The sequence below is a fragment of the Algoriella xinjiangensis genome (genome assembly GCF_900115015.1).
GTDB classification, from domain to species: Bacteria; Bacteroidota; Bacteroidia; order Flavobacteriales; family Weeksellaceae; genus Empedobacter; species Empedobacter xinjiangensis.
Genome location: NZ_FOUZ01000001.1, coordinates 57,672 through 115,342, shown reverse-complemented (window position 1 = coordinate 115,342; position 57,671 = coordinate 57,672). Strand labels below are relative to the sequence as shown.

At 31.7% G+C, this 57,671-nt stretch carries 60 protein-coding genes (1 of these 60 only partly in view); 45 read left to right on the top strand and 15 right to left on the bottom strand.

Annotated elements, in window-relative coordinates; translation table 11 throughout:
• The 20 genes from BM072_RS00540 to BM072_RS00445 form a co-directional block, all read left to right on the top strand.
• Positions 1 to 427: the 3' end of a homogentisate 1,2-dioxygenase gene (locus BM072_RS00540; RefSeq protein WP_092905489.1), read on the top strand. The gene continues 731 nt to the left of window position 1, outside the view; only the last 427 of its 1,158 coding nucleotides appear in the window; its start codon lies beyond the left edge, outside the window; the stop codon is at positions 425 to 427.
• Positions 428 to 623: 196 nt separating this feature from the next.
• The gene (gene hppD, locus BM072_RS00535) at positions 624 to 1,754 is read left to right on the top strand and encodes a 4-hydroxyphenylpyruvate dioxygenase (RefSeq protein ID WP_092905487.1); all 1,131 of its coding nucleotides are present in this window, start codon (positions 624 to 626) and stop codon (positions 1,752 to 1,754) included.
• 136 nt (positions 1,755 to 1,890) lie between these two features.
• Complete coding sequence (locus BM072_RS00530) at positions 1,891 to 2,715, top strand: phosphatase PAP2 family protein (RefSeq protein WP_092905485.1); 825 nt, start codon at positions 1,891 to 1,893, stop codon at positions 2,713 to 2,715.
• Positions 2,716 to 2,920: 205 nt separating this feature from the next.
• Positions 2,921 to 4,177, top strand: a complete 1,257-nt coding sequence (locus BM072_RS00525; protein WP_092905484.1) for a dihydrolipoamide acetyltransferase family protein — start codon at positions 2,921 to 2,923, stop codon at positions 4,175 to 4,177.
• Positions 4,178 to 4,181: 4 nt separating this feature from the next.
• Positions 4,182 to 6,221, top strand: coding sequence for an alpha-ketoacid dehydrogenase subunit alpha/beta (locus BM072_RS00520; protein WP_092905866.1), 2,040 nt, complete (start codon positions 4,182 to 4,184; stop codon positions 6,219 to 6,221).
• A 117-nt stretch (positions 6,222 to 6,338) separates the two neighbouring features.
• Entirely contained in the window at positions 6,339 to 7,676 is a 1,338-nt protein-coding gene (locus tag BM072_RS00515; RefSeq protein ID WP_092905482.1) for a phenylacetate--CoA ligase family protein, read from the top strand.
• 3 nt (positions 7,677 to 7,679) lie between these two features.
• Positions 7,680 to 8,252, top strand: coding sequence for a TetR/AcrR family transcriptional regulator (locus BM072_RS00510; protein ID WP_092905480.1), 573 nt, complete (start codon positions 7,680 to 7,682; stop codon positions 8,250 to 8,252).
• Position 8,253: 1 nt separating this feature from the next.
• A complete protein-coding gene (gene paaE / locus BM072_RS00505; RefSeq protein WP_092905478.1) occupies positions 8,254 to 9,336 on the top strand; it encodes a 1,2-phenylacetyl-CoA epoxidase subunit PaaE in 1,083 nt (360 codons plus the stop codon).
• Positions 9,337 to 9,358: 22 nt separating this feature from the next.
• Positions 9,359 to 10,324, top strand: a complete 966-nt coding sequence (paaA, locus tag BM072_RS00500) for a 1,2-phenylacetyl-CoA epoxidase subunit PaaA (protein WP_092905477.1) — start codon at positions 9,359 to 9,361, stop codon at positions 10,322 to 10,324.
• 4 nt (positions 10,325 to 10,328) lie between these two features.
• Positions 10,329 to 10,616 (top strand): 1,2-phenylacetyl-CoA epoxidase subunit PaaB, encoded by a 288-nt coding sequence (paaB, locus tag BM072_RS00495; protein ID WP_092905475.1) that lies wholly within the window; start codon positions 10,329 to 10,331, stop codon positions 10,614 to 10,616.
• A 3-nt stretch (positions 10,617 to 10,619) separates the two neighbouring features.
• Positions 10,620 to 11,396: a 1,2-phenylacetyl-CoA epoxidase subunit PaaC gene (gene paaC / locus BM072_RS00490; protein ID WP_092905473.1), complete on the top strand. Its 777-nt coding sequence runs from the start codon at positions 10,620 to 10,622 to the stop codon at positions 11,394 to 11,396.
• On the top strand, positions 11,390 to 11,878 hold the full coding sequence (gene paaD, locus BM072_RS00485) for a 1,2-phenylacetyl-CoA epoxidase subunit PaaD (protein ID WP_092905471.1): 489 nt from the start codon (positions 11,390 to 11,392) through the stop codon (positions 11,876 to 11,878). The genes paaC and paaD overlap by 7 nt, the downstream gene beginning before the upstream one ends.
• Positions 11,879 to 11,884: 6 nt before the next feature.
• Positions 11,885 to 12,670: an enoyl-CoA hydratase-related protein gene (locus BM072_RS00480; RefSeq protein ID WP_092905469.1), complete on the top strand. Its 786-nt coding sequence runs from the start codon at positions 11,885 to 11,887 to the stop codon at positions 12,668 to 12,670.
• 3 nt (positions 12,671 to 12,673) lie between these two features.
• Positions 12,674 to 13,831: a 3-hydroxyacyl-CoA dehydrogenase NAD-binding domain-containing protein gene (locus tag BM072_RS00475; protein WP_092905467.1), complete on the top strand. Its 1,158-nt coding sequence runs from the start codon at positions 12,674 to 12,676 to the stop codon at positions 13,829 to 13,831.
• 13 nt (positions 13,832 to 13,844) lie between these two features.
• Positions 13,845 to 14,258, top strand: coding sequence for a hydroxyphenylacetyl-CoA thioesterase PaaI (paaI, locus tag BM072_RS00470; protein WP_092905465.1), 414 nt, complete (start codon positions 13,845 to 13,847; stop codon positions 14,256 to 14,258).
• Positions 14,259 to 14,327: 69 nt separating this feature from the next.
• On the top strand, positions 14,328 to 15,533 hold the full coding sequence (gene pcaF / locus BM072_RS00465; RefSeq protein WP_092905463.1) for a 3-oxoadipyl-CoA thiolase: 1,206 nt from the start codon (positions 14,328 to 14,330) through the stop codon (positions 15,531 to 15,533).
• Positions 15,534 to 15,617: 84 nt separating this feature from the next.
• Positions 15,618 to 16,211 carry an acyltransferase gene (locus BM072_RS00460; RefSeq protein ID WP_092905461.1) on the top strand — a complete coding sequence of 198 codons (594 nt, stop codon included), beginning with the start codon at positions 15,618 to 15,620 and terminating at the stop codon, positions 16,209 to 16,211.
• Between the two features lie 33 nt (positions 16,212 to 16,244).
• Complete coding sequence (paaZ, locus tag BM072_RS00455) at positions 16,245 to 18,353, top strand: phenylacetic acid degradation bifunctional protein PaaZ (protein ID WP_245752010.1); 2,109 nt, start codon at positions 16,245 to 16,247, stop codon at positions 18,351 to 18,353.
• A complete protein-coding gene (locus tag BM072_RS00450) occupies positions 18,353 to 19,108 on the top strand; it encodes an enoyl-CoA hydratase/isomerase family protein (RefSeq protein WP_092905459.1) in 756 nt (251 codons plus the stop codon). The genes paaZ and BM072_RS00450 overlap by 1 nt, the downstream gene beginning before the upstream one ends.
• Positions 19,109 to 19,207: 99 nt before the next feature.
• On the top strand, positions 19,208 to 19,642 hold the full coding sequence (locus BM072_RS00445; RefSeq protein WP_092905457.1) for an FKBP-type peptidyl-prolyl cis-trans isomerase: 435 nt from the start codon (positions 19,208 to 19,210) through the stop codon (positions 19,640 to 19,642).
• A 47-nt stretch (positions 19,643 to 19,689) separates the two neighbouring features.
• Here the strand turns inward: BM072_RS00445 and BM072_RS00440 are convergent, their stop codons facing one another.
• The 3 genes from BM072_RS00440 to BM072_RS00430 form a co-directional block, all read right to left on the bottom strand.
• Positions 19,690 to 20,649, bottom strand: a complete 960-nt coding sequence (locus BM072_RS00440; RefSeq protein ID WP_092905456.1) for a YeiH family protein — start codon at positions 20,647 to 20,649, stop codon at positions 19,690 to 19,692.
• A gap of 71 nt (positions 20,650 to 20,720) precedes the next feature.
• The gene (locus BM072_RS00435; RefSeq protein WP_092905454.1) at positions 20,721 to 21,614 is read right to left on the bottom strand and encodes a LysR family transcriptional regulator; all 894 of its coding nucleotides are present in this window, start codon (positions 21,612 to 21,614) and stop codon (positions 20,721 to 20,723) included.
• Positions 21,615 to 21,662: 48 nt separating this feature from the next.
• Complete coding sequence (locus BM072_RS00430; RefSeq protein ID WP_092905452.1) at positions 21,663 to 22,550, bottom strand: aminoglycoside 6-adenylyltransferase; 888 nt, start codon at positions 22,548 to 22,550, stop codon at positions 21,663 to 21,665.
• Between the two features lie 111 nt (positions 22,551 to 22,661).
• Here BM072_RS00430 and BM072_RS00425 point away from each other — a divergent pair, with 111 nt between their 5' ends.
• Complete coding sequence (locus tag BM072_RS00425; RefSeq protein WP_092905450.1) at positions 22,662 to 23,678, top strand: WD40/YVTN/BNR-like repeat-containing protein; 1,017 nt, start codon at positions 22,662 to 22,664, stop codon at positions 23,676 to 23,678.
• Positions 23,679 to 23,710: 32 nt separating this feature from the next.
• On the opposite strand, the gene BM072_RS00420 is transcribed toward BM072_RS00425, so the two are convergent.
• Positions 23,711 to 25,561: a CocE/NonD family hydrolase gene (locus BM072_RS00420; protein ID WP_177190224.1), complete on the bottom strand. Its 1,851-nt coding sequence runs from the start codon at positions 25,559 to 25,561 to the stop codon at positions 23,711 to 23,713.
• A 169-nt stretch (positions 25,562 to 25,730) separates the two neighbouring features.
• On the opposite strand from BM072_RS00420, the gene BM072_RS00415 reads away from it, so the two are divergent.
• The 7 genes from BM072_RS00415 to BM072_RS00385 are packed head-to-tail and all read left to right on the top strand — an operon-like array spanning position 25,731 to position 29,643.
• Positions 25,731 to 26,183: an SRPBCC domain-containing protein gene (locus tag BM072_RS00415; RefSeq protein WP_092905448.1), complete on the top strand. Its 453-nt coding sequence runs from the start codon at positions 25,731 to 25,733 to the stop codon at positions 26,181 to 26,183.
• 6 nt (positions 26,184 to 26,189) lie between these two features.
• Positions 26,190 to 26,600, top strand: a complete 411-nt coding sequence (locus BM072_RS00410; RefSeq protein WP_092905446.1) for an SRPBCC family protein — start codon at positions 26,190 to 26,192, stop codon at positions 26,598 to 26,600.
• Between the two features lie 46 nt (positions 26,601 to 26,646).
• A complete protein-coding gene (locus tag BM072_RS00405) occupies positions 26,647 to 27,093 on the top strand; it encodes an SRPBCC domain-containing protein (RefSeq protein ID WP_125113044.1) in 447 nt (148 codons plus the stop codon).
• Positions 27,094 to 27,102: 9 nt separating this feature from the next.
• Entirely contained in the window at positions 27,103 to 28,032 is a 930-nt protein-coding gene (locus BM072_RS00400; protein ID WP_221405158.1) for a DUF1801 domain-containing protein, read from the top strand.
• A complete protein-coding gene (locus BM072_RS00395; protein WP_092905442.1) occupies positions 28,032 to 28,496 on the top strand; it encodes a DUF1801 domain-containing protein in 465 nt (154 codons plus the stop codon). The genes BM072_RS00400 and BM072_RS00395 overlap by 1 nt, the downstream gene beginning before the upstream one ends.
• Positions 28,497 to 28,502: 6 nt before the next feature.
• Complete coding sequence (locus BM072_RS00390; RefSeq protein ID WP_092905440.1) at positions 28,503 to 29,159, top strand: DUF2461 domain-containing protein; 657 nt, start codon at positions 28,503 to 28,505, stop codon at positions 29,157 to 29,159.
• 40 nt (positions 29,160 to 29,199) lie between these two features.
• Positions 29,200 to 29,643, top strand: a complete 444-nt coding sequence (locus BM072_RS00385) for a VOC family protein (RefSeq protein WP_092905438.1) — start codon at positions 29,200 to 29,202, stop codon at positions 29,641 to 29,643.
• A 55-nt stretch (positions 29,644 to 29,698) separates the two neighbouring features.
• Here the strand turns inward: BM072_RS00385 and BM072_RS00380 are convergent, their stop codons facing one another.
• Positions 29,699 to 30,280, bottom strand: coding sequence for a DUF6642 family protein (locus tag BM072_RS00380; RefSeq protein WP_092905436.1), 582 nt, complete (start codon positions 30,278 to 30,280; stop codon positions 29,699 to 29,701).
• A gap of 76 nt (positions 30,281 to 30,356) precedes the next feature.
• The gene (locus BM072_RS15600; protein ID WP_092905434.1) at positions 30,357 to 31,583 is read right to left on the bottom strand and encodes a LuxR C-terminal-related transcriptional regulator; all 1,227 of its coding nucleotides are present in this window, start codon (positions 31,581 to 31,583) and stop codon (positions 30,357 to 30,359) included.
• 250 nt (positions 31,584 to 31,833) lie between these two features.
• Between BM072_RS15600 and BM072_RS00370 the strand changes: the two genes are divergently transcribed.
• From BM072_RS00370 to BM072_RS00340, 7 genes are all read left to right on the top strand, one after another.
• Positions 31,834 to 32,286 (top strand): hypothetical protein, encoded by a 453-nt coding sequence (locus BM072_RS00370; protein ID WP_143080466.1) that lies wholly within the window; start codon positions 31,834 to 31,836, stop codon positions 32,284 to 32,286.
• Positions 32,287 to 32,322: 36 nt separating this feature from the next.
• Positions 32,323 to 32,820, top strand: a complete 498-nt coding sequence (locus BM072_RS00365) for a hypothetical protein (RefSeq protein ID WP_092905430.1) — start codon at positions 32,323 to 32,325, stop codon at positions 32,818 to 32,820.
• A gap of 199 nt (positions 32,821 to 33,019) precedes the next feature.
• Positions 33,020 to 34,786, top strand: coding sequence for an AMP-dependent synthetase/ligase (locus BM072_RS00360; protein ID WP_092905428.1), 1,767 nt, complete (start codon positions 33,020 to 33,022; stop codon positions 34,784 to 34,786).
• 141 nt (positions 34,787 to 34,927) lie between these two features.
• Entirely contained in the window at positions 34,928 to 36,691 is a 1,764-nt protein-coding gene (locus tag BM072_RS00355) for an AMP-dependent synthetase/ligase (protein ID WP_092905426.1), read from the top strand.
• A 97-nt stretch (positions 36,692 to 36,788) separates the two neighbouring features.
• Positions 36,789 to 37,313 (top strand): STM3941 family protein, encoded by a 525-nt coding sequence (locus tag BM072_RS00350; protein ID WP_092905423.1) that lies wholly within the window; start codon positions 36,789 to 36,791, stop codon positions 37,311 to 37,313.
• Between the two features lie 36 nt (positions 37,314 to 37,349).
• Positions 37,350 to 38,657 (top strand): DEAD/DEAH box helicase, encoded by a 1,308-nt coding sequence (locus tag BM072_RS00345; RefSeq protein WP_092905419.1) that lies wholly within the window; start codon positions 37,350 to 37,352, stop codon positions 38,655 to 38,657.
• Positions 38,658 to 38,669: 12 nt separating this feature from the next.
• Complete coding sequence (locus tag BM072_RS00340) at positions 38,670 to 38,966, top strand: Dabb family protein (protein WP_092905416.1); 297 nt, start codon at positions 38,670 to 38,672, stop codon at positions 38,964 to 38,966.
• A 47-nt stretch (positions 38,967 to 39,013) separates the two neighbouring features.
• Here BM072_RS00340 and BM072_RS00335 read toward each other — a convergent pair whose 3' ends face one another.
• Positions 39,014 to 39,670, bottom strand: coding sequence for a DUF2971 domain-containing protein (locus BM072_RS00335; protein WP_092905413.1), 657 nt, complete (start codon positions 39,668 to 39,670; stop codon positions 39,014 to 39,016).
• A 106-nt stretch (positions 39,671 to 39,776) separates the two neighbouring features.
• On the opposite strand from BM072_RS00335, the gene map reads away from it, so the two are divergent.
• The 5 genes from map to BM072_RS00310 all read left to right on the top strand — a co-directional run bounded on the left by map (position 39,777) and on the right by BM072_RS00310 (position 43,024).
• Positions 39,777 to 40,538, top strand: coding sequence for a type I methionyl aminopeptidase (map, locus tag BM072_RS00330; RefSeq protein ID WP_092905406.1), 762 nt, complete (start codon positions 39,777 to 39,779; stop codon positions 40,536 to 40,538).
• Between the two features lie 6 nt (positions 40,539 to 40,544).
• Positions 40,545 to 40,847, top strand: coding sequence for a hypothetical protein (locus BM072_RS00325; RefSeq protein WP_092905404.1), 303 nt, complete (start codon positions 40,545 to 40,547; stop codon positions 40,845 to 40,847).
• 208 nt (positions 40,848 to 41,055) lie between these two features.
• Positions 41,056 to 41,628 (top strand): YceI family protein, encoded by a 573-nt coding sequence (locus tag BM072_RS00320; RefSeq protein ID WP_092905402.1) that lies wholly within the window; start codon positions 41,056 to 41,058, stop codon positions 41,626 to 41,628.
• A 27-nt stretch (positions 41,629 to 41,655) separates the two neighbouring features.
• Entirely contained in the window at positions 41,656 to 42,474 is an 819-nt protein-coding gene (gene ygiD, locus BM072_RS00315) for a 4,5-DOPA-extradiol-dioxygenase (RefSeq protein WP_092905400.1), read from the top strand.
• Between the two features lie 34 nt (positions 42,475 to 42,508).
• Complete coding sequence (locus tag BM072_RS00310; RefSeq protein ID WP_092905398.1) at positions 42,509 to 43,024, top strand: YceI family protein; 516 nt, start codon at positions 42,509 to 42,511, stop codon at positions 43,022 to 43,024.
• A gap of 47 nt (positions 43,025 to 43,071) precedes the next feature.
• On the opposite strand, the gene BM072_RS00305 is transcribed toward BM072_RS00310, so the two are convergent.
• A complete protein-coding gene (locus BM072_RS00305) occupies positions 43,072 to 44,541 on the bottom strand; it encodes an alanine/glycine:cation symporter family protein (protein WP_092905396.1) in 1,470 nt (489 codons plus the stop codon).
• 233 nt (positions 44,542 to 44,774) lie between these two features.
• Positions 44,775 to 47,117 (bottom strand): ATP-dependent helicase, encoded by a 2,343-nt coding sequence (locus tag BM072_RS00300; RefSeq protein WP_092905394.1) that lies wholly within the window; start codon positions 47,115 to 47,117, stop codon positions 44,775 to 44,777.
• Positions 47,118 to 47,297: 180 nt separating this feature from the next.
• Here BM072_RS00300 and BM072_RS00295 point away from each other — a divergent pair, with 180 nt between their 5' ends.
• The 4 genes from BM072_RS00295 to BM072_RS00280 are packed head-to-tail and all read left to right on the top strand — an operon-like array spanning position 47,298 to position 51,198.
• Positions 47,298 to 47,753 (top strand): Fur family transcriptional regulator, encoded by a 456-nt coding sequence (locus BM072_RS00295; RefSeq protein ID WP_092905392.1) that lies wholly within the window; start codon positions 47,298 to 47,300, stop codon positions 47,751 to 47,753.
• Positions 47,754 to 47,771: 18 nt separating this feature from the next.
• Positions 47,772 to 49,415, top strand: a complete 1,644-nt coding sequence (locus BM072_RS00290) for an OstA-like protein (RefSeq protein ID WP_092905390.1) — start codon at positions 47,772 to 47,774, stop codon at positions 49,413 to 49,415.
• A 38-nt stretch (positions 49,416 to 49,453) separates the two neighbouring features.
• Positions 49,454 to 50,008, top strand: a complete 555-nt coding sequence (locus BM072_RS00285) for a hypothetical protein (RefSeq protein ID WP_092905388.1) — start codon at positions 49,454 to 49,456, stop codon at positions 50,006 to 50,008.
• 2 nt (positions 50,009 to 50,010) lie between these two features.
• Positions 50,011 to 51,198, top strand: coding sequence for an aspartate aminotransferase family protein (locus BM072_RS00280; RefSeq protein WP_092905386.1), 1,188 nt, complete (start codon positions 50,011 to 50,013; stop codon positions 51,196 to 51,198).
• 69 nt (positions 51,199 to 51,267) lie between these two features.
• On the opposite strand, the gene BM072_RS00275 is transcribed toward BM072_RS00280, so the two are convergent.
• The gene (locus BM072_RS00275; RefSeq protein ID WP_092905384.1) at positions 51,268 to 52,035 is read right to left on the bottom strand and encodes a methyltransferase domain-containing protein; all 768 of its coding nucleotides are present in this window, start codon (positions 52,033 to 52,035) and stop codon (positions 51,268 to 51,270) included.
• A gap of 102 nt (positions 52,036 to 52,137) precedes the next feature.
• On the opposite strand from BM072_RS00275, the gene BM072_RS00270 reads away from it, so the two are divergent.
• Positions 52,138 to 53,721, top strand: a complete 1,584-nt coding sequence (locus BM072_RS00270; RefSeq protein WP_092905382.1) for a Na+/H+ antiporter — start codon at positions 52,138 to 52,140, stop codon at positions 53,719 to 53,721.
• Between the two features lie 13 nt (positions 53,722 to 53,734).
• On the opposite strand, the gene BM072_RS00265 is transcribed toward BM072_RS00270, so the two are convergent.
• The 5 genes from BM072_RS00265 to BM072_RS00245 form a co-directional block, all read right to left on the bottom strand.
• The gene (locus BM072_RS00265; RefSeq protein ID WP_092905380.1) at positions 53,735 to 54,415 is read right to left on the bottom strand and encodes a tetratricopeptide repeat protein; all 681 of its coding nucleotides are present in this window, start codon (positions 54,413 to 54,415) and stop codon (positions 53,735 to 53,737) included.
• A 218-nt stretch (positions 54,416 to 54,633) separates the two neighbouring features.
• Positions 54,634 to 55,272 (bottom strand): hypothetical protein, encoded by a 639-nt coding sequence (locus BM072_RS00260; protein WP_092905378.1) that lies wholly within the window; start codon positions 55,270 to 55,272, stop codon positions 54,634 to 54,636.
• Positions 55,273 to 55,398: 126 nt separating this feature from the next.
• Positions 55,399 to 56,520 carry a PMP-22/EMP/MP20 family protein gene (locus BM072_RS00255; protein WP_092905377.1) on the bottom strand — a complete coding sequence of 374 codons (1,122 nt, stop codon included), beginning with the start codon at positions 56,518 to 56,520 and terminating at the stop codon, positions 55,399 to 55,401.
• A 77-nt stretch (positions 56,521 to 56,597) separates the two neighbouring features.
• Positions 56,598 to 56,909, bottom strand: a complete 312-nt coding sequence (locus tag BM072_RS00250; protein WP_092905375.1) for a hypothetical protein — start codon at positions 56,907 to 56,909, stop codon at positions 56,598 to 56,600.
• Positions 56,910 to 56,911: 2 nt separating this feature from the next.
• Positions 56,912 to 57,541 (bottom strand): SatD family protein, encoded by a 630-nt coding sequence (locus BM072_RS00245; RefSeq protein WP_092905373.1) that lies wholly within the window; start codon positions 57,539 to 57,541, stop codon positions 56,912 to 56,914.
• Between the last annotated feature and the right edge of the window lie 130 nt (positions 57,542 to 57,671).

Here is a 57,671-nt window from a genome sequence, read left to right as displayed (position 1 = left end):
TCATTATCCGTGGGCATTTTCTATTCATAATTTCGAGCCAATTACAGGTCGTATTCATCAGCCACCACCGGTACATCAAACTTTTGAAGGAGCAGGTTTTGTAATCTGTAGTTTTGTTCCTCGTTTGTTTGATTATCATCCAAATGCAATTCCGGCGCCTTATAATCACAGTAATGTAGATTCGGATGAGATTTTGTATTATGTAGATGGAGATTTTATGTCGAGAAAATCTGTCGAGAGAGGACAAATTACCTTACATCCAGCAGGAATTCCACATGGTCCACATCCTGGTACTGTAGAAAAATCTATTGGTCAAAAAGAAACACACGAATTAGCTGTGATGATTGATCCTTTTAGACCATTAATGTTAACCGAACAAGCATTGGAAATAGAAGATCCTGATTATTTTAAATCATGGCTTTATTAATTTTGTTCTAAGTTTTGTCAAGCTGAACTTGTTTCAGCTTCTCACTAAGATTTGTTTAGGACAAAAATTTTAAATTTCAATAAAAGTTAATGTGATTCTGAATTTATTTCAGAATCACATTGCAATAATAAAATGTTGAATCAAATTTGACATTACAATAGAATCACACATAAGAAAAATAAAAAAACACAATAAAATGAGTACACAAACATTTGCTGAAAAAATAGCGCAAGCCCAAGATTTTTTACCAATTAATGGAACAGATTATATCGAGTTTTATGTTGGTAATGCAAAGCAAGCAGCACATTATTACAAAACAGCTTTCGGATATCAAGAAGTTGCTTATGCAGGTCCAGAAACCGGCGTTAGAGATAGAGCTTCTTATGTTTTACAACAAGGTAAAATTCGTTTAGTTTTAACTTCTGGTTTAAAATCAGATTCTCCTATCGCTTTACATGCTCTAAAACATGGAGATGGCGTAAAGATTTTAGCACTTTGGGTAGATGATGCGTACGATGCGTACGAACAAACAACAAAAAGAGGTGCCAAATCATACTTAGAGCCAACTACAATTACAGATGAATTTGGTGAAGTTAAAATGGCTGGAATTTATACGTATGGAGAAACAATACACATGTTTATTGAGCGTAAAAATTATGATGGTCCATTTATGCCTGGTTATGTAAAGTCAGAATCTGCTTATCAACCGACTGATTGTGGTTTGTTGTATGTAGATCATTGCGTTGGTAATGTGGGTTGGAATCGTATGAATGATACCGTGCAATGGTACCAAGATGTGATGGGATTTGTTAATATTTTGTCTTTTGATGACAAACAAATTAATACAGAATATTCTGCTTTGATGTCTAAAGTAATGAGTAACGGAAATGGTTTTTCTAAATTTCCAATTAACGAACCTGCTGAAGGAAAAAAGAAATCGCAAGTTGAAGAATATTTAGATTTTTACGAAGGCGAAGGTGTTCAACACATTGCAGTTGCAACAAAAGATATTGTAAAAACTGTAACTGAATTAAAATCTCGTGGAGTTGAATTTTTATCTGCACCGCCAGAAGCATATTACGATATGATTCCAGAACGTGTTGGAGAAATTGATGAAGACATCAAAAAACTTCAAAGCCTAGGAATTTTGGTTGATTGTGATGAAGAAGGATATTTATTACAAATCTTTACAAAACCTGTAGAAGATCGTCCAACATTGTTTTATGAAATAATTGAGCGTCATGGCGCACAATCTTTTGGAGCAGGAAATTTTAAAGCATTATTTGAAGCTTTAGAAAGAGAGCAAGATCGTAGAGGAAATTTATAATTTAATTAATTATTTTTTTGATAATTCAACCGTTAGTTTGTATAAGCTAGCGGTTTTTTAGTTACAATTCTTAACCAAATCTTAAGTTTTATATGTTAGGTTATCAAATACATTTGTGAGACAAAATCATCATCAAATGAAATTGATTCAACTTAAACCTTTGGTTATTTTATACGCTAGTACAATCTTTTTTCCTCAAGTTGTAAAAGCACAAGATACCATTCAAACTGCACCAAAAATTAACGATTCTATTATTTTAGATTCCGTTCCAAAACATACATTTAATCCAAATGATAAAGATTATCATTTTAAAGCAAAAAAGTTAATAATTCCAGCTGCTTTAATTACCTACGGAAGTTTAAGTTTGGTTATTCCTCAACTTGATAATTTAAATAAATCAACTAAAAATGAAATTTTAGAAGATAAAACAAAAGGAAATAATTTTGATAATTATACACAATATATGCCTGCTGTTGCGGTATATGGACTTAATTTGGCAGGAGTAGAAGGAAAACATAATTTCCGCGATCGTACAATTATTTTAGCAACTTCTCAAATTATTACAAGCGGTTTAGTTTTGCCTTTAAAACACATTGTAAAAGAAGAACGTCCAGATGCATCAAATCACTTATCTTTTCCTTCTGGGCATACGGCGAATGCCTTTTCAACGGCTCAATTTATGTATCGCGAGTACCACGATTCAAATTTTTGGTTAAGTATGGCAGGTTATCCATTGGCCGCTTTTACGGGAATTTATCGCGTAATAAATAACAAACATTGGGTTGGCGATGTTGTTGCTGGTGCAGGAATTGGAATTTTATCGACAGAATTAGCATATTGGTTATTTCCGACAATCAATAAATGGTTTACTCCAAAAAGTAAAGAATCTAAAATTGCGACAATGGTTTTTCCAACATTTCAAGAAAAACAAGCTGGTTTAGGAGTTGTGATGAGGTTTTAATTGATTAAACTATTTTATAAAGTAATTGTATTTAATATATTGATAATAAGTATTTTAAATTGCTTGTTTACTTAATTTGAATAATTTTATTTAATTGATTCAGAACTATTTTGAGATGCAAAAGATTATAAATTATTTTACTAACAATCATTAGTTTTTGACAAAAATTTAATATCTTCAACGCACAAAACTGCAAACAAATAAAATGAAAAAAATAGAACTAACGATTCCTAGGCTGGGAGAGAGTGTTGAGTCTGTGCAACTTGTTCGTTTTACCAAAAATATTGGCGACTTTATTCAAGAAAATGAAGTAATTGCTGAGGTTTCAACAGATAAAGTAGATTCTGATGTTCCGTCTACAAATTCTGGTAAAATTATCGAGTTTAGATTTAATGAAGGAGATGAGATTAAGATCGGAGAAATTTTCGCAATTATAGAAATTTCAGATGACAATAGTTCGACTAAAAATGAACCAGAATTAGTTGAGGTTCATCAATCTAATTCTACACCAAAAGTTAACCAAGAATCTATTCAAACTGATCAATTTTTATCGCCTTTGGTAAAAAGTATTGTTCAGAAAGAGAATATAGAAACAAATGATTTAAAACAAATAAAAGGAACTGGTCGTGATGGACGAATTTCTAAGAATGATGTTTTAAATTATATTCAAAATAAATCCGTTACAGATATTATTTCAAGTAATAGTTTAACTAATAATTCAGTTATTTCTACAGCTTCATTTGGTGCAAATGACGAAATTATCGAGATGGATAAAATGCGTCAAATGATTTCGAAACACATGAAGAAAAGTAAACAAACTTCTCCTCATGTTACGGCTTATGTAGAACCAGATGTGACGAATTTTGTAAAATGGCGCGAAGAAAATAAAGCAAGTTTTGAAGCAAAATACAAGCAAAAATTAACGTACACACCAATGATTGTGGAGTGCGTGGTTCGTGCAATAAAAGACTTTCCGATGATAAATGTTTCGGTTGATGAAACTGAAACAAAGATTATCAAACACAGCGAAATCAATATAGGAATTGCGACTGCTTTACCAAATAATAATTTGATTGTTCCTGTTATCAGAAACGCGAATCAATTAAATTTAGAAGGTTTAGCAAATGGCGTAAATACCATTGTAAATAAGGCTAGAAATAATAAATTATCGCCAGATGACGTTCGTGGCGGTACATTTACAATTAGTAATGTGGGGACTTTTGGTAATTTGATGGGAACACCGATTATCAATCAACCCGAAGTTGCAATTTTAGCGACGGGTGTTATCAAGAAAAAACCCGCAGTTTTAGAGACAGAATTTGGAGATATTATTGTTGCAAGACAATTTATGTATTTATCTCTTTCGTTTGATCATCGTGTGGTAGACGGTTCTTTGGGAGGCGTTTTCTTAAAACGTATTTCAGATTATATCGAAAATTGGGATGTTAACACACAAATTTAAAGCCATGAAATCTACATTATTAAAACAAGCTTACGAGCTTTTAGTCACTGCAAAAGCATTAACAGAATTATACGAAGAAAATAAACAAGTAACGGGTAAATATGTACATGCAACTTCGCGTGGACACGAAGCAATTCAAATTGCGACTGGTTTACAATTATTACCACAAGATTACTTAAGCGCATATTATCGCGACGACGCTATGTTGTTGGCAATCGGTATTACACCTTACGAATTGATGTTGCAATTGTTAGCAAAACGTGATGATGTTTTTTCAGGAGGTAGAACCTATTATTCTCATCCAAGTTTAAGGAGAGATGATATGCCGAAAATTCCACATCAAAGTAGTGCGACGGGAATGCAAGCTATCCCAACAACTGGAATTGCGATGGGAATGCAATACAAAGAATTAGAAGGTTTAGCGACAGATGAAATTAAGCCAATTTCAGTTTGTTCTTTGGGTGATGCAAGTTGTACAGAAGGAGAAGTGGCAGAAGCTTTTCAGATGGCGGCTCTAAAACAATTGCCAATTTTATATTTAGTACAAGACAACGAATGGGATATTTCTGCTTCGGCGGACGAAATTCGCGCACAAGATATTTCGCATTATGCGAAAGGTTTTAAAGGACTTGAAGTTCTTCAAGTGGATGGAACAGATTTTTTAGCTTCGTATGAAACGATTCAAAAGGCAATCGAAATTATTAGAACAGAGCGTCGTCCAATTTTGGTTCATGCAAAAGTTCCTTTACTTAATCATCATACATCAGGCGTTCGTAAAGAATGGTACCGCGATGATCTGGAGGAAGCGCAAGCGCGTGATCCTTATGATAAATTAAAAACTGCTTTATTGAATGATGGTTTTGAATTAGATGAATTAATTCAGATCGAGAAAGATGCAGCAGACAAAGTTCAGTTAGAATATCAAGAAGCGTTAAAAGCCGAAGATCCTCGTCCAGAAGATTTGTATACGCATGTTTTTGCGCCAACACCAATTACAGAAGAAAAAGGAAACCGTTCGCCAGAAGGAAAAGAAAAAACAGTAATGGTAGATTCTGCTTTATTTGCAATTCGCGAATTAATGGCAGAACATCCAGAAGCTTTATTATATGGACAAGATGTTGGGTTGCGTTTGGGTGGAGTTTTTCGCGAAGCTGCAACTTTAGCCAAACAATATGGTAAGAATCGTGTATTTAATACACCAATTCAAGAAGCGTTTATTATCGGTTCTACAGTTGGAATGAGCGCAGTTGGTTTAAAACCGATTGTAGAAGTTCAGTTTGCAGATTATATCTGGCCTGGTCTAAATCAATTATTTACAGAAGTTGCGCGTAGTAACTATTTATCAAACGGTAAATGGCCAGTTTCTATGGTGCTTCGTGTGCCAATTGGTGCGTACGGAAGTGGTGGACCTTATCATTCGAGTTCAGTAGAAAGTGTTTTGACGAATATCAAAGGAATCAAAATAGCTTATCCATCTACAGGAGCAGATTTGAAAGGATTGATGAAAGCTGCTTATTATGATCCAAATCCAGTTGTAATGTTAGAACACAAAGGATTATATTGGAGTAAAATAAAAGGAACAGAAGATGCTGCAACTGTAGAACCAGATGAAGATTATGTTTTACCATTCGGAAAAGCACGCGAAGTCATAGCATCAGAAGTTTCTACAGATTATAATTCAGTATCAATAATAACGTATGGTATGGGCGTTTATTGGGCGAAACAAGCTGCAAAAGATTTTCCAAACCAAGTCGAAATTATTGATTTAAGAACATTAGTTCCGCTTGATGAAGAAACAATTTTTACTAGTGTAAAAAAACACAGTCGTTGTATTGTTTTAACTGAAGAAGCTAAGCAAAACTCTTTTGCACAGAGCGTTGCAGGATTAATTAGTGAAGAATGTTTTGAGTATTTAGATGCACCAGTTCGTGTTTTAGGTGCGCAAGATTTACCAGCAATACCATTAAATTCTACTTTAGAGCAAGAAATGTTACCAAATGCTGAAAAGTTAAAAGTATTGATTAATAACGTTTTAAATTACTAATTTGACTACATTTAATTAATAGATGTATTTTTTACACTAAAAAAACTAACGTTTGTTAGTTTTTTTATTTTTTTTTGTTACATTTGTTAAAGACAAAAATCAAAATCTGCAAAAATTATGATATTTAATCCTGAAATTGAACAAATGCCAATTGAAGAATTGCGCAAGATTCAAAATGAGAGACTTCAAAATATGTTACAAAAAGTGTACAGTAAAGTGCCTTTTTACAAAAATGCTTTTGATGAAGCTGGAGTAAAACCAGAAGACATTAATGGTGTTGAAGATTTACATAAATTACCATTTACAAAGAAAAATCATTTAAGGGATAATTATCCTTTCGGCTTATTTGCAGAACCAAAAAGCGAAGTAATTCGTTTACATTGTTCAAGTGGTACAACGGGAAAACCTACAGTTGTTGGTTACACAAGAAATGATATTGAATTGTTTTCTGAAGTTGTTGCAAGATCATTGGCTGCATCGGGTTGCGAACCAGGAATGACTTTGCAAAATGCGTACGGATACGGATTATTTACAGGTGGTTTAGGATTACATTACGGTGCAGAAAAATTAGGAATGACGGTTGTTCCAATTTCTGGAGGTAATACAGATAAACAAATCATGTTACTGAAAGATTTTCAGGCAGATGCTATTTGTGCAACACCATCTTATGCGTTAACAGTAGCAGAAGAAATCAAGAAAAGAGGAGAATCATTAGATAATTTTAACCTTAAAATTGCGATTTTAGGTTCAGAACCTTGGTCTGAAGCATTGCGTCAAGAAGTAGAAAATAGTTTACATATCAAGGCGTCTAATATCTACGGATTAAGCGAAATTATTGGACCTGGAGTTTCTAACGAAGATTTCGAAGAACAAGGTACAGGATCATATATTTGGGAAGATCATTTTTTTCCAGAAATTGTAGACGAAAAAACAGGCGAGCCAGTTCCTTACGGACAACCAGGTGTTTTAGTTATCACAACTTTAACTAAAGAAGCTTTGCCGTTGGTACGCTATTGGACGGGCGATATTACGACTTTAACATACGAACATTCTAAGAAAAGAACACATATCAAAATGGGTCCAATTATTGGTCGTGCAGATGATATGATGATTATTCGTGGCGTAAATTTCTTTCATACACAAATAGCTGATTTTATTCCAGAATTTCCACACTTATCTCCAAATTATCAAGTAGTTTTGACAAAACCTAAAAATATGGATGTAGTAGAAGTTGGATTCGAAATTAATTCAGCTTATTTCAACCAAAATGGGTTTACATTAGATAATTTAAACGACGAAACAAACGTTGAAGCACAACGTTTAATTTGTAATATTCACAAAAAAATTAGAGATAATATCGGTTTGGGAATGAATGTTAAGTTATACGAAACAGATTGTCTTCCGAAAAGTGAGGGAGGAAAATTAAACCGAATTATCGATAATAGACATTTATAAAAAATGCCAAAACAAAGTAAAAAAGAACTGATTATTCAAGAAGCAGCCGCAATTTTTAAGCACAAAGGCTATTCTGCAACATCTATGCGCGAATTGGCAGAGAAGGTTGGGATGGAAGCGGCAAGTTTATATAATCACATTCGTTCGAAAGACGAAATTTTAGAAGAAATTTGCTTCAAAGTAGCCAATCAATACGTTTCTCACATTAGTATGATCGAAGATACAGATGAAACAAATGTGCAAAAATTACGAGATTTGATACAGTTACACGTTCGCATGATTATTGCAGAACCAGATGAAGTTTCTGTCGCAAATAATGATTGGAAAAATCTTTCGGATACCAAAAAAGAATTGTACAAAACAATACGAAAAGGGTACGAAAAACGAATTGCAAATTTAATAAAAGCAGGAATTGCAGCAGGCGAGTTTAAAGACTTAAATGTATCAGTGGCTTTATTTACTTTATTATCATCACTTCGTTGGATAGAATTGTGGTATAAACCTGGTCGAGATATCTCGCCAGAACAATTAGAAAATGACTTGATGACACTATTAATTAACGGATTTCAAAAATAATATGGCAATAAATTTTCATCAATTACGCGTAAAAAATGTAAAAAAGGAAACACCAGATTGTGTATCCGTTACATTTGATGTACCTGAAGAATTAAACAAAGAATTTAGTTTTAAACATGGTCAATATCTAACGTTAAAAAATCATCATAATAATGAAGAAATTAGACGTTCGTATTCGATTTGTTCAAGTCCATTAGACAACGAATTGAGAGTTGCAGTAAAGAAAATTGACGACGGTGTTTTTTCTACATTTATGAACGACCAAATAAAAATTGGTGATGTTCTTGATGTAATGACTCCACAAGGAAATTTCTTTACAGAAGTACATGAAGATAACAAAAAATTATATGTAGGCATTGTTGCTGGATCTGGAATTACACCAGTACTTTCGATCATGAAAACAGTGCTACAAACAGAACCTAATAGTGAAGTTATACTATTATACGGAAACAAAAATAAAGGATCTATCATCTTTAAAGAAGAAATTGAAGCATTAAAAAATAGATATATGCAACGCCTTAGCGTTTACAATATCTTGAGCCGAGAAACGGCTGATGCAGAAATTTTGAGCGGTCGTATTGATAAAGAAAAAATTGAATATTTCTTAAAAAATATTATCAATCCAACAGATGTTAGTGAAGTTTTTCTTTGTGGTCCCGAAGAAATGATTTTAAGCGGTCGTGACGCTTTTGTAGAAGCTGGAGTAGATTTGAAAAATGTACATTTCGAATTATTTTACAGCGCATCTTCAGAAGCTAAAAAGGTTGAACGCAAAAATGCGGTAAAAGAATCTAATGATACAATGAGTAAAGTAACTGTTAAGCTAGACGCAACATCTTTACAACTTGATTTAGGTTACCATGGCGATACAATCTTAGATGCGGCTTTGCAAAACGGTGCCGATTTACCATATGCTTGTAAAGGTGGTGTTTGCGCCACTTGTAAGTGTAAAGTATTAAAAGGCGAAGTAGAAATGGACATCAACTATTCATTAGAACCAGACGAAATAGCACGTGGCTTTGTACTTTCTTGCCAAGCTCACCCTCGTTCGGCAGAAGTAATAGTAGATTTTGATGCCAAATAATCAACTTTAAAAACTAAACAAAATGAGTGCAAAAGAAATTGATTTTCAACAACTTTTTGATGAAAAGATTGAAAATGAAGTTCGTATCGAACCAAAAGATTGGATGCCAGACGCATACCGCAAAACATTAGTTAGACAAATTTCTCAACACGCTCACTCAGAAATTGTGGGTATGTTGCCAGAAGCAAATTGGATTACAAGAGCACCTTCGTTAAACAGAAAAAAAATCTTATTAGCGAAAGTACAAGATGAAGCCGGTCACGGATTATATTTATACTGTGCTGCCGAAACCTTGGGAACATCTCGTATACAAACATTAAACGACTTACATTCAGGTAAAGCAAAATATTCAAGTATCTTCAATTACCCAACATTAACTTGGGCAGATATAGGTATGATTGGTTGGTTAGTAGATGGAGCTGCAATCTTAAATCAAGTTCCATTATGTCGCGCATCTTACGGACCATACGCTCGCGCAATGGTACGTGTTTGTAAAGAAGAATCTTTCCACCAAAGACAAGGTTACGAAGCATTAGTGGTATTATCAAAAGGAACACCAGAGCAAAAAGCGATGTTGCAAGATGCAATGGATCGTTGGTGGTGGCCTACATTAATGATGTTTGGACCTGGTGATGATGTATCATCAAACTCAGAATTATCAATGAAATGGAGAATTAAACGTTTTTCTAATGATGAATTACGTCAACGTTTTGTCGATATTTCTATCCCTCAAGCAGAATATTTAGGATTAACTATTCCAGATCCAGATTTAAAATTTAATGATGAAACAGGTCATTACGAATTTGGAGAAATTGATTGGGAAGAGTTTTGGAATGTTGTTAAAGGAAACGGAAAATGTAATAAAGAACGTTTAGATGCTCGCCGTAATGCACACGAAAATGGTGCTTGGGTTAGAGACGCTGCAACAGCTTACCATGAAAAAAGAAAACAAAGAGAATTAGAACAAGAACAACGTAAAAACGCATAAAAAGATGGAGAATAGAGATTGGCCTTTATGGGAAGTATTTATCAGAAGTAAACAAGGTTTAGACCACAAACATGTTGGTAGTTTACATGCTGCTGATGCAACGATGGCTTTAGAAAATGCGCGCGATGTTTACACTCGTCGTTTAGAAGGTGTAAGTATTTGGGTTGTAGAATCTATGAATATTCATGCTTCTAATCCAGACGAAGCAGATCAATTTTTTGATCCAGCTGAAGATAAAGTTTATCGTCATCCAACTTTTTATGATGTTCCAGAAGAAATCAAAAACATGTAATTTATGACGGCTACAGTATATCAAAACAATCAAAATTACATCGATTTTATCTTGCATTTAGCAGATACAAATTTGATTTTAGCACAACGTTTATGCGAATGGTGTGGTCACGGACCTATTTTAGAGCAAGACATTGCGATGTCTAATATGGCTTTAGATTTGTTGGGACAAACATCTAATTATTACGACTATGCTGCCGAAATGATTGGTAATGGAGCAACAGAAGATTCATTAGCCATGTTACGCGAAGAACGTGAGTATAAAAACTTATTGTTAGTTGAATTACCAAACGGACATTTCGGAAATACAGTTGCACGTCAATTTTTTTACGATTCGTACCACGTTTTATTGTTAGAACAATTCTTAAAAGTAAAAGATTTAAAACTACAAGCAATTGCAGAAAAATCGTTGAAAGAAGTTAAATATCACTTAAAATGGTCATCAGAATGGATGATTCGTTTAGGAGATGGTACACAAGAATCTCACGATAAAATTCAGCAAGCTGTTAATGATATTTTACCTTACGTAAAAGAAGCATTTTTATTATCAAATTATCAAAAAGCTTTAGTAGAAGAAGGTTTAATAGAAAATCCAGAAGCTTTTAAAGCAGCTTGGTTATCAAAAGTAAACGATATTTTAGAAGAAGCAACAATTGTTGCTGATGTAGAAAATGCATTTGTACAAAAAGGAGGAAAGCAAGGTGTACACACAGAACATTTAGGTTTTATCTTAACAGAATTGCAATATTTACAAAGAACATATCCAAATTCGCAATGGTAACAGAAAAAGAAATCTGGCAATATATGGAGGAAGTCGCTGATCCAGAAATACCTGTGATTAGCGTCATCGATTTAGGTGTAGTGCGTAAAATTGATTTAATAGATCAAGAAAGTGTCAATATCACAATTACGCCAACATATTCGGGATGTCCTGCTGTTAGTGCCTTTTCAATTTCAATACGTTTAAAATTAATCGAAAAAGGATTTAAAAATATAAATGTCATCAATCAGTTAAGTCCAACTTGGACTACTGATTGGATGACTGAAGAAGGCAAGCAAAAGATGAAAGCTTACGGAATTGCGCCGCCTAATAAAACGCCGTCGAGTGACGCGCTCTTTTCTGATGAGCAAGAAGTAGAATGTCCACAATGTGGTTCTATGGATACTCGACTAATCAGTCAATTCGGTTCAACTGCCTGCAAAGCTATGTATCAATGTAATAGTTGTCACGAACCGTTTGATTATTTCAAATGTCATCACTAAAAAATTATGGAAAATTCAACTACAATTCACTATACACAAGAAGGCGGAATTGCGACAATTACGTTGAATCGTCCTTCGGTATTCAATAGTTTTAATCAAGAAATGATTAAAGCACTTCAAAATTCATTAGATGTTGCAGCCCAAGATGCCTCTGTACGCGCTGTTGTTTTAACGGCGACAGGAAAAGCATTCTGCGCTGGTCAAGATCTAGGCGAAGTGTTAGAAGAAAAAGACATTGATTTTAATAAAATCGTTCAAGAAAACTACAATCCATTAGTTCTTAAAATTAGAAATATGGATAAACCAGTTATCGCAGCCGTAAATGGTGTTGCAGCTGGTGCAGGAGCTAATTTAGCTTTGGCATGTGATATAGTTGTAGCAAAAGAATCTGCAAATTTTATCCAAGCTTTTAGTAAAATTGGTTTAATTCCTGATTGTGGTGGAACGTATTTTTTACCTCGTTTAATTGGTTTTCAACGTGCTTCTGCATTAATGATGTTAGCAGATAAAGTTTCTGCGGCTCAAGCAAAAGAAATAGGAATGATTTACGATTATTTTTCGGATGATGAGTTTGATGCACAAGTTGCAAAATTGGCTGAGAAATTAGCAAATTTACCAACAAAAGGTTTGGCTTATACAAAGAAATTACTAAACCAAACATTTCAAAATTCGATTGAAGAACAATTAAATCAAGAAGGATTATTTCAAGCTAAATCGGGAAATACATCAGATTATCAAGAAGGTGTAGATGCTTTTTTAGAAAAAAGAAATCCAGTTTTTAAAGGAGAGTAAAAAATGAAAAAAATAGGTATTATTGGTGGTGGAGCAATGGGATCTGGTATTGCGCAAGTGTTTGCACAAGCTGGTCATTCGGTTGTTTTATATGACACAAACCAAGAAGCATTAGATCGCTCAAAACAAAATTTAGCCAATACTTTTGTAAAGTTAGTGGCCAAAGAAAAATATACTGCGGAACAAGCAGAAACAATTCAAAACTCAATTGAATATGCACAAAGTTTAGACGCTTTTGCAACAATTGATTTGATGATTGAGGCAATTGTTGAGAATTTAGACGTTAAAAAATCGGTTTTTAAACAAGTTGAAGCAATCGTTTCAGAAGACTGTATTTTAGCCTCAAATACATCATCACTTTCAATTGCATCAATTGCATCATCTTGCGAAAATCCATCACGTGTAATAGGAATTCACTTTTTTAATCCTGCGCCATTAATGGCTTTGGTAGAAATTATTCCGGCTGTACAAACGCGCGAAGGTTTAGCAGAAGAAGTTAAAGCTTTAATTCAATCGGTTAAAAAATTACCCGTTATCACAAAAGATACGCCTGGTTTTATTGTAAATCGTGTAGCTCGTCCTTTTTATGGTGAAGCAATTCGTATTTTAGAAGAAGGTGTTGCCGATGCAGAAACTATTGATTTTGCAATGACATCTTTAGGCGGTTTCCGTATGGGACCTTTCGAATTAATGGATTTTATTGGTCATGATGTTAATTATCGTGTAACCGAATCTGTTTTCGAAGCATTTTTTTACGACCCAAGATTTAAACCATCATTTTCTCAAAAACGTTTATTCGAAGCAGGATATTATGGACGCAAATCTGGACGTGGATTCTACAATTATGCAGAAGGAGCAGAGAAAAAAGCACCAAATCAAGAGCAAGCTTTATTAGAAAAAATCTACAAACGTATTTTATTGATGTTAATTAATGAGGCAGCAGATGCTTTATTTTTAAACATCGCGAATCGCGAAGATTTAGATACAGCTATGACGAAAGGAGTAAATTATCCGAAAGGATTATTGAAATGGGCGGACGAATATGGATTAGAAAACGTACAAAACGATTTAGATGAGTTGTATAACTATTACCACGAAGATCGTTACCGTTTAAGTCCAATTATTCGTAACATGGTAAAAGAGAACAAATCATTCTACTAAAATTTATAAAATTATGGAACCACAAAAGTTATTAAACAGAATGCTTGACCAAGATAAATTTAGTGAATGGTTAGGATTAGAAGTAATTGAAGTACATGAAGGTTATGCAAAATTACAAGCTAATATTCGTCCAGAAATGATGAACGGAGTTGGTACTGTACATGGCGGTGTAACGTTTGCAATGGCAGATAGTGCGTTTGCATTTTCATGCAATATGTACAACAATATTTCGGTTGCATTAGATGTGCATATTTCTTTTACAAAAGCTGGTCGCGAAGGAGATGTTTTTACAATTGAATCGCAAGAAGTTAATTCAACTAAAAAAACAGGTGTTTACGACATCAAAGTAACAAATCAAAATAATGATTTAATTGCTTTATTTAAAGGTACTTGCTTTAGAACAGGTAAACCTTTAATTGAAGAATAAAATTATACTAATTAATGTAGTGAGGAAATTTATTAAACAAAAAAACTCACAACTTATAACTTGTAATAAATGAACCAAACATATATTATTGATGGAGTTAGAACTCCAATCGGAAAACTAAAAGGAGGATTATCAGCTATTCGTCCAGACGATATGGGTGCTTTAGTAATTGCAGAATTATTAAAACGTAATCCGTCTATTGATCCTGCTGCTTTTTATGATGTAATTTTAGGAAATGCTAATCAAGCAGGAGAGGATAACCGTAATATCGCGCGTATGTCTGCTTTATTATCAGGGTTGCCTTATACTGTTCCTGGCGAAACGGTTAACCGTTTATGTGCTTCAGGATTATCTGCTGCAATTTCAGCATCAAGAGCAATTCAAGTTGGTGATGCGCAATTGATGATTTCTGGTGGAGCAGAATCGATGACACGTGCTCCTTTAGTTGTTTCTAAATCTGCAACGCCTTTTGGTGGAGATGCAAAAATTTATGATTCTACTTTCGGATGGCGTTTTATCAACCCAAAAATGAAAGAAATGTGGGGTGTTGATGGAATGGGAAATACAGCTGAAAATTTAGCTGAACGTGATAATATTTCTCGTGAAAATCAAGATCAATTTGCTGTTTGGTCACAACAAAAAACGGCTGCTGCACAAGCTAACGGACGTTTAGCAAAAGAAATTGTAGCAGTAGAAATTCCACAACGCAAAGGAGATCCAATTATATTTAATACGGACGAATTCCCTAAAAATGATACAACATTAGAAATTTTAGGAAAATTACGTCCAGCTTTTAAACCAGATGGAACTGTAACGGCAGGAAATGCTTCAGGTTTAAATGACGGTGCTGCGGCTAATATTTTAGCTTCAGAACAAGCGATTAAAGATTTTAATTTAACACCAATGGCTCGTATTGTAAGTTCTGGTGTTGCGGGTGTAGAACCTCGTATTATGGGAATCGGACCAGTTTATGCTTCTCAAATTGCACTAAAAAATGCAGGATTAACATTAAATGATATGGATGTTATTGAGCTTAATGAAGCTTTCGCTGCTCAATCTTTGTCGTGTACACGTGCAATGGGATTAGCAGATAACGATCCTCGTATCAATCCAAATGGTGGTGCAATTGCATTGGGTCATCCACTTGGTATGTCTGGTGCAAGAATCTTAAATTCTGCTGCTTACGAATTACAAGCAACAGGCGGAAAATATGCATTAATAACAATGTGTATTGGTTTAGGACAAGGTTTCGCAGTAGTAATAGAAAGAGCATAAAATAAGATATTAGAATAGAGTTATTAGATAAATTATTCAAAAAAACTCATATCTAATGACAAATATCTAAATACTATTATAAAAATGATTTACGAATTCAAAGGATATAAACCAGTTGTGCATCCTACCGCTTTTGTGCATCCGCAAGCTGTGGTTACGGGAAATGTAATTATAGGAAAAGATGTTTACATTGGTCCTGGTTGCGCGTTAAGAGGGGATTGGGGACAGATTATTATCGAAGATAATTGTAATGTACAAGAAAATTGTACGGTACACATGTTTCCGGGAACAACGGTTCATTTAAAAGAAAAAGCGCATATTGGTCACGGAGCAATTATACACGGCGCAACAATTGGAAGAAATTGTATGGTTGGAATGAATGCTGTTGTGATGGATAATGTTGTTATTGAGGACGAATGTATTGTTGGTGCTTTGGCTTTTGTTAGAGCAGATACAGTAATTCCGACACGAAGTGTTGTAGTCGGAAATCCTGCGAAAATCGTAAAACAAGTTTCGGATCAAATGATTGAATGGAAAGATCAAGGAACACAACAATACATGCAATTACCGAGTGATTGTCATGAAAGTTTGAAACCTTGCGAACCATTAACAGAAGTTCCTGCACATTATTACGAGTCGATGGCAAGTAATTATAAAACGTGGAACGAAACAAAGTAATACGTACTAAGTTTAAATATTATATTAAATGATATGAAACTTACTTACTATTTAAAACGTACAACTAAACTAAAACACAAAATAACAATGGCTAATCAATTAGAAAATTATGCTTTAGGACAATGGACAAAAGGTTCGTCTGATGGGCAAATGTTATATAATGCAATCACTGGTGACGAGATTGCAACAGCATCATCAGCTGGATTAGATTTCGGAGCGATGATGGATTATGCGCGTAAAGTTGGTGGACCAAAATTACGTAAAATGACTTTCCAAGAAAGAGGTTTAATGTTAAAGAAATTAGCCTTGTATTTGATGGATAGAAAAGAAGAATTTTATACGGTTTCTTGGGCAACTGGAGCAACTCGTGCAGACAGCTGGGTTGATATTGAAGGTGGTATCGGAAACTTATTTGCGAACGCTTCTTTACGTCGTCAATTTGGCGATCAACCATTTTATGTTGAAGGTGATACACATCAAATTTCAAAAAATGGAACTTTTTTAGGAACACATATTTTAACACCAAAACGCGGTGTTGCTATACATATTAATGCATTTAATTTCCCAGTTTGGGGAATGTTAGAAAAAATTGCAGTTAACTTTTTGGCTGGTGTTCCAGCAATTGTTAAACCAGCAACAATAACTTCTTTTTTAACAGAAACTGTTGTTCGTGCAATTATCGATTCTAATATTTTACCAGACGGTGCATTGCAATTAATCTCTGGTTCTGCAAACGGAATTTTAGATTATGTAGAATCAGAAGATGTGGTAACATTTACAGGTTCTGCATCAACAGGACAAATGTTAAAATCTCATCCAAGAATTACAGCAGAAGGCGTTCCTTTTAATTTAGAAGCGGATTCTTTAAATGCATGTATTTTAGGAGAAGATGTAAAAGTAGGTTCTCCAGAATTTGATATTTTTATCAAAGAGGTAACAAGAGAAATGACGACAAAAGCAGGTCAAAAATGTACTGCAATTCGTCGTGCAATTGTTCCAACTAATTTGGTAGAAGATGTTCAAATTGCTTTAGGACAACGTTTATCAACAACAAAAATTGGAGATCCAAATGTAGAAGGTGTTCGCATGGGAGCTTTAGCAGGTGCAGCGCAAGTAAAAGAAGTTCGCGAGAAAGTTGAAGAATTAGCAAAATCTCAAGAAATTGTTTTTGGAAATTTAGATCAATTTGAAGTAGTTGGAGCAGACAAAAATAAAGGTTCGTTTATGTCGCCAATTTTATTTGTAAACAATGATCCTTTCAATAAAACTGATGTTCATAACATCGAAGCTTTTGGACCAGTTTCTACAATTATTCCTTATAACGGAACAGAAGAAGCGGTAGAATTAGCTCGTATGGGTAAAGGTTCCTTGGTTTGTTCTATTGTAACGGGCGATAATGATATTGCAACAGAATTTGTTTTAAACGCAGGTTCTATGCACGGACGTATCGTGATTTTAGATACAGAATGTATCAAAGAATCTACAGGTCACGGTTCTCCATTACCATTATTGGTTCATGGTGGTCCAGGTCGTGCAGGTGGAGGAGAAGAAATGGGAGGAAAACGTGGTGTAATGCATTATATGCAACGTACAGCACTACAAGGTTCGCCTAACAAATTAACGGCTGTTACACAACAATACCAATATGGTGCAGATTATATTGAAGATGATAAACATCCATTTGCAAAATATTTTGAAGAAGTAAAAGTTGGTGATACATTAATCACAGCAAAACATACAATTCAACAATCAGATATTAATGCTTTTGCAGCTTTATCTGGCGATAATTTTTATGCACACGTTGACGCAACTTCGTTAGAAGGAACTATCTTTGAGCGTAATGTAGCACACGGATATTACATTTTATCTAAAGCTGCAGGTTTATTTGTACAAGGTAAAAAAGGTCCAGTTTTATTAAATTATGGATTAGATGAATGTCGTTTTGTAAAACCTGTTTATCCAGGAACAACAATGGGTGTTCGTTTTACATGTAAAGAAAAAATCTCGCAAGAGAAAAAAGACGAAAACGATGTTGCAAAAGGAATTGTACGTTGGTTAGTTGATATTTATGACGAAACTGGCGAAACAGTAGCAGTTGCAACAATTTTAACAATGGTTAAAAAATTAAATCAAGAAGATTAATGGAAGCTTACGTAAAATCAGAGATTGTAAACGGAATAGGAACAATTGAATTTTTTCATCCACAAAGTAATTCAATGCCAGGTTCTCAATTAAGAAATCTAGCAACAGAAATTGAAAAATTAGGAAATGATACTGCTGTAAAAGTAATCGTTTTAAAAAGTGAAGGCGAACGTACGTTTTGTGCAGGAGCTTCTTTTGACGAATTAATTTCTATCAAAGACCGCGAAACTGGTTTAGAATTCTTTTCAGGATTTGCGCACGTAATCAATGCAATTCGTAAAGCGCCAAAATTTGTTTTAGCACGTATTCAAGGAAAAGCTGTTGGTGGAGGAGTCGGAATTGCGTCTGCCGCAGATTATACGTTTGCAACAGAATTTGCTTCGGTTAAATTGTCAGAATTAGCAGTTGGTATCGGACCATTTGTAGTTGGACCAGCAGTTGAACGTAAAGTAGGAAATTCTGCTTTTACACAAATGGCTATTAACGCAACAGAATTTCAGACTGCTGCTTGGGCAAAAGAAAAAGGTTTATATGCCGAAGTTTTTGCAAATGCAGTAGAAATGGACGAAGGAATTGAGTTATTAGCAACTAAATTAGCAAATTCTAATCCAGATGCAATGAAACATTTGAAACGTGTTTCTTGGGAAGGATCAGAAAATTGGGACGAATTGTTAATAGAACGTGCAAAGATTTCTGGTGAATTAGTTTTATCAGAATTTACAATCAATGCGATTAATAAATTCAAATCAAAATAAACGCAACATTATTTTAGTTGATAAAAATATAAGCGCAATTCTATTGAATTGCGCTTTTTTCATTAAATCTTAATAAATTTGTATTCAAATAAGGATAAAATGGGTGTAGCTGAATTGTTACTGAAACGTAAAAAAGAATTGTCGGAGAAAAATTTTAACGAAGGAATTATTTTTCGTGATGAATATAAAATAAAAGAAGGAGTTATTGAGACTGAAAGTGGATTATTATACGAAGTAATTACAATGGGTGAAGGCGTAAAACCTTCTTTATCACAGACAGTTTTGTGTCATTATCATGGTACAAATATTCAGGGAGAAGTCTTTGATAGTTCTGTTCAGCGTAAAAAACCTGCCGCTTTTCCTTTAGAAAATGTGATAAAAGGTTGGGCCGAAGGTGTACAATTAATGCCAGTTGGAAGCAAATTTAGGTTTGTTGTAAAACCAGAATTAGGATACAAAGACCGTGAAATATCAAAAGAATTAGGTCCAAAATCGACGATGATTTTTGAAGTTGATTTACTTGGAATATTATAAATAAAAAAGCCTCAAATTGAGGCTTTTTTTTATTGGAAATCTATTAATTAAGCAAATTTCATAATCATTATTAAACTTCCAACTCCAATAAAAATCCATAAAAGTATCGCCATTAAAAGTGGTTTAAAACCGATGTTTTTCATCATCTTAAACGATAAACTTGTCCCAATTAAAAACAACGTTAATGTTAATGCAGCCTTTGATAAACAAATGATATACGGGCTAATTGTATGTACAAACGGAACATAAGTATTGATGCAAATTGCGACTAAGAACAAACCAATAAACCACGGAATACTAATTTTAGATGTAGAGCTTTTAAAAAATAATAAGGTTAAAAATGACAATGGAATAATCCATAATGCACGCGCTAATTTTACTGTTGTTGCCACTTGTAGTGCTTCTTCGCCGTATTTGCTTGCTGCACCAACCACAGAACTTGTGTCGTGAATGGCGATTGCGCACCATAATCCGAAATCGTGTTGAGATAAGTTAAATAAATGTCCCAATGTGGGAAATATTAATAATGCGACCGAGTTTAATGTAAAAACGACAGCCAATGCAACCGATATTTGATTGGGTTTTGCGTTTGTAATTGGTGCGATTGCCGCAATTGCGCTTCCTCCACAAATCGCAGTTCCAGCTGAAATTAAATAACCAGTTACTTTTTCTATTTTGAAAAATTTGGTTAAAAAAAATCCTAAAAGCATCAATGTAGAAATACTGATTATTGTAAATACAATTCCTTCTTTACCGGCTTGTATTGCAGAAAAAATATTCATTCCGAAACCTAGTCCAACAACTGCAAATTTTAGTAAAATACCAGAAAACTTTCGTGATTGTACTTCGTACGGATTACCAATAACTTGTGCTACGACAAAGCCAACAATTAATGCAATTGGTGATGATACAAATGGTAAAGCGCAACAAACAGCGCAAATTATAAAGATTATTTTTTTAGATGTAGAAAAGGATGGCAGGTTTTCTTCTGATTGAATGAATTTCATTTTGAATAATTTTATAGGACAAATTTCCGACAGTTATTATTCTAAAAGAAATCATAAAAAGTAATTTGTTATTACTTTAAGTTATAACGATTAGTAAATTGAATAAATAAATCTCCAATAGAAGATTGTTCGCCTTCAGGCAAAATAAAATTGAAATCGCGCTTTATGGTTAGATTTTTTACATCAATTATTGCTAAAGTTTGATTTTTAAGTTCTTGCAGAATAGATTGAACAGACAAAAAGGCCAAAGCATCCGAATGCAAAAGATAATTTTTTATACTTTCTGTATTCCCTAATTGCATTTCTATATTCAACGAATTTAGCTTAATTCCTTTTTCTTTTAAAGCTAAATCAATCGTTTCTAAAGTTCCAGAACCAGGCTCGCGCATAACTAAAGGAAGTGTTTCCAATTGCTCTAATTTCAAAGCATTTTTCTTAGTTAAAGCGTGATGATTACGAGAAACCAAGATAATTTCATCTTTTAGAAAAGGAAAATAATGAAAATTTCTATTTTTAATTTGACCTTCAATTAAACCTAAATCAATTTTATTTTGAGACAATAAATCTTCAATCGCTTCTGAATTTTGTATCACCAAAGAAACTTTAATTGCAGGATATCGTTGATGAAACTCGGCTAAAATCGCAGGCAAAACATATTGCGCAATTGTTGTACTTGCGCCCAATCGCAAATTACCTTTTTGATGTTCTTTTAATTGCGCAATTTCGAACTCCATATCTCGGTAAACATTAAAAAGTTGATCGGTATATTGAAGTAAAATTTCACCAGCTTTTGTCAACTTAATTTTAGTACCGTTACGATCAAAAAGCTTTGTGTTTAAATAATTTTCAATTTCTTTGACATGTTTTGTAACCGCTGGTTGCGTTATATTTAGCTCATTTGCAGCTTTTGTAAAATTTAAACGTCGCGCAACAGTATCAAAAACTTTTAGTCTAAAATCGAACATATTTTATGGTATTTCTAAACAAAAATAGGTAATTATAACCGATATTATTTACAATTTATCTTCTGATTTTGGACTCGAATTATTTCGGATTGTAATAAAATAGTTAGAAATATCTTGCGCTAATTTCTCGGGATAATTATAGTTTAAATGCAACGCAATTTTCTTGCTAAATTTACAAAATAATTGAATCATAATTTCGAGTGCACTCCAATTTTCTTGTAGTTCATTTCCTGCAAATGTCAATTTAATTTTAACCCAATCACTTGGTGATAAATAGTTTTCGAATAACCGACCATGTTTATTTGCTGTCACTTTCCAATCATTTTCTAAACCAATATAATACTCAATCATCGGAATAAAATATTCTGTTCTTAAAATATTTTCGATGATAAATTTTGCATAAAAAAAATCTTTTCTAGCCAAAGATTTTACAGCGTAAGTAACATCCCAAAAAAAGTCTTGATTCAGTTTTTCAAATTCATTTTTTGTAGGTTTTTTTATAAGTGAAGCAGTATAAGTTGGTCGTTTAAGTTTTATTGTTAAATAATCTTTATCAAGCAATATTTTATACCCAATATCCCAATCGTATGGTAAATTGGCTTGATTTGCTAATTCAATAAATTTCTCTTTTTGATAGATTTTGAAGTCAATTTTGACAAAATCATCATATAAAACCATTTTTATTGCATTAAAACCGTCAAAAGCTTGTTCATCATCATTCATTTTTGCGATTGGATTTCCAAAATAAGACAACCAATTATCATCATGTTTATATGGTTCTAAATCTTCAAAAACTAATTCAATATCCAAATCACTAAAATCATCAATTGGCGCAAGCGGATTTACCAAAGAACTTGTTAATAAAACAGCTCTAACATCAGGATTTTGCTTTGCCCAATCAATAATTTGCTGCAACTTTTGATCTCTATTTTTCATTGAATGTTGTCTTGTATTATTGATAAATTATGGTTGAATTTTATAAATTCTGATTAAATAATTGCTAAAATAACTAAAATTAAAGCTAATTTAGTTGAGAAAAATTAACACATGAAACATTTATTTTTATTCTTATCCTCTTTTTCTTTTGCGCAAACGTATCAAGTTATAAATTCTGATAAAACGGATGTAAGTTATCGCGGTTTAGCTTTCGAAAATGCAACAAGTTTTGTTGTTTCAGGTTCTAAAAATACAATAGGAAAATCGACAGATGGCGGAAAAACATTTAGTTGGATTAATCCAAAAGTTGTTGAAAATAGAGATTTTCGTGATATAGAAGTAATTGGAAAGAATAATTATTTGGCTTTGGGAATTGATTCTCCAGCTTATATTCTTGAAACAAAAGATGGTGGAAAGTCTTGGAATAAAGTGTACGAAAATGCTGAAAAAGGAATGTTTTTAGATGCGATTTATGTAGATTCAAAATCGAAGAAAATTACAGTTGTTGGTGATCCAATGGAAATAGATAAACCATTTATTTTGACTTCGACGACGACTGCAACTACAAAATGGGATGTTGCAAAAGCATTATTTGGTCAGCCATTGCGGTTAAAAAATCCGAAAGAAGCATTTTTCGCATCAAGCGGAAGTAATTTGTATGTTGATGATAAGCAGGCGTTGATTGTTACGGGTGGCGAATTGTCTAATTTATACTATTATACGCCAAAAGGTGGACAAATGTATGCGTTAGAAAAAACGAAAAGTTCGACTTCTGGAATTAATGGTTTGGCGTATGATGCGACAAATAATGTAGGTTATTTGGTTGGTGGAGATTTTACGAAACCAAACGATTCAAAATACAATTTATATAAATTTAAAATTACAAATGGTAAATTGGTTTTTCAGGATTCGTGGAGTTATCCGACGGGTTATAAATCTGGTGTAACAATTATTAGTAAAGATAAAGTAATGGTTTGCGGTTATTCTGGCGTTGATTATTCTGTAGATGGAGGTCATAATTGGAAAAATATCACAACAGATAGTTACAATACTTGTACGGTTTCGCCCGATAAAAAATATGTAATTTTAGTTGGAAATAAAGGAAAAATAGGAAAAGTAACATTATAAAAAAAATCCAGCTAATTAGCTGGATTTTTTTGTTATTTCAATACCGGAATTTCGATATAAGAAGTATGATAAATTCGTTGCGTTTGTTTTAAATAATCTTTAGAAGTTGCTTCGTAAACATTCATAAATTGTTGCGGATTGCGATCTGCTAAAGGAAACCAACTGTTCTGAACTTGAATCATAATGCGATGTCCTTTCTTAAATGTATGTCCAACATCTGGCATCGTGTACGTTACATTTGTTTCTTTATTCGGAACCATAGCTTCGGGGTTAGAGAAACTATTTCTATATTTTCCGCGCATAATTTCTGCACGAATCAAATTTTGATATCCAGCCATTAATTTGTTATTAAATTTTGGCGTGTTTTCAGGATAAACATCAATCAATTTTACAACATAATCAGCGTCTGTTCCCGTAGTAGAAACCACTAAATGATTGATAACAGGACCAGCAAGCGTAATATCTTCTGTCAAAATATCAGATTGATACACCATAACATCAGGACGAGTAGAAGCAAAGCGTTGATCATCGACCATATATTCTCTTGAACGAGTTTCTAAAACTCCTCCTTGATAAGGAACTGGAGAATTTGGATCTGCAACATATTCGTCAAAAGTAGTTGTTGTATTGGTTTTATTAAAAGCTATTTTACCATTTTGTTGCAAATAAATTTTTTGTGTTGTTACATTTTTTGGTGGCCAAGCATCAAATTGTTTCCATTCGTTAGATCCCGTAATAAAAATTGTAGCTTCGGTTGGTTTAAAATTACCTTTATCTTTTAAGTAATAATTAAAAAAAGGCAATTCTATTTCTTGCTGATAATGCTCACTTGTATTCGATGCAAATTGCATATCTCCAAAAGTACTTCCGTTGCTACGAACCCAACCACCATGAAACCAAGGTCCGGCAACCATAATATTTGTTGCTTTCGGATTTTGTTTCTCAATTGCTTTATACGTTTCGAAAGCGCCGTAGACATCTTCTGCATCAAAAAAACCTCCAACCGTCATTACAGCAGGTTGCACGTTAGTTAAATGTGGTAAAACATTACGATCTTGCCAAAATTGATCGTAATCTGGATGCGCAAATAAATCATTGTAAAACTTGATATTATCTTGCAAATATTTATCTTTCAACTCTTTTACAGAGCCACTTGCATAAAATCTATAATTATCTTTTATTGGATATTCAAAACGTTTCGGACCTTTATCTGGCGTAATTGGTTGCGGACGTTTTACACCAAAAAAAGTCATAAATGAGAAAGAATCATTCAAGAATAAAACTCCATTATGATGAAAATCGTCACCTAAAAACCAATTGGTAACGGGCGCTTGTGGCGAAACGGCTTTTAGAGTTGGATGCGAATTAACCAAACTCATTGTCGAATAAAAACCAGGATACGAAATTCCATAAATTCCAGCTTTTTTCGTGTAATTCTTCAAGTTTTTAGCAAGCCATTCTAGCGTATCAAATGTATCTGTGCTTTCGTCAATTGCCTTTTTACTTTTTGAAGGATTTATAGGTCGAACATCTTCAAATTCGCCTTCGCTCATCCATTTTCCTCTCACATCTTGGTAAACAAAAATAAAACCTTCGCGCATTTCTGTAGGAAAATTTCCTAACGATTTCTTGTATTCATTTACACCATAAGGCGCAACTGTATAAGGCGTACGATTTAACAAAACGGGATATTGTTTTGTTTTATCTTTTGGCTGATAAATAGCTGTAAATAACTTTGTACCATCGCGCATCGGAATTACTTGTTCTATTTTTTCGTAATTGTCGCGCACATAAGCAGAATCTGCTTTTGCATCTTGCGCAAATCCAACTGTACTTCCCAACAAAAGTGTAAGTAGAGTTACTTTTAATGTTAATTTTTTCACGTGTTCAATAAATTTTACGATAGTATAAATGTATTAAGATTTCAGTTTTTATTAAGAAATTAATTCAAATAGTTTTTAAAAATTTTCATCATCAATTAAAAGATTATTTTGAAGGAATGATAAAACGAATTGGTTTTTTGATTAAATTAGATACCACCAAATTATTGAAATGAAATTAACAGCAAAAGCTACTATTCAAATTCAGAAACCAATAAATTCTGTTTTCGAAGCGATTATTGATCCAACTAAAATGAATCAATATTTTATAGAATCGTCAACAGGAAAACTAGAAACGGATAAAACGGTTGAATGGAAATTTACCGAATTTGATGAACTTTATCCTGTTGTTGGTAAAATAATTAGAAAAGACGAATACATTTCTTTTGATTGGAGTGGTGGAAAGCAAAATATGTTGGTGGAAATTGTTTTCGAGAAACAAACGGATGATTCGACAGTTGTAAAAATTGTAGAACATGAAATGAATGATGACGAAGCGGGAATAAAACAAGTAATTGGACAAACAGAAGGTTGGGCCAATTTTTTGGCTTCGCTAAAAGCATATTTAGAATACGGAATAAACCTTAGAAAAGGTGCATTTGACTTTTATAAAACGACAAAATAACGGAATATGATTACGGTACAAACAACGATTAATGCACCGCTAGACAAAGTTTGGTTTGCATTTAATAATCCAGAAGATATTGTAAAATGGAATCAAGCTTCGCCAGATTGGCATTGTCCAAAGGCAGAAAATGATTTGCAAAATGGCGGAACGCTAAAAAGTACAATGGCGGCAAAAGATGGTAGTTTTCAGTTTGAATTTGAAGCAAAATATGACGAAATTATACCAAATAAATTTATTCGCTATTATATTGCTGATGGTAGAAAAGTTGAAATTGATTTTATGGAAGAAAATAATTCGACAGTTATAACTGAAAAATTTGATCCAGAAAATCAAAATCCAGAAGAAATGCAACGTCAAGGTTGGCAAGCAATTTTAGATAGTTTTAAAAATTATGTAGAAACTAAAAATGAATAAAAGAGTAAAATAATGACTTAATAATAGATTAATTAAACTCAATAATATGAAAAAGATATCGTTTACAGAGATTATTTACGCGCTACCTAAACACGTTCATAAAGTTATGTTATCCCAAGATTCGTATAAAATTTGGACAAAACCTTTTAGTGAAACCTCCGATTATAAGGGAGATTGGAGCGAAGGTTCTAAAATTTATTTTACTTCCGACGATGGTAAAGGTGGAATGGTTTCTATAATCGATGAAAATAAATTGGGCGAATCTATTGTAATCCGTCATGTCGGTATTCTAAAAAATAACGAAGAAATTTTGTCTGGATCTGAAGTTGATAAGTGGAAAAATACTTTAGAAACTTATAAATTTAATGATGTCGAAGGCCATACACGATTGGTTTGTACAATAGAAATTGAAGATTCTGAAGCTGACGAAGCAAAATACAAAGAAATGTGGTTGAAAGCTTTGCGATTATTAAAAGAAATTTGCGAGCAATAATAGAATTGAATGACGGATAATTTTACAAATATTGATGAATATATTGCTTGTTTTGAAGAAGATAAACGACAAATTTTAATTGAAGTTAGAGAACTAATTACTAAAAATGTTCCTGATGCCGCCGAAACAATTAATTATAAAATGCCAACTTTTCGATTAAATGGAAATTTGATTCATTTTGCAATGTTTAAAAATCATTTGGGACTTTATCCGGGCGTTGATGCAATAGTTCATTTTCAAGACAAGTTAAGTTCTTATAAAACCTCAAAAGGTGCCATTCAGATTCCGTTAGATGTACCAATTCCAACCAAATTGATTCAAGAAATTATCTTGTATAAAGTTGATTTATTAAAAGATAATAATTCGCCAGATTGGAAAAAATATAATGAAAAATGGAGTGATGCCAACGAAAAAATTCAGCAATTAGTCAATCAAACAGAATTGCAAAAAGAGTTTAAATGGGGTGGCGAAGTTTATACATACAATAAAAAGAATGTTTTAGCTTTTAGTGGTTTCAAAAATCACTTTGCTTTATGGTTTTACAATGGAGTTTTATTGATTGATAAAGATAAAATTTTGATTGCGGCAAGCGAAGGTAAAACGAAAGCTTTGCGTCAATGGAGATTTACATCTTCTGATGAAATGAATCTTAAAAAAATAAAACAATACATTGATGAAGCAATACAATTGGTAAAGAATGGGAAAGAAATAAAACCAGAAAAATCTATTCCAAAAGAAGTGAATCATTTTTTGCAAAATGCTTTAAATCAGAATGATAATTTAAATAGTTCATTTAAAGCTTTAACTAAAGGAAAGCAAAAAGATTACAATGAATATATTGATGAAGCAAAGCAAGAAAAGACGAAAGTTAGTCGTTTAGAAAAAATAATTCCATTGATTTTAGACGGAAAAGGTTTACACGATAAATACAAAAAATAATGCAATACGATGTTTCAAGCTTAAATGAATATTTGGAAAGTATTCCAGTCGAAAGAAAAGAAGCAATAGAACAATTAATAGAAGTTCTTAAAACCAATTTACCAGATGGTTTTGCTTTAGAATTAAGCTATGGACATCTTGGTTTTGTGGTTCCGCATACGTTATATCCGTCAGGTTATCATTGCGATCCGAAAGCGCCGTTGCCATTTATTAATATCGCTTCGCAAAAGAATTTTATCGCGTTATATCACATGGGATTGTACATGAATGATGAAATTTACAATTGGTTTGTGGCGGAATATCCTAAACATTCTACAAAGAAATTAGATATGGGAAAAAGCTGTATTCGATTCAAAAAAGTAGAAGATATTCCCTATGATTTAATAAGACAATTGGCTCAAAAAATAACACCAGAACAATGGATTAATATGTACGAAAGTGTCTTAATTAATCGAAAAAAGTAATAAAAAATGTCAGAAATATATAAATTTTTAAAAAAACTAGAAAAAAATAATAACCGCGAATGGTTTACCGAACACAAAACAGAATTTGATACTGCAAAAACCGAAGCCGATTTAATTTTTAATGCGATTTATCAAGAGTTATCTAAAAAAGAAGAATTAGAGCCGCTAAAAATTTATAGAATTTACAGAGATGTTCGTTTTTCGAATGATAAAACGCCTTATAAAAATCATTTTTCTGCGCAAACTGGCCGTAAAAAACCATACAATAGAGGCGGATTTTATATTCAATTTCAACCGAATAATTGTTTTATTGGTGCGGGATTTTGGGGTCCAGAACGCGACGATTTATTACGAATTAGAAAAGAAATTGAAGCTTCGGACGAATTACAAAAAATAGTTTCTTCTAAAGCAATTCAACAAGAATTTGGAGAAATTGTTGGTGATGAAGTCAAATCTGCTCCAAAAGGATTTTCGAAAGAACATGAACGAATTAATTTATTAAGAAAGAAGCAATTATATTTTGTTAAAAAGTTTACAGAGGAAGAAACTTTAGCAAAAGATTTTCCACAAAAAGTGGCGAAATCAATGCAAATTCTTCAGCCTTTTTTAGACTATATGACAGATATTTTAACTACTGATGCAAACGGAGAACCGTTAGTATAATTACATTTAGAACAATAAAACCACAAAAAAATAAATTATTATGGCAAAATTACACGCATATTTAAATTTTGAAGGAAATTGCGAAGAAGCATTTACTTTTTATGAAACAGTTTTTGAGACAAAAAATATAGGAATTCATCGTTTTGGAGATATGCCTGCGAATTCAGAATTTGTGATTCCAGATGAAGCAAAAAATAAAGTGATGCACACGGCGCTGTTAATTAACGAAAATACAATGTTGATGGGTTCTGATACTTTTGGCGATTGTGGTGGAAATGCAACACAAGGCAGCAACACATATTTGATGTTGGATACGGATACAGCAGACGAAGCGCATAAATTATATGACAAATTAACTGTAGACGCTCAAAAAATTGAAATGCCTTTGGGAGAACAATTTTGGGCAGAATTATATTCGTCTTTTACAGATAAATTTGGAATTAATTGGATGATTCATTTTGAAGGAAATAAAGCGCAACATTAATAATTGAAATGTAATAAAACATAAAAAAACGCTCAAATTTGAGCGTTTTTTTATGTTAATGATATAATCTGAAACCCATTTTTTGACACAAATTCGCGTGTTTTTCGAACAAAGCATGTACCAATTCTACAACATCATCTATTTCTGCATTTAAAGCAAAATAATATTGATCTAAAATTGTACTCAAAACTGGCGAATGATTAATGTAACCAGAAATTGCTTTTGCGCCTGTAACATCTAAAAAATACTGAAATGTTTCGTCTTCTAAATCTAACATTTTAGTATTTGCGAAATGCACAATTTTATCGGTTAATTTTCCTTCAAAAAACTCTGCAATTTCTTCTAAAGTGTAATAATAATCGCCAATCTTGACAAGATTATCATCACCTTCAAAAACCAAATAAATGATACTGTAATCCTTAAAAAAACGATCGTGGTACAATAAATTACTCAAACTTATTTCGAAAGTTTCGATATCATCGCAGGTTTTATAGACATTAATAATATCAAAATTTAGCGCAAGATACTCTAGAAAAGTAATGATTTGTGAGTCGTTTTCTTCTTCTACATCTTCAACACCTTCCAAACAAAATAGTTTGAAATCTTCCTCTTCATCACGATAAGTCGTTAACTCCATTTTACGAATAATTAAGTTGTAAAATTACAAATTTTAGTTACTTAATTTAGAAAAACTCATTAAAATGAACTTACAATTAATCGTTAATTAATGAATTTCGGTTGTCAATTCCTAATGTATTATAAATGATTTTTAAGTGATATTTCACGGTGTTTTCTGAAATAAATAACTCATTTCCAATCTCTTTATTTGTTTTTCCTTGTTCTACTAAACGAATAATTTCTAATTGACGTTCGGATAAATCATAATCTGCTAAGTTAAATTTAGCCTGATCTTTACATTGTATTTCTTTTGTAAGATTGGCTAAATCGTTTCGCATTCGATTATTTTCTTTTTCAATTAACAGACTTTTTTGTTGATTGGTTTTGTAAAGTTTAAGTAAAACCAGAATTAAAATAACGAGTATAAAAGATAAAATACTTAGATAAATACGAATATTTTTTTCGTTTCTAATCTCTAAATTATTTCGATTATTAAGTAATTGTTTTTCTAATAATTGCAATTTTCCACTTTGATTTATAGCATCATATTTTGTAGCTAAATCATTTACAATAATTCTATTTTTATAAGCGTTTTCCCAGTCTTCTATATCACTATAATAGTGTGTTAAAGCTTCGTACATGTTTAATACATAAATATCTATTTTGTATTTTTCAGCATAAAATAAACCTGTTTTAAAAGATTCTATAGCTTTATTGTGATTGTTTAAATGTCCGTATAATCCGATCTTTTTTCTGTAGATATTTGGTAAATGCTTTGGATTATATTTTTCTAAAATCTTGATTGCATTATTGTAATTCTCTTCGGCTAAACTAAACTCCTTATTTTTAGAATTTAAGGTTCCCAATACCGCGAAATAAAAGGCTTTTGTGTCTGAATCAACTAAATTTAGATTTTCTTTTTTTATTTGTGGAAGTATTTCTTTAACTTCATCGTACTTAAGCAAATCAAAAGCAATAAATAATTTTTCTATTGATACTCTTGTTTCAACTTCCTCTTTATGTTGCTTGCTTTTTATACCTATTTTATAAGCAGATTCTAGATTTTCTATAGCTTCTGAGTAAATAAATAGTCGTTTATACGTGATATGTTTTTGTAAATAAGCATTGTATAAATCGTATTTAGATGATTTTTTATCATTAATAATCTGCTCAAGTTTAATAATTGCAGAGTCATATTTTAGCTCATCATTCAGTTTTGAGATTTCATTATTCAGTTTATTCGGATCAATCGTATTACAAAACCCTATTTGAAACACAGTTGTAATGATAATTAAGGTAAATATGTTTCTTAAAAACGTCATGCTATTTGTTTGTTTGCTAGTTAATTAATTTCGACTACCCGCTAGGTAGTCAGGAAAACTACTCTTTAACTACTCCTGCAAAAATAGGCAATAAATGTTATTTTTCTAAAATTTGCAAAGTAATTAATTCGGATATATAATTGATTATATTTTAATTAAACTATTTTAAGTATTTATGAGAACACATCTATTATGTTTTTTGACATTAGTTTCTATAAACTGTTTTTCGCAAGAACTAAGTTTTAAAAATTTGAAAAACTTTATTGGAGAAAGAGTAACCGATTTTCAAGATTTCTACAAAGTTGAAGCAACAGAAGTTGATGACAATTTTGGAAATCAAACAGTTTTATTTAACGATATATTGATAGATAATTATAAAGTTGATATAAAATTAGAAACAGAAGGAAAAAATATCAAGAAAGTTGAAGTAAAAAATTCTGATAAGAAAACAAGCTTTTTTAAACATATTACAACTGAAATAGAGAAAGAAACTCCAACAAAAAAGAACTATAAAACGGTATATGTTTCGTTAGTTAAAAATTCTACAAAAAAGAAAACCTATTTTGACAACAGTTCAGAGTTGATTGAGGTTTTAAAGAATTCAACAACAGATCTGAAACAAAATCATGGTCTTTTAGAATCTGAGTCACTTAAAACTTCAGTTATCATAAATGATAGCGCTTGCATCTTAACAATCAATTAATTTATAATTAGATATTAAACAGTAATTTATTAAAACATGAGAAACATTTTTATTTTAGGATTAGGAGTTTTAGCTTCTGTAGCATTTGGTCAAGTTGATAAAATCTATAAACATTCGGGTGAAATAATAGAAGGCCAAATAAAAAGAGTAGGTGAGTTTACGGTAGAATATACGTATGATGGAGAGGATGCAATTCAGAGTTTGAGTAAATATTCTGTAAACAAAGTTTTTTACGGAAAAAGTACACGTATTGAGGATGTATCAAACAAAATTGAAATTACTGATGATAAAGATTGGAATAAAGTTGTTATTCTAGAAGATAAACAATTAGTTGCTGGTCTTAAGAAAGGTGATGATTTAAAATCTAAAACCGGAATGGTAAACTTTAGATCAGGAAATGGAAAAGATGAGCGTGCAGAAAAAGTTTTAAAACAACAAGCAGCAGAAGTAAGATGTCCATTTATTTTATTACTTTCAGATAAAACAGTAGGTAAATCTGCCAAAAAAACGGGTAGTTGTTATAAATACAACTAAACTTTAAAAATAAACTATTTAACTAACACTACATTCAAAAAGAATCGAATCTTATTTATATTAAGGTTCGATTCTTTTCATTTAGTACATTTTCTAATCAATTTATACTCAATTAAAATTTTATTTTTTTGAGAAAGAAATTCAGAAATCTTTTAAAAACTCGATAAATAGTCGAAATTTGTTGTCTTAATAATAGAGTATGACAACACCACAAAGAATATTCGATTTACCTCGTTTTCAAGAAAAAAATACACCAGGTATTACTATTTTCAATTACAAAGAAAACAAGGAATGGAAAGGAATTTCGACGGCAGATTTCATAAAAAGAGTCAACAATATTTCGAAAGGTTTACTTGCCCATGATGTACAACCTAATGATAAAGTTGCATTAATTAGCGAGAATAGATTAGAGTGGAATTTATTGGATTTTGCAATTCAACAAATAGGCGCTGTGGTAGTTGCAATTTATCCAAATATATCTGATAATGATTACGAATTTATCTTAAACAATGCCGAAATCAAACTTTGTGTTGTTAGTACAGATTCGTTGTATCAGCGTTTATTAGGCATAAAAGACAAAATTAATATTGTTGAACAAGTTTATACATTTAATAGTTATCTAAATACGCCAAATTGGGTTGAGTTGATTTCGAAAGGAATTGATATTTCTGATGAAACATTAGAACTTGCGATGAATCAAGTTAAAACAACCGATTTAGCAACTATTATTTATACATCAGGAACCACTGGAAATCCGAAAGGAGTAATGCTAACGCACGAAAATTTATTGGCAGATGTAGACAGTTCAGAATATTCTTTTCCAGTAAAAGCCTACGACAAAGCATTGTCTTTCTTACCTGCTTGTCATGCTTACGAACGTGTTTTTCAGTACGTTTATATCAAAATGGGTTTGCCAATTTATTATGCACAATCAATGGAAACAATTGGTGCGGATATGAAAGAAGTTCAACCACATATTTTTTCTGCTGTTCCACGTGTTTTAGAAAAAGTGTATGATAAAATTATGGCAACGGGCGAACAATTGACTGGAGTTAAAAGAAAATTATTCTTTTGGGCAATTGCTTTGGGCGAACAATATGATACAGATGAAACTAAATTTTCTGCTTGGTATAAATTTCAATTAAAAATTGCTCGAAAATTAATCTTTTCTAAATGGAAAGATGCTTTAGGGGGTCATATAAAAGGTGTTGCCTCTGGTAGCGCGACTTTGCAAACAAAACTTTTGCGTTTGTATTTAGCTGCCGGTATTCCTATTTACGAAGGTTATGGTTTAACCGAGGCTGGTCCGTGTCTTTCCGTAAATTGTATAAAACGAGGCATGAAGATAGGAACTGTAGGTATTCCATTGATTAATATTGACATAAAGTTAGCCGAAGATGGAGAAATTTTAGCCAAAGGAAAAAATATAATGTTGGGTTATTACAAAAATCCAGAAGCAACTGCGGAAGTTCTGAAAGATGGTTGGTTGTATACGGGCGATATCGGAGAATGGGTTGACGAAAAGTTTTTGAAGATTATTGATCGAAAAAAGGAAATGTTCAAAACATCTGGTGGTAAATATGTTGTGCCACAACAAATTGAAGCCAAATTATCCGAATCAACTTTTATAGAACAAATTATGGTAGTTGGCGAAGGACGTAAATTTCCTTCAGCTTTAATTGTTCCAGCTTATCAAAATCTGATGGATTGGGCAAAAACAAATGATTCATCATTAATTCAAATTTCAAAATCAGAGTTTTTAGCGAATGCTAAAATTAAAACAATCATCGAAGAAGAAGTAAATCGATTAAATGTAAATTTTGGAAATTGGGAAAAAATCAAAAAATTTGCCATCATTCCGAATGAATTTACAATAGAAACGGGCGAATTAACGCCAACTTTAAAAATGAAACGTAAAATTATTCTTGCTAAATACGAAAACGAAATTAACGAAATCTATAAATAATTACCAAAGGTTGCTCAAAATGAGTAACCTTTTTTATTTAATTAAATTTTTTCTGTCATCTAAAATAAATTGTAATAAATTCAGCTTTTTAAGTTATTTTCGACGAATTCTTTTCAAAATTACAAAACAAGAAAGTGCGCTATGGAAGCAACCAGAATTTTTGATTTACCAAAACGTCAACTGGAAAAGTTTCCAAATTTACCAATGTTTGTGTCAAAGCAAAATGGTGAATGGAAATCAATGAATACCCAAACATTTTTAGATCGTGTGAACGAAATTTCAAAAGGTTTAATTGCAATTGGTATTCAACCAGGAGAAAAAGTCGGTTTAATCTCAGAAAATCGTGTCGAATGGAATATGATAGATTATGCAATACAACAAGTTGGAGCGGTTGTAGTAGCTATTTATCCTAATATTTCGGACAACGATTATGAATATATTTTTAAAGATTCGTCTATAAAAGTATGTTTTACAAGCAATTTAGATTTATATACTCGTCTTGATTTACTTAAAACAAAATTACCATCATTAGAACAATTGTATTCTATCGACGAATTTGAAAATACAATTAGTTGGAATGAAGTAATAAAAAAAGGACAAGAAATTGATATAATAGAAGTAGAAAATCGTTCTGCTCAAGTTAAATACGAAGATTTAGCATTTCTTATTTATACCTCTGGTACAACGGGAAATCCGAAAGGAGTAATGCTTTCTCACAAAAATATTATTGCAGATGTTATCGCTTGCGAATATTCAACGCCTTTAGATGCTTACGATCGCGCTTTGACGTTTTTACCTGCTTGTCATGCTTACGAACGTACAATTCAGTATTTGTATGTATACATGGGAATCTCGATTTATTTTGCTGAATCAATGGAAAAAATTGGTGATAACTTAAAAGAGATAAAACCACATATGATTACCGCTGTTCCTCGTGTTATCGAAAAAGTTTACGAGAAAATTATGGCAACTGGAAATCAATTAACGGGTATTAAACATAAAATTTTTAATTGGGCTGTAGAAGTTGGAGATCAATTTATTTTAGAAGAAAATCAACGATCGCTTTCGTATGATATAAAATTAGTAATTGCCAGAAAGTTAGTTTTACGCAAATGGTATGATGGTTTAGGTGGTGAATTAAAAGCAATTGTAACGGGAAGTGCAGCAATACAACAACGTATAGTTCGTGTTTTTTTAGCCGCCGAAATTCCTATTTATGAAGGATATGGTTTAACAGAAGCTTCGCCAGTTGTCGCAGTTAATTGCTACAAAAGAGGTGTAAAAATAGGAACTGTTGGACCACCATTAAAAGGCATTGAAGTAAAATTAGCCGAAGATGGAGAAGTTTTGATAAAAGGCGATACCGTGATGATGGGTTATCATAATTTACCAGAAAAAACAGCCGAAGAAATAAAAGACGGTTGGTTGTATACGGGTGATATTGGCGAATGGGTAGATGATAAATTCCTGAAGATTGTAGATCGTAAAAAGGAAATGTTTAAAACATCTGGCGGAAAATATATCGTTCCACAACAAATTGAAATGAAAATGGTAGAATCTCCATTTATAGAGCAATTGATGGTTGTTGGAGAAGGAGAAAAATTTCCTGCGGCATTTGTTGTTCCAAGTTATTCAAACCTGAAAAAATGGGCGAAAGATAACGCACCAGAAATTGAAAATTTATCGCATGATGAATTTCAATTAAGTAATGTTGTGATGAAAAAGCTTGAAGCTGAAATAACAAAACTAAATGATAATTTTGGACATTGGGAACAAATTAAGAAAATTGCAATTATTCCGAATGAAATGACGGTAGAAGGTGGAGAATTAACACCAACACTAAAGTTTAAACGTAAAATTATTCTAGAAAAATACAACGAAAAATACAACGAAATTTTTGGATAGAATTTCAAAGAAAACAAAAGAGCTTTTATCGAAAGCTCTATTGTTTTAATAACCTTTTCTTAACTTGTAAAGTATTAATTTTGCAAAAATTATAATATTGAATTCAGTCGAAATTTATGCAAAACAACGAAGCAATTGGGGACTTTTAATTGGAAGTCTAATTTTCTTGTTTTGTTCTATTTATTTATTTTTTAATGTCAACCAAGTAAATTCGCCAACAACAGCAAAGCTAATTAGCGTTGTTATGTTTGTGCCGAGTTTGATTTTAGTTCTTTTTTCGATCAAAAAATTGCGTAAAAAACAATTAATCGTTTTGATTGATGAAAAAGGAATTGTATTTCATCCATCCGAAAAATTAAATTACATTGTTTGGGGAAATATTGCTGAAATAGAGGAATTAAAATTGCCTCGTCAACGTGTTATCAATATTAAAGTTATAGAAAGCGAAAAATATATTGAGGCAGAAAATCAAAAAATTTTACAAGCTCGCATGAAATTCTGGAATCAAATGTATGGCGCTGTCGTTTCCTTTGATGCCAATACGTTAGATAAAAATCACTTCGAAATTATGTATATTTTTGATGAATTTATGACAAACTATAAATCATCTCTTCAAAACTAAGCGTATTTATTCATTAAATTCAGCTAATTTTGCAAAATGGATTTAGAATTACTTTACAAAAATATAGGAATTAAAGAAATGAATGCGATGCAAAAATCTGCATTCAAAGCTTCCGACAATCAACAAGATATTGTTTTATTATCACCTACAGGTTCAGGAAAAACGCTAGCTTTTCTAATCCCAATATTACGTGATTTAAAACCAGATGTAAAAGGAGTACAGTGTTTAATTTTGGTGCCAGCACGCGAATTAGCCTTACAAATTGAGTCAGTTTTCAAATCGATGAAAGTTGATTTTAAGGTAACGTGTTGTTATGGTGGTCACAATACAAAAATTGAGCAAAATACATTGGTAGAAGCACCTGCTGTTTTAATTGGAACACCAGGAAGAATTGCATACCATTTACGTAACGAAAATTTTGATCCAGCAATAGCTAAAGCCTTAGTTTTAGACGAATTTGATAAAGCTTTAGAATTAGGTTTTCAGGAAGATATGAGTTTTATTATCAACCAATTGATTAATGTTAATCACCGTATTTTGACGTCTGCAACAGAGATGCAAGATATACCAGAATTTGTTGGTTTAGAGAATGATAAAACGGTAAGTTACTTAAAAAATAAAGAAGTAAAACCAGATTTACACATGAAATTGGTGAACACAATTTCTGAAGATAAATTGGATACATTGTTTAATTTGATTTGTAAAATAGGAAATAAACGTATGTTAATTTTCTGTAATCACCGCGATGCAGTAGACCGTATTAGTAACTTATTAAATGAAAAAGGAATTGCACGTGAAAGTTTTCATGGTGGAATGGAACAAGATGAGCGCGAACGTGCTTTATTAAAATTCCGTAATGATTCGGTTCGTGTTTTAATTACGACAGATTTAGCTGCGCGTGGATTAGATATTCCCGAAGTTGATTCGATTATTCATTATCAATTACCTCCAAAAGAAGCTGCTTTTATTCACAGAAATGGGCGTACAGCGCGTATGAATGCGAAAGGTTCTGTTTATTTAATCATTAGTAATGATGAAAATTTTCCGTTTGTGCAAGCAGGTTTACCAATCGAAAATTTAGGTGGAACATATAAAATACCGGTACGTACACCATTTCAAACAATTTATATTTCGGCAGGAAAAAAAGATAAAATTAACAAAGTTGATATTGTTGGATTCTTGTTCAAAAAAGGAAATTTAGAGAAACAAGACATCGGAATTATCGAAGTAAAAGATAATACATCCTATGTTGCGATTAATCGCCAAAAAGTTCCAGATGTTTTGAAAACTTTAAACGGCTTGAAATTGAAGAATAAGAAAGTAAAAATGCAAATTGCATACTAAAATAAATAAAATATGATAGCGCATCACGTATTATTTTGGTTGAAAGATGATATTTCTGAAACTGAATACAACGAATTTAAAACAGCTTTAGAAGATTTAGAGCAAATGGTTCCAGTTCCATTTTTTCATGTTGGTACGCCAGCTGCAATAGAAAGAGATGTTGTTGACGGAACATATTCGTTTTCGTTATTTGTTGCTTTTGAGGATATGCAAAGTTTTGAAGCATATCAAAAACATCCGCAACACATTGCGTTTCTTAATGGGCCAAATAAACACGCAACTAAAGTTGTGATTTATGATGCTGATTAATCAAAATTCATAAAAAAATATAGAATCCGTCAATTTTGACGGATTTTTTATATTTTAAGAGATATTTCAATATTATTCAATTCTTCAATGTTTACAACTTTAGCAATGTCCGCTATAGAACCTATTTTAATTTCATTAATGTCATCGTCAAAAATATATCTGAATTCATTTTGAAAAGAGTAAATCTTATGCTTAATAAAAGGGCTATAGTCTAAATTTGGCTCGAAATTTTCAATATACTTTACATAATCAAAACTTTTAACTTTTTTTGTATTTAAAATTCTATTATGAAATTCATCTGTATTATAAATAACTAGACAAAATCGAGAAGGAAATGAATTCATTTCTTCATTGTAAGTAAAAGAATAAGTTTTAATATTTTTTTCTTCTAAATTTTTATCAGCATGATTTAAACCATTGTAAAAACAAAGTATTTTATCATCCTTATGAAACTCTTTAAGTGTTACTTCTAAATTTATATCCTGAATTTTGTTGTCTATTTTTATTGAACTTAATTTACCTTTTACAAATTTTAAATCTTTTGGAGGTTCTATATTTAGTTTATTATATTCTTTATATTTAATAATATCTTGTTCTTCTAATTCTCTATAATAGCTAAATGGTGATAGCCTAAATATTCCATTGTTTAATGAATTTTTTAGATATTCTTCTTTACTGAATCTTAATAATAATTGAGGATACATTTGTATTATTTAAAAAATTATTTATACCAAAATACCAAAATTATATTTAAAAATACTCGTAATTTTGCAAAAGATTTCTGAAAACGAAATCCAAAAGTAGTAAGCAATGATTATAGAGACAGAAGAAGAGTTAATCGGAATGAAAAAAGTCAGCGAAGCTGTAGCCGTAACTCTTAAAGAGATGAAAGATTTTGCAAAACCAGGAATGTCTACCAAAGAATTAGATAATTTTGGTGCGACAATTATGAGTAAGTTTGGGTGTAAATCTGCACCATACGAATCATATAAATTCCCAGGTTATACATGCTTAAGTGTAAACGAAGAAATATGTCACGGAATTCCATCTGACACAAAAATTTTGAAAGAAGGAGATGTTATAAATATTGATGTTTCTGGAGAATTAGGAGGTTTTTGGGCAGATAATGGTGGTTCTATTGTAATTGGAGATGATATTAATGGTTATCAAAAAATTGTAGATGCATCTATTTCTGCATTGCAAAAAGCAATTTCTGCCGTAAAATCGGGCGTTAAAATTGCAGATATTGGTGGTATTATCGAAAAAGAAGCTAAAAAACATCATTATAAAGTAATCGAGAATTTAACGGGACACGGTGTTGGTAGATCGTTGCACGAAGAGCCTTTAGATTTATTAAATTATAGAGATGTTTATGATAAACGTCGTTTTCGTAAAAATTCTGTCGTAGCTTTGGAAACATTTATTTCAGAAAACTCAAACGAAGCTATTCAGCAAGAAGACGGTTGGACAATGATTGGTAATAATCCAGGTGTTTTTGCACAGCACGAACATACTGTTTTAGTAACATCCGAAGGTCCAATGATTTTGACGCTTATGAATGGCAATTGGTAATTATATATGAAGAAAACAAATACATACGAACAAATTGACCGCGAAGTGGTTAAAAAAATGAGCGAAGATATACAAGCTTATTTAGTAGAAAATAATCTGGAGCGCGTTAAAACGAAAGATATGATGCCTTTCTTGATCGAAAAAGGATATTTTCCTCATGATCGTAAAAAAGGTTATCCGTTGCGTCAGATTTTAAATGATCTTGATCGTTCGGAAGAATTGGCGTTATTGCCGCAAGCTTCTCCAGAAAGAAGAGAGAACGACAATAAAAAAATAGTAACTTATTGGTATTTTAATGCTGTTAAGTAAAACGATAAAATGCATCTCAATTGAGGTGCATTTTTTTATTATACAATGCTTTAAAATGCATTTTTTGGAATATTAATTGATACTAAATGGTAGCTATTTTTAATTGTAACAAAAAATATTTCATTTCTTATCTTATGTCAATGTAGAGATTTTGTGTGTGAACTAAATTTGTATCAACAAAAAATAATAAATATAAAGTCAAAGTAATATGAAAAAATTATTCGTAACATTAATGTTAACTGCAGCATCTTTAACTGCATTCGCTCAAAATTATACAAACGATAAAGCACACTCAAAATTAGGATTCAATGTATCTCACATGACAATTTCTGATGTTGAAGGTGAATTCAAAAATTTTGATGTTCATTTAAACTTCACTAAAGAGGATTTAAGCGACGCAAAATTTCATGTAGTTGCAGACATCAATTCTATTAATACAGGAATTGACGCACGTGATACGCACTTAAAATCGCCAGATTTTTTCAACGCTGCTAAAAACTCTAAATTAGAATTTTCTTCAAAAGGAATTACTCGTGTTAAAGGAAATCAATTTAAAATGACAGGAGATTTAACTTTAAACGGAGTTACAAAACCAGTTGCTTTAAACTTAATTTACAACGGAAGTATTAATAACAATGGTGTTAAAACTTACGGATTCACAGTAAAAGGAAACTTAAAAAGAAGTGATTTTAGTGTTGGTACAGCAATTCCAGAAGCAGTTGTTGGTGACGAAGTTACATTAACTTCTAACTTAGAATTTGCTACACCAGTTAAAAAATAATTTTTAAAAATATAAACCATAAAAATCATGGATTTTAATCAGTTAAAATCAATAACTTCAAGTTTTACTTCAACCGAAAAAATGCCCGTTTTATTTTTAGGACATGGTTCACCAATGAACGCGATTGAAGAAAATATTTTTGTAGAAGGTTGGCGAAACATAGGAAAATCTATTCCTAAACCAAATGCAATTATTTGTATTTCGGCGCACTGGGAAACAAAAGGAACGAAGGTTACGGCTTTACAACAGCCCAAAACTATTCATGATTTTTATGGTTTTCCTCAAGCTTTATTCGATGTTCAATATCCAGCTCCTGGAAGTCCAGAATTGGCAGATGAGATTAAAAATTTGATTAAAACTTCTGATGTCGAATTAGACAAAATGTGGGGTTTTGACCACGGATCGTGGAGTGTAATTAAATTTTTGTATCCCGAAGCAGATGTTCCGATGATAGAATTGAGTTTGGACGTGTATAAAACACCAAAACAGCATTACGAATTGGCAAAAGAGTTAAATGCTTTGCGAAGAAAAGGTGTGTTAATTGTTGGGAGTGGTAATGTTGTTCATAATCTAAGAGCCATGGATTGGCACAATCCGACGGGAGGATTTGATTGGGCAATAGAAGCCAATGAAACGTTTAAAGACATTGTAAGGTCAAATGATCATCAACAATTGTTTAATTTTTTCGAGAAAGGACCAGCTTTCAATATGGCTGTTCCTTCGTTAGAGCATTATTTACCATCGATTTATTCGCTGGCATTACAAGAAAAAGACGAAGAAGTAACCTTGTTTAATGACCAATTAATTTATGGTTCATTAGGAATGTTATCATTCAAAATAGGATAAAAAAATCAATTTAAATAACTATTAAAAAACAAACATTATGGCAAAATGGAATTTAGATCCTTCTCATTCAGAGGTTCAATTTAAAGTAAAACACATGGTAATTTCTACTGTAACAGGAAGTTTTGATAATTTTGAAGCTACAGCAGAATCAAATAGCGACGATTTTTCTGATGCAAAATTCGAATTTGCTGCTCATGTAAATACAGTAAATACAAAAAATGCTGATCGTGATAATCACTTAAAATCAGATGATTTTTTTGCTGCAGAAAAATTTCCTGAAATGAAATTTGAAAGTACTTCTGGTATCGAAAATGGAAAAATTGATGGAACATTAGAAATTCGTGGAGAAAAAAGACCAATTACTTTAGATGCTGATTTTGGAGGAGTAATAAAAGATCCTTATGGATATTCTCGTGCAGGTTTTGAGTTTTCTGGAGACATTAACCGCAAAGATTTCGGATTAGGATGGAGTCAAGTTACAGAAGCTGGAGGATTAGTAGTTTCTGATAAAGTAAAATTATTAGTGAATTTAGAGTTTACAAAAGCTTAATTCATTTAAATTATAACAAAAAAGGCAACTCAATGAGTTGCCTTTTTTTATTTTGATTGATTTCTTTTATCCCAGAAATCTGCATTTTTAATTCCAATTTCTGATGGATTAAAATCAGGATTTTCAATTCCTTTTTGACGTTTTTGTTTGTAATCTTTCCAAACTTTTAGTCCCGTATTGCTCAATAGTAAAATAGCAATTACGTTAACCCAAGCCATTAATCCTACACCAATATCACCAATTGCCCAAGCTGTTTCTGCGGTTTTTATTGTACCATAATAAGTTGCTAATAAAAAACCAATACGCAATAACCAAACATATAATTTTTTGTTTCCATCTCTAAAAATGTACATAATATTTGTTTCCGCATAATAGTAATAAGCCATAATCGTAGTAAAAGCAAAAAAGAATAATGCAATTGCAACAAAACTATCTCCAAAAGCTGGGAAATGATGCGAAACTGCAGCTTGTGTAAAGCCTGTATAATCTGTTCCAGGTAAATTTTCGGTAATAAATTTACCTGCTTGTGTTGGATGATTTACGTTATATTTTCCTGTAAATAAAATCATAAATGCTGTCGCTGTACACACAAATAAAGTATCAATATAAACTGAAAAAGCTTGTACTAAACCTTGTTGTGCAGGATGATTTACTTCTGCTGCAGCTGCTGCATGTGGCGCTGTACCTTGTCCAGCTTCGTTTGAGTAGATTCCACGTTTTACACCCCACGCAATTGCAGCACCAAAAACTCCACTATAAAGCGATTCTTGGTTGAATGCTGATGCAAAAATTAATTTTATAACTGATGGAACTTGGTGAATATTCATTCCGATAATAATAATTGCCATCAAAATGTAGGCACCAGCCATAAATGGAACAATAAACTCGGATGCTTGACCAAGACGTTTTACACCTCCGAAAATAATTAAACCTAATAATGCAATAATTGCGATTCCAACTAAATTAATTTCAAATCCGATGAAGTTAAAAGTCGGAATTTGGAATGCATTATTCAACGCAGAAGAAATACTGTTTGATTGTATTCCTGGTAATAATAATCCACAACTAATAATTGTGATAACTGCAAATAAAACAGCGTACCATTTTATTCCCAATCCTTTTTCTATATAATAAGATGGTCCACCACGGTACTCACCATCAATTTCTTGTTTGTAAACTTGTCCTAAAGTAGATTCTATAAAAGCAGAAGCGCTACCAAGAAAAGCGATTGCCCACATCCAGAAAATAGCTCCAGGTCCGCCCATTGCAATTGCAGTTGCAACACCTACGATGTTTCCTGTACCAACACGCCCAGAAATGGCTAATGAAAAAGCCTGAAATGGTGTAATTCCTTTGTCTGATTTTTTACCACTAAAAAGTAGTCGGACCATATCTTTGAGATAGGTAATTTGAAGAAAGCCTGTTCGTATCGAGAAATAAATTCCTGTAATACCGCAAAGCCCTATAAGTGCGTACGACCAAACGTAGCTGCTAATGACGTTAACGATTTCGTCCATCTGAGTAAAATATTTGTTTTGTGTTTAATTTGTTGCTAAAATGATAAAAAAATCTAAAAAAAGGACTAAGTTCTTTAAGAATTTAATTAAATAATTGATTTAACTTCATTTGTCTTGAGTTAAAGGTATTTAGTTTTATTTAAATTATTAGTTTAAGTTAATGTATTTAAAATATTGAAATATAATTAAATAAAAAAAGACTACATTATGTAGTCTTTCCTATTTTGATAGATTTATTGTACGATTTTTAATTTTGCGAAATTCAGTAATAATTTCTTTTCTCCGGCATTATCAAAGTAAATAATCGCTTTCATATCGCTTGGTTCACCTTGTAAATCTTTTACAACGCCTCGTCCAAAACGATCATGTACGACAACTTGACCAACTTGTAAACCTTGCGCATTTGAGTTTCCATTTGCAGAAGCACTCGTTTTATTTACTGGTTTAAAGTTTGCTTTTGGTTGACTTTCGATTACTTTTCTCTGATTCGGATTTTGTCTTGCAACCGCTTTTTCTCTTTGTTGATACTGTTGTGGAGATGGTTCGTCACCAAATAAATCAGCAGATAAACCACTATTGTTACTTGCGCGAACGTTAATATTTAAATTCTTCCAATCTAAAAAACGATCATCAACTTCTTCTAAAAAACGAGAAGGTTCGCAATCAATAATTTTTCCCCATCTAAAACGAGAAACTGAATAGGTAAAATAAGCAACTTTTTCGGCACGTGTTAAGGCAACATAAAATAAACGACGTTCTTCTTCTAATTCAGCACGCGTATTAACGCTCATCATAGAAGGGAAAAGGTTTTCCTCTAATCCAGCAATAAAAACAACCGGAAATTCTAGTCCTTTTGCTAAATGCACCGTCATCAAATTTACTTTGTTGTCGTCTTCATCTTCGTTGTCGGCATCGGTTGCTAAAGCAATATTTTCTAAAAATCCACCTAATGACGAATCTCCTTCATCCAATTGTTGCTGCTCTTCAACATAACCTTGAATCGAGTTTAATAACTCTTGTACATTTTCTAGTCGAGAAACACCTTCTGGTGTAGAATCTTCTTTCAATGCATTCAATAATTGCGTAGTTTTCGCCATTTCCATCGTTACTTCGTACACATTATGTGTTTTTAGCATCACTTGGAAACGTTTAATCATCAAAGCAAAATCATTCAATTTATTAGATGTACCTGCATTAATACCAATATTTGGTGCATACATGGCAATATTTTCTATCAAATTAAATAATGAAATATTGTATTGATCTGCCGCAACTAATAACTTTGTAATCGTAGTTTGTCCAATTCCACGAGCCGGATAATTTACTGTACGCAATAAGGCTTCTTCATCATTTTGATTAATCAAAAGGCGCATATAACCAACCATATCCTTGATTTCTTTACGCTGATAGAAAGAAGTTCCACCAAAAACGCGGTAACTAATTCCTCTTTTACGCAACGCTTCTTCTAAGGCACGAGATTGCGCATTTGTACGATACAAAATAGCAAAATCTTTTGGTTGTAGATGTTCGCTTATTTGTCTTTCCCAAATTTGAGTAGCAATATAACGCGCTTCATCAGCATCAGAAAGTCCGCGGTAAACGGCTATTTTTTCACCATCTTCATTTGCTGTCCAAACATTTTTTTCTAACTGATCTTGATTATGTTTGATAATATGATTTGCCGCTTCAACAATCATTTGTGTCGAGCGATAATTTTGCTCTAGCGGATATAATTTTGCGTCAGGATAATCTTGTTTAAATGATAAAATGTTGCGAATATTTGCGCCACGAAACGCATAAATAGATTGCGCATCATCACCAACCACACAAAGGTTTTCGTAACGAGAAGCCAATGCTTTTACAATTAAATATTGCGAATGGTTGGTATCTTGGTACTCATCAACCATAATATATTTAAAACGTTCTTGGTATTTTGCTAAAACTTCAGGAAATCGAGTTAAAATCTCGTTTGTTCGTAATAATAAATCATCAAAATCCATTGCACCAGATTTGAAACAACGATCTACATAAGCTCTGTAAATATCGCCCATGCGAGGTTTCATAGCTTCGTTATCTGCTTCAATTAATGCTTGATTATTGTGATAAGCACGAACGGTAATTAAGTTATTTTTGAATTGAGAAATTCTTCCCAATACTTGTTTTGGCTTATAAATATCTTTATCCAAATGCATTTCGTTGATAATTTTTGTCATCACCGAAACCGCATCTTGCTGATCATAAATTGTAAAATCTGATGGATAACCCAATAATGGAGCTTCTACACGAAGAATACGTGCAAAAACAGAGTGGAAGGTACCCATCCAAAGCGATTTTGCATTTGCATCACCCACAACATTTCCAATACGCTCTTTCATTTCGCGCGCAGCTTTGTTGGTAAATGTTAGGGATAATATATTAAACGCATCAACGCCTTTATGCAATAAATGAGCAATTCGATATGTTAAAACTCTCGTTTTTCCAGAACCCGCACCCGCAATTACCATAACTGGTCCTTCGGTAGCTTCTACAGCCAATCGCTGCGGTTCGTTCAGTTTTTCCAAATAATTTTCTTCCATCACGTGCAAAGTTAAACTTTGTAGGTAAAGGATAAAATATATTTGACTTAAAAATTTTAAATGATGATTTTTTATTGATTATAAAATTATGTTATCAAATGATAGAATTTTAGTAATATTTAGGGAAGATATCGTTGATTTGATAAATTATTAATCCCTATATTTACACAAATTTTTTATATGACAGAGGAATCAGTAAAATCAAGTAATTATGAGGTAGTAAAGCAAGTGTTTACGAATTTCTTGGAAGATAAAGGACATCGTAAAACACCAGAGCGTTACGCTATTTTAGAGGAAATTTATTTTACAGATGATCATTTTGATATAGATATGTTGTATATCAAAATGAAAAACAAGAAATACCGCGTTAGCCGCGCTACTTTATACAATACAATTGAGTTGTTATTAGATGCTAAATTGGTGCGTAAACATCAGTTTGGAGATCAACAAGCTCATTATGAAAAATCGTATTTTGATAAAAATCACGATCATATTATCCTTTCTGATACTGGCGAAGTTTTAGAGTTTTGTGATCCTCGTATCCAAACAATAAAACAAACAATAGAAGAAGTTTTTGATATAAAAATCGATAATCATTCATTGTATTTTTACGGAACTAGAAAAAACAAGTCTTAATACAAGTAAACAATTGAAATGAAATTTAAAATTTCAATCATCTTATCTTGCATTTTAACGGCAAGTTTATTTGCACAAAAAAAGCCTGTAAAAGCTAAAGTTAAACTTCAGCATGCTGATTTAGTAGAGCGTAATCCTGATAAATACGAAGGAAATCAGTTTTTAACAGGAAACGTTGTTATTGAGTACAAAGGCGATTTGGTTTATGCCGATAGCGCCGTTTTGTATCAAGACAAAAATTTGGCTGTTGTTTGGTCTAATTCACGTTTAGTTAGCAAAGACAAAACAATTACGGCCGATAAAATGGAGTATGATGGAAATACAACTATCGCAAAAGCGTTTAAAAATGTTGTATTAACAGATCCAGGTTCTCGCATTACAGCAGATTATATGGAATATAATCGTACAAATGAAATTGCAACAGGAATTGGAAAAGTAGAAGTTAAAACGCCAACACAACAAATCAGTTCAGAGAAAATAATTTACGAACGTTTAACAGGAAATATCATTGTTAACGATACGTATAAAACAATAGGATCTGATGGAACATTAGTCGAAGGACGAAATGTTGTGTATAATATCAACTCAAAATCAGCCAATTTTGGTTCAGAAGTTTTTATCACGAATAAAGATTATACCATTTATTCGAGAAAAATGACGACTAATGATTTGACTGGAATTACAACTTTCAGAGATTATTCTAAAATAACTCGTCGCAATGATCCTTCTCAATACATCATTACATCGGATGGAGATTTTAATAAAAAAACGGGCGAAGCTTGGTTAAGAAATAATTCGCAAGTGTTTTATCAAGGTAAAATGTTAACGGCTAAAAAGTTATATTTTAATGATAAAACTGGTTTTGGAAAAGGAGAAGGCGATGTCTTTTTAGATGATCCAAAAGAAAAACGTTTTCTACGCGGCGATTATGGCGAAGCTTTTCGTTATTTAGATTCTGCTTACGTAACCAAAAATGCGTATGCTGTAAAATCTTTCGATAAAGATTCGTTGTATATAAGCGCTGATACTTTGTTGGCTGTTAAACGCCACGATGTAGATTCTACGTCGTTTATCAAAGCTTATCATAAAGCACGTTTTTATAAATCTAATGCAAATGGAAAAGCAGATTCTTTGGTTTTTAATCAAACAAAAGGAATCATGCAATTTTACAAAGATCCTATACTTTGGTCGGGCGATAATCAAGTGACTGGCGATTATATGGAAGCGTATACCAATACGAAAACCAATAAAATGGATTCGTTAAAGGTTTTTAATAACGCATTTGTAATCGCGAAAGTAGATTCTTTGGTTGACAATGAATTTCATCAAATAAAAGGAAAATACTTAACGGTATTGTTTCAAGATGATAAAATTGATTTTGTAAATGTAGAAGAAAACGCTGTTGCATTAACGTATATGGATGATACGGATGCCAAAACGAAGAAAAAAGAGCGTTATGGTGTTAATATTTCGTATTGTGGAATTATAGAAGTTGATGTTGTTGGTAAAGATGTAGAATTAGTTGCATGTCGTATAAAATCTGATGGAAAAATGTATCCTTTGTCACAATTTCCAGATGAGTTGCGCTATTTACCCGATTTTAAGTGGCGAATTAGCGAACGATTAAACAAATGGCGAGATATTTTTGTTGAATCAAAATAATCTTTTCTAATTTTAATCGTTAACCTTAAAAGCGACACATGAAAACAAACTATATATTTCTTGCAATTACCTTATTTTTTACGAGCTGTTATACGTACAAAGCTTTCGATCCAGAAGAATACGCTGTCGAATTAGCAAATCAAAGTACAAATACGTCTACTCAAAATGCGAGAAGCAGAGTAACGCAAATGACAGAAGCTAGAAGACAAAAATTGTCTCCAAATCAAAATTCGTTTAATGATACAAGTGCATTAATTGATGAAGAAGAACTTGTGAAACAAGCGATGTTAAAAAAAGGCGAAAATAAGGAAAAACCTGTAATTGATCCGTCAACAATTAAAATGACAGATATTATAAAAGAAAACAAGTTTTATAAAGTTGATGTACAAGGTAAACAATATACAATAGAGGCAAAGCAATGGAAAGCTGATACTTTATATGCTGTTGTAAAAGGTAAAAAAGAAGAATTAAAATTTCATAAAAACGATATTTCTGATGTTCAAATCAGAAAATTTTCAAAAGGTAAATCAGACGCGCTTACAGTTGCAGCTTATGCATTAGGCGGTGTTGGTGTATTTTTATTATTAAAATAATAATGGGAACATTAAAAGAAGAATTTTTCAAATTTCAGGCGCAAACGACAAATTTTGCGTCTGGTTTTGAAGTAGATTACGCAAAGGGCTCTTATATCTATGGAAAGGATGGAAGAGCCTATCTTGATTTTGTAGCGGGCGTTTCTGTAAACACATTAGGGCACAGTCATCCGCGTATCAATCAAGCAATTATCAATCAAGTAAATAAATATATGCATGTTGCCGTTTATGGCGAATATGCACAAGAAAAACCAGTAGAATTGTGCAAACGTTTGGTGGATTTAACACCAGATGGTTTAGAACAAGTTTATTTGGTGAATTCTGGAACAGAAGCAATTGAAGCTTCGTTAAAATTAGCAAAACGTTATACGGGACGTCAACAATTGGTGTCGTTTAAAAATTCGTATCACGGAAATACACACGGTTCGTTGAGTGTTTCGGGAGATGAACGTAAAAAATCTGCATTCCGACCATTGTTACCAGAAGTGTATTTTTTAGAATTTAATAACGAAGAAGATTTACAAAAAATTACCACAGAAACTGCAGGTGTTATTGTAGAAAGTATTCGTGGTGCTTCGGGATTTAGATTACCCGAAAATGATTTTTTCAAGAAATTAAAAAATCGTTGCGAAGAGGTTGGTGCTTTATTGATTATGGACGAAATACAACCAGGTTTTGGTAGAACTGGGAAGTTATTTGGTTTTGAGCATTTTGGTATTGTACCCGATATTGTCGCGATGGGTAAAGGTATGGCGAGCGGTTTGCCGGTTGGCGCTTTTATGTCGTCTAACGAAATTATGGGTTCGTTAAAGCAAAATCCTCAATTGGGACACATTACAACTTTTGGTGGAAATCCTGTTATTGCAGCTGCTTCTTTAGAGTTGTTGAATGTAATTGATGATGAAAAATTAATGGAAGATATTGATCGTAAAGAACAATTATTTAGAGAACATCTACAACATCCAAAAATTTTAAAGATTCACGGAAAAGGTCTAATGTTAGCACCAGAAGTAAAAAATGTGGATTATGCTTTACGTGTTGCAGCTGAATGTATGAATCGTGGTTTGATTCTTTTTTGGTTGATGTACAGCATCGAAACATTACGAATTACACCACCAATTAATATTTCGGATGAAGATATTATTAAAGGTTGTACAATCTTGAAAAATGTATTAGACGATTTAGATTAATACTTAAAGTAAAATAATATAAATAAAAGAGAATAAGTGATTTACTTGTTCTCTTTTGTTGTTTAAAGTTTATCTTTTTCTTCCGTAAAACAATAATCTTTTAAATGAATAAATTGTAGGAAATGGCTCAAAATAATTTTTGATTCGACGCATAAATTCTTTCACAAAAAGTTCTTGTTCATGTACCGTAAATCTTTCCATGTAAGGAATTAAAGCTGATCCAGAAATAAAATTATACAAATCAGTTTCGTCATCTGCATAAATAGGATAGACACGCAAACTGATATTTAAATCTTTCAAACCTTCGTCAAACATAATTTTTGCATATTCATCAATGCTTAATAAGGGAGATTCTCGGTGATAACCACTCAAAAAATCCGAATAAGGTTGCTCTTGTACCAATTCACTCAAAATAAAATTTAAAATGTTTTCCTTTTGACAAGGCATTTGAACCGCAAATTGACCATTATCATTCAGTTTTGAAATCAATTTAGGAAATAATTCAACATGATTATCCGACCATTGCAAGGCTGCATTACTAAAAATTAAATCATATTTTGAATCAGAATTTGCAAAATCTTCTATCGTAACTTGTTCAAAATGCAAATTTTCATGTTCTAATTCTTTCGATTTTTCAAGCATTTCTTCCGAAGAATCAATACCTAAGAAATTAGCTTGTTTAAATTTTTCAGTCAAAATAGCCGTTTGTTCTCCAGTTCCGCAACCAACATCTACACAATTAGTTAAATTTTCGTCGGTAATAAGTGCAGCCAAATCATAAAATGGTTGATAACGCACATTTTTGAAGGTATTATAAATTTCTGGATTCCAAGGCATAATGTAATTTTTAGACTTAAATTTAAGCAATTTATGTTTAAAAATTTTTCTGAATATTAAATAAAAAAAAGATTATTTTTGCTGCTACCAAACCAACCCTTTATGATTGAGCATTTACCGTTCTTTTTTACAATTATTGTTTTGATTGTATTATTGAATCTTTGGGCAAATAAATTAAAAATTGCCTATCCAATTTTACTTGTAATCGCAGGATTAGGAATAAGTTTTATTCCCGAATTACCTATATTACATATTGATCCAGATTTAATCTTTTTCATCTTTTTACCACCATTATTGTTTGAAGCTTCTTGGAGTGTTTCATTAAAAGAAATGAAAAAATGGTGGCGAATCATCGGAAGTTTTGCCTTTTTGGTCGTGTTTTTTACGGCTTTTTTAGTTGCAATTGTGTCCAATCATATTATACCAGGATTTAGTATTGCTTTAGGTTTTGTGTTGGGAGGAATTGTTTCTCCGCCCGATGCCGTTAGTACTGGTGCAATTACAAAATTTGTAAAAATACCAAAATCAACTTCTGCAATATTAGAAGGCGAAAGTTTATTGAATGATGCTTCGTCATTAATCATTTTCAGATTTGCTTTAATTACCGTTGGTACAGGACAATTTATTTGGCAAGAAGCTATTGTAGATTTCGTTTGGATGCTAATTGGTGGTGTAGGTATTGGTTTAATCATAGCTTGGATTTTTATGCAAGCACACAAAAGATTAGCAACCGATGCACCATCAGATATAATCTTAACACTTATTGCGCCTTATATTATGTACTATGTTGCAGAAGAAATGCACTGTTCGGGTGTTTTGGCTGTTGTTTGTGGAGGATTGTTTATGTCATCAAATCAATTAAAATTTTTGGCAAGTAGTAGTCGATTGAAAGGTTTTAATTTTTGGGAAAGTTTTGTTTTCTTGTTAAACGGTTTAGTGTTTTTTATTATTGGTTTGGGTTTACCAGAAATTGTTGCAGGAATAAAAAGTAACGGAATTCCAATAGAAACTGCAATTGGTTATGGTGTTATTGTGACAATTGTTTTGATACTTGCACGTATGATTAGCTCTTATACAGCAATGTTTTCGACCATGATTTTTCGACCACAAGTTGCACATAGTATGAACTTTTCACGAAGAACTTTTTTGACACCTTTAGCATTAGGATGGACGGGTATGCGCGGCGTGGTTTCGTTGGCAGCTGCTTTATCTATTCCCTTAAAATTAAATGGAGAGCCTTTTCCATATCGAAATTTAATTTTATTTGTAACCTTTGTTGTAATTCTTCTAACATTGGTTATTCAAGGGCTTACGTTGCCTTATATTATCAATAAATACAAACCTTTTTTGGGCTTAGAACAACAAGAAAAAGATGAAGCAGAAATGCACATGCAAATTAAAAAAGGGCTTAAACAACATGTTTATATTCATATCAAAGAAAAATATGAACGAGATTGGATTGGACATGCTGGTATGGAGCGTGTTTTAAAGCATTGGGAAGAGCAAGCTAATTCGCAAGATGTACGCTGGATTGATGATAATATAAAAGTTGTTTTGTTAGAAATGTTCGAAATTCAGCGTGATTATTTAAACGAATTAAATAAAGATCCCGAAATTAATGAAGAATTAATTCGTCAACAAATTCATCAAATTGATTTGGAAGAGGAACGAATACGCTTTGTGTAGGTTTGTGTTTTTGTTATTCATTTCGTCCAATTATCAATAAAATTTCATTTGCACTTCTATGGTCATTGTCAATATTAGCTCTTTCAAAATAGTATCTTGCTTTTTCAATAGATTTTTCAATAATATCGCCTTCCAAATAGTAAAGTCCTAAATAGTAATTTGCTTCTTCAATTTCAAATTCAGTGTTACTAAATTCAGAAATGTCGTTTACAATTTTTAAAAATATGTCAAATGCAATGAGTTTATTTTGTTCAGTTCCTATTCCAAAGTGATAACATAATGCAACTTCAATTGAATTACTATCATCCATTTTTTGTGCAGATTGATAAAGTTCAAATGCTTTTTTGAAGTCTTTTTTATCGCGATAGATTGTCGCTAAATTGGATGAAGCATTTCCAATACCTTTCTCAATTCCTTGTTCATATAATTTAATAGCTAATTCAATATCTTTTTCACAATATTTTCCTTCACTTAGAAAATCAGCTGTTCTAATTGTTGCATCAATATTTCCATTTTCATGAGATAATAAAAACCAATTAAAAGCTTCTTTTTTGTCTTCTTTGACTATTATTTGGTCATTAACGGTTAGTCCGTTGTCATATAAACAACCAACCTCATATTGGATAATATTATCATCATTTTGAGCAATTGACAATAATTTATTCCAATCTTCTATGTTATTAATATTTGTCAATTTTTAGTGTTATTTTGGGTTTTTACAATGAAAGTTAACATTGTTTATATACGTAATATAATAAATTGGTTCTGTTAAACTCTTCTTTGTAATAAATCAAAATATTTTGCAGAATTTTATCAAATTCACTTTCGTTACAAAATTGCATGGAAATTAAAATAATAACTTTTATAAAATTTCTTGCTTCGTGTCGTCAAAAGCTAAGTTTATGTCTATAATTACAATTTTGTATTTATATATTTTTTGGAAATTTCTTTAATTTCATTACTATAATTGTAATCACTTAGTTTTGGGTATGCAGGATGATAAGCACTTATACATAAACCTTTATTTGGAATAATATAATAATTGTTATTCTCATAAGAATATTGTTCATTAAAGTCAATTTTCCAATTTATGGTTTTTAAATCATTTTTAAAAAATTTGAAAGTATTACCGAAAATAATTATTTCAGGATCAATTTTTTTAATCTGATTTAAAAGGTCAATTTTATTTTCTTCATATATTTTATATAATTTTGAATCATATGATTTACTTCCTGCAGGATATTTATTAATATTTATGTAAGCAATTTTATTCAAAATATTATAACACTCATCTTCATTTGCAAAAGGTATATCTTCCCAATTTAAGTCATTATTAAGTAACCAATATGAAGAATAAATTATTTTTCTAAATGTAGCAATTGATAACGCATTTTTTTTATGCTCTCCATTTCTTAATTCTTCACATAAATCTCGTGGTTTATTATAGTCTTCAATAGAAACATTTCCTTCTTTTAAAATCCATAAAATTTTAATGTTACTTTCTTCATAAAATTCTTGAGGATTAATAATTCCGTCTAATATTTCTCTCATTTGTGTAAAATTGGTGGTAGCCTTGTTATATAAGCAATATAATTAATTTCTTCAAATAGATTTGGAATAGAAGGAATACGTTTTGTATTATTACAGAGAGAAAATTCTATAAAAACTGAACTAATTTCAAGGATTTTCTTTCTTCAATTCCATTTGAATTGTGTCTTTATTGAAAATCATTTTCCATTGCATTGATCTATCTTTTAAGTTAGAAACCTTGACAGGAATTGTATCTGGTTTTTCGGGATTATTTTCGAATGAAATAAGTTTTAACGCATCTTTATTTTTATCATATTCATACTTCATAAATATTGAAGCACTGTCGATATATAAATTTGGGTTAGGAGAGAATAACAATTTTCCACGTTCTTCAAAATAGATTATTTTCCACGCTAAAGTATCTTTTTCCCATGATTTTTCCGGAATTATTTCTCCATTTCGCATCATTTTTTCAACTTTCCATTTACCGAAATATTTTTGAGATTTTTTTACATCATAACTGTAATAGAATACAAATACAAATGGAATTAATATACATAAACCGCGTATTAATTGACGTAACGTGTTATTACCAATAGAAGGCAATGTGCTTTTGTAACGTGTAAAAAAGTCAATTATATCCTTTTTTCTTTCTAATAATAAATATGATAATCCCAAAACCATAATTATTGATATGAAAGTTGTAAGTGGACCAATTCCATAAAATAAATTAATCATTAGAATATTTAATTGAACGGGTAAAAGCGTAATTACACCCAACAATGTGGTGCGTCTATATAATAAAAGTATACTTCCTATTAGTTGAAATAAACCAATAATAACGGTTAGTGAGTATGAATAACCGTAATATATCCAAGTTAATTCTTGCCCAGATAATGTGTTAACTAATGAATCTTGGGTATGGTATGAGAATGCAAAATTGACATTAAATAGTTTTTCAAAACCAAATGTTGCAAGATAAAAAGCAAGCCAATAACGTAAAATAGTTGTAAGCCAAGTATAATATTTTTGAGAATCAACCTTATTGTTTTTTTCTTTAAAATGCCAATAAATTGATAAACCAATAGAAAAAAGAATTCCAAAAATCAAAGATGACATTCCAACCGGAAGTATATATTGATTTAGTTTATAAGGAAAAAGGGGTAAAATAGTATGAAGGACAGAATCGACTGCACCCACGATAGCTAAAAAACTTAAAATAAATTTCGAAATCCAGTTAGTTTTATTTTGTGTTTCTATTGCACTCATAGGTTTGTCTTATATTATTGTTTTTTTGTTTGAATACAATAACGTTTAACGTTATTGTATTTGCAAGGTAAACATTTTTATTTCAGTAAATTATAATAAAATATACTTAAAGCTACAGAAACAATATTACCTATAAGATAATAATTATTATAAACAGCTTCTCGTTTTCTACCTTCATCTGTTTTTTCGTTATCTGCACTTTTCAATCGAGTTCCTAATTTTAAAGCACCGAATAATGTTAAAACATGAGGTAAACCGCTAATTAAAGAATATGCAAGAAATGCTCTTTCAATTAAACCTTTTAGAATTGATTTGTAATCGAAAAATTTTGCTTTTTTTTCCTTAGGAGTTATTAGTGCAATGATTAATATTTTGGAGAAAAGACTCATATTTAAATTAGTGTAATTGTATTTAAAATTTCTTTTATAGAATTATATGACGATAAATTTAAACTTTTTTCGCGCTTCCATATCAAAGATCTCTCTTTATTCATTTTTTCAGATACAATTTTATAGTCTTTATATTTAATTAAATTACTTATAAGTAGATAATCCTTATTTATTTTCCAATCATCAACAATATGTTGAAATATATTGAAGCTATTATTTATTATACTATTTTTTTGAGGATTTTGAGAATCTATATAAAATCTGTTTCCCGAAGATTTCATGTTATTTAGCAAGTTTCTAGCATTAGTTAATCCTTCGCCAAGCATTTCGTAAGCAATCTCGTTATTTATTTTAGTATCAATTTTACCATAAACCATCACATAACGAAGTTTAATGTCAAAATTATTTTCTATTATAAATTCTTCAATATCTAATAGTATCTTAACTGTACTATCCAAATCTTTTATAATTCCCTGAAATTCGTCACCTAAAGTTATCGTTAATGGAGAAAGTATATGTTCAGAATATTTTTTATTAATGTATTGTGTACATAATTTAAAGTTTTCCATTAATAATTTCTGGTCTTTTGACCGGCTTCCAATAACATCGCTCATTAAAATATAATTTCTCATAACGATTCTTTTTATTTCAAAAATAATGAAATAAATCTATTTATGTTATAAAAAGTGAAATAATATTAAATATGTCATAAAAAGTGAAATATATTAAAGAAAGATAATTTACTTAAAATTATAATTTGTA

Coding starts and splice junctions, on each gene's coding strand:
- hppD (WP_092905487.1), top strand. CDS start 624: ATGAGTACACAAACATTTGCTGAAAAAATAGCGCAAGCCCAAGATTTT.
- BM072_RS00530 (WP_092905485.1), top strand. CDS start 1,891: ATGAAATTGATTCAACTTAAACCTTTGGTTATTTTATACGCTAGTACA.
- BM072_RS00525 (WP_092905484.1), top strand. CDS start 2,921: ATGAAAAAAATAGAACTAACGATTCCTAGGCTGGGAGAGAGTGTTGAG.
- BM072_RS00520 (WP_092905866.1), top strand. CDS start 4,182: ATGAAATCTACATTATTAAAACAAGCTTACGAGCTTTTAGTCACTGCA.
- BM072_RS00515 (WP_092905482.1), top strand. CDS start 6,339: ATGATATTTAATCCTGAAATTGAACAAATGCCAATTGAAGAATTGCGC.
- BM072_RS00510 (WP_092905480.1), top strand. CDS start 7,680: ATGCCAAAACAAAGTAAAAAAGAACTGATTATTCAAGAAGCAGCCGCA.
- paaE (WP_092905478.1), top strand. CDS start 8,254: ATGGCAATAAATTTTCATCAATTACGCGTAAAAAATGTAAAAAAGGAA.
- paaA (WP_092905477.1), top strand. CDS start 9,359: ATGAGTGCAAAAGAAATTGATTTTCAACAACTTTTTGATGAAAAGATT.
- paaB (WP_092905475.1), top strand. CDS start 10,329: ATGGAGAATAGAGATTGGCCTTTATGGGAAGTATTTATCAGAAGTAAA.
- paaC (WP_092905473.1), top strand. CDS start 10,620: ATGACGGCTACAGTATATCAAAACAATCAAAATTACATCGATTTTATC.
- paaD (WP_092905471.1), top strand. CDS start 11,390: ATGGTAACAGAAAAAGAAATCTGGCAATATATGGAGGAAGTCGCTGAT.
- BM072_RS00480 (WP_092905469.1), top strand. CDS start 11,885: ATGGAAAATTCAACTACAATTCACTATACACAAGAAGGCGGAATTGCG.
- BM072_RS00475 (WP_092905467.1), top strand. CDS start 12,674: ATGAAAAAAATAGGTATTATTGGTGGTGGAGCAATGGGATCTGGTATT.
- paaI (WP_092905465.1), top strand. CDS start 13,845: ATGGAACCACAAAAGTTATTAAACAGAATGCTTGACCAAGATAAATTT.
- pcaF (WP_092905463.1), top strand. CDS start 14,328: ATGAACCAAACATATATTATTGATGGAGTTAGAACTCCAATCGGAAAA.
- BM072_RS00460 (WP_092905461.1), top strand. CDS start 15,618: ATGATTTACGAATTCAAAGGATATAAACCAGTTGTGCATCCTACCGCT.
- paaZ (WP_245752010.1), top strand. CDS start 16,245: ATGAAACTTACTTACTATTTAAAACGTACAACTAAACTAAAACACAAA.
- BM072_RS00450 (WP_092905459.1), top strand. CDS start 18,353: ATGGAAGCTTACGTAAAATCAGAGATTGTAAACGGAATAGGAACAATT.
- BM072_RS00445 (WP_092905457.1), top strand. CDS start 19,208: ATGGGTGTAGCTGAATTGTTACTGAAACGTAAAAAAGAATTGTCGGAG.
- BM072_RS00440 (WP_092905456.1), bottom strand. CDS start 20,649: ATGAAATTCATTCAATCAGAAGAAAACCTGCCATCCTTTTCTACATCT.
- BM072_RS00435 (WP_092905454.1), bottom strand. CDS start 21,614: ATGTTCGATTTTAGACTAAAAGTTTTTGATACTGTTGCGCGACGTTTA.
- BM072_RS00430 (WP_092905452.1), bottom strand. CDS start 22,550: ATGAAAAATAGAGATCAAAAGTTGCAGCAAATTATTGATTGGGCAAAG.
- BM072_RS00425 (WP_092905450.1), top strand. CDS start 22,662: ATGAAACATTTATTTTTATTCTTATCCTCTTTTTCTTTTGCGCAAACG.
- BM072_RS00415 (WP_092905448.1), top strand. CDS start 25,731: ATGAAATTAACAGCAAAAGCTACTATTCAAATTCAGAAACCAATAAAT.
- BM072_RS00410 (WP_092905446.1), top strand. CDS start 26,190: ATGATTACGGTACAAACAACGATTAATGCACCGCTAGACAAAGTTTGG.
- BM072_RS00405 (WP_125113044.1), top strand. CDS start 26,647: ATGAAAAAGATATCGTTTACAGAGATTATTTACGCGCTACCTAAACAC.
- BM072_RS00400 (WP_221405158.1), top strand. CDS start 27,103: ATGACGGATAATTTTACAAATATTGATGAATATATTGCTTGTTTTGAA.
- BM072_RS00395 (WP_092905442.1), top strand. CDS start 28,032: ATGCAATACGATGTTTCAAGCTTAAATGAATATTTGGAAAGTATTCCA.
- BM072_RS00390 (WP_092905440.1), top strand. CDS start 28,503: ATGTCAGAAATATATAAATTTTTAAAAAAACTAGAAAAAAATAATAAC.
- BM072_RS00385 (WP_092905438.1), top strand. CDS start 29,200: ATGGCAAAATTACACGCATATTTAAATTTTGAAGGAAATTGCGAAGAA.
- BM072_RS00380 (WP_092905436.1), bottom strand. CDS start 30,280: ATGGAGTTAACGACTTATCGTGATGAAGAGGAAGATTTCAAACTATTT.
- BM072_RS15600 (WP_092905434.1), bottom strand. CDS start 31,583: ATGACGTTTTTAAGAAACATATTTACCTTAATTATCATTACAACTGTG.
- BM072_RS00365 (WP_092905430.1), top strand. CDS start 32,323: ATGAGAAACATTTTTATTTTAGGATTAGGAGTTTTAGCTTCTGTAGCA.
- BM072_RS00360 (WP_092905428.1), top strand. CDS start 33,020: ATGACAACACCACAAAGAATATTCGATTTACCTCGTTTTCAAGAAAAA.
- BM072_RS00355 (WP_092905426.1), top strand. CDS start 34,928: ATGGAAGCAACCAGAATTTTTGATTTACCAAAACGTCAACTGGAAAAG.
- BM072_RS00345 (WP_092905419.1), top strand. CDS start 37,350: ATGGATTTAGAATTACTTTACAAAAATATAGGAATTAAAGAAATGAAT.
- BM072_RS00340 (WP_092905416.1), top strand. CDS start 38,670: ATGATAGCGCATCACGTATTATTTTGGTTGAAAGATGATATTTCTGAA.
- BM072_RS00335 (WP_092905413.1), bottom strand. CDS start 39,670: ATGTATCCTCAATTATTATTAAGATTCAGTAAAGAAGAATATCTAAAA.
- map (WP_092905406.1), top strand. CDS start 39,777: ATGATTATAGAGACAGAAGAAGAGTTAATCGGAATGAAAAAAGTCAGC.
- BM072_RS00325 (WP_092905404.1), top strand. CDS start 40,545: ATGAAGAAAACAAATACATACGAACAAATTGACCGCGAAGTGGTTAAA.
- BM072_RS00320 (WP_092905402.1), top strand. CDS start 41,056: ATGAAAAAATTATTCGTAACATTAATGTTAACTGCAGCATCTTTAACT.
- ygiD (WP_092905400.1), top strand. CDS start 41,656: ATGGATTTTAATCAGTTAAAATCAATAACTTCAAGTTTTACTTCAACC.
- BM072_RS00305 (WP_092905396.1), bottom strand. CDS start 44,541: ATGGACGAAATCGTTAACGTCATTAGCAGCTACGTTTGGTCGTACGCA.
- BM072_RS00300 (WP_092905394.1), bottom strand. CDS start 47,117: ATGGAAGAAAATTATTTGGAAAAACTGAACGAACCGCAGCGATTGGCT.
- BM072_RS00295 (WP_092905392.1), top strand. CDS start 47,298: ATGACAGAGGAATCAGTAAAATCAAGTAATTATGAGGTAGTAAAGCAA.
- BM072_RS00290 (WP_092905390.1), top strand. CDS start 47,772: ATGAAATTTAAAATTTCAATCATCTTATCTTGCATTTTAACGGCAAGT.
- BM072_RS00285 (WP_092905388.1), top strand. CDS start 49,454: ATGAAAACAAACTATATATTTCTTGCAATTACCTTATTTTTTACGAGC.
- BM072_RS00280 (WP_092905386.1), top strand. CDS start 50,011: ATGGGAACATTAAAAGAAGAATTTTTCAAATTTCAGGCGCAAACGACA.
- BM072_RS00275 (WP_092905384.1), bottom strand. CDS start 52,035: ATGCCTTGGAATCCAGAAATTTATAATACCTTCAAAAATGTGCGTTAT.
- BM072_RS00270 (WP_092905382.1), top strand. CDS start 52,138: ATGATTGAGCATTTACCGTTCTTTTTTACAATTATTGTTTTGATTGTA.
- BM072_RS00260 (WP_092905378.1), bottom strand. CDS start 55,272: ATGAGAGAAATATTAGACGGAATTATTAATCCTCAAGAATTTTATGAA.
- BM072_RS00255 (WP_092905377.1), bottom strand. CDS start 56,520: ATGAGTGCAATAGAAACACAAAATAAAACTAACTGGATTTCGAAATTT.
- BM072_RS00250 (WP_092905375.1), bottom strand. CDS start 56,909: ATGAGTCTTTTCTCCAAAATATTAATCATTGCACTAATAACTCCTAAG.
- BM072_RS00245 (WP_092905373.1), bottom strand. CDS start 57,541: ATGAGAAATTATATTTTAATGAGCGATGTTATTGGAAGCCGGTCAAAA.